Raw genomic sequence first — 57,671 nt, forward strand, 5'->3', positions numbered from 1 at the left:
TATGCGTAATTTATATGAAAGTTATTTAAGTTAAGGGAGTATGACGATGGATCACCAAATTAAGAAAGCACATGCAGATGCCCCTATTCATCACTTATTAGAAAAACGTTGGAGTCCTTATGTATTTTCTGATGAAAAAATCTCTAATGAGACTTTGAAAGTATTATTTGAAGCGGCTAGATGGGCGCCTTCATCTTATAATGATCAACCATGGCGTTATATTATTGCAACAAAAGAACAACCTGAAATTTATGAAAAAATATTTACTTGTTTAGTTGAAGGCAATCAAACCTGGGCAGGTAATGCTTACGTACTAGCACTTGGTGTTATTATGAAAAATCTATCTCAAACTGGAAAGCCTAATCGAGCTGCATTACATGATTTAGGTGCAGCATCAATGAGTTTGACATTAGAAGCATTAAAGCAAGGTTTATTTGTCCATCAAATGATTGGAATTATTCCACAGAAGGTGAAAGAAACATTTAATTTACCTGATGATGCTGAAGCTTACACAGCTTTAGCTATTGGTCATGTATGTGATTCTGATGAACACTTTGATAAAGCAGCCGATGTCTTAAAAGAGTGTGATCATAAGCCTAGAGAAAGAAAACCATTAGATGAGATTATATTTCATGGAAGTTTTGGTGAAGCATTTAAGTTTGATTTGCTGTAAATTAAATTTAAATTATATTTTTTAGAACTATGATCAAACATCTTAATACAACTTATGGTTATTTACTGATGCAAATTAATATACTTAAAGGCGTGGTTTTATCACTTTTATTGTTAAATACAAGTTTTGCGGCTGAGAAGGTTTTGAAAGTTGGTACAGCTGGAGATTATAAGCCACTAACTTGGTATGATGTTAAAACAAAACGCTTTAGTGGTACGGATATTCAGTTAGTTAAAGCATTTGCTAAAGCAAATGATTACAAAATTCAATGGATTAAAACAACTTGGCCAAATTTGTCAAAGGATTTAGCACAAGAAAAATTTCAAATGGCCATTGGTGGTATTTCATTAACACCAGCAAGAGAAAAACAGTTTTTAACATCTCAAGCATTAGAAACATCAGGTAAAATGGCTTTGATTCGCTGTAAAGATAAAAAGAAATATAGCAATTTAAGTTCAATCGATCAGTTTTTTGTTAAAGTGGTTGAAAACCGTGGTGGCACAAATGAAGCTTTTGCTTTAAAGAATTTGCATAAAGCTACTATTGTGCTTGTACCAAATAATCATTTGCCTTTTGTTTATTTAAATCGTCATTGGGCTGATGTAATGTTTACTGATTCAATTGAAGCAAAATATCAGCAGAGTTTAAATCACGGCTTATGTGCAGTTACGCAATATCAATATGATCCAGTATCAAAAATTGCTTTATTTTTGAAAAATGAGACTCAATTAAAAAATCAGTTTGATCATTGGCTTGAAAATAATAATCACAAATAAATATAATAATTAAAATATTTGCAATATATTATAAGTGAGATAGGCTCTTTTTTATTTTAATGAACTTAAATAAAGAGAGCTAGAAATGCCGTTACTAGAAGGTTCAGCTGCAAAAAAAGTGGTATTTAGATGCTAAATCGTTTTATGATCAGGAATACGATTTTTCATTATTGCAGTGGCAGAGCGAATATCAGCAAAAAATACCTGTAGACGAAAAAGTGGAAAATATGCCAATGGTATTGAAAGCCCAATTTATTATATTGGGTGAAGGAGCTATGGAATTAAATACAGATCTAAAAGAAAGAATGCAAGATGTTTATGATCCGCTTTTAACGATAGGGCAGCCAGCAGAGTTAATGAATATGTATGTTAATGGTTATTGTGCTGAAAACCCACAAGATAGAATTAGCCTTGTTGCAAGAAATCTTTTATTGTGCGAGCAAAATTTAAGAAATTCAGGCTTAACTATTCAGCATGATCAGGCGTCTGTTCAAGTATTAGCAGCCTGTTTTAGTCGAATCTGTAGTCCTAAAACTTCAATTGCAGTTGCTATCCAACAGCCTTCATTAGAAGATGTACATTTTGCAGCAAGATCACTATTAGAAAATGCATTGATTGAGAATAAATTGTTTAGTGAAGAAAATGTATCTAATTTACCACATTTAACAACTTTTGATGTGTTTAGAATAACGGCAACAATAAATCAACTATATCAAGCTAAACTACTTAACCCTAATATGGTTTTAGCGATATTCGAAATATCCAAAAGAGATAGTCAATTATTAAATCATATTAATACAGATGACTTAGCATTGATTAATACTGCTATTAATAAAGGTGTTACATTAGAAAATGCTGTTGGTAAGATGTTTTTAGAAAATAAGTTATCACATAATCCATATGATCTAATGTTTCAAGCTTTTAGCTCTAAACTACAACAAGTGCATCATGAGAGTCCTACATTAGAGTAATTTGGTAATGATTTGTTTTTCTTAAGGTTAAAGGGTTTTTTGTTGCAGCATGAGCAAATTGATAATCAATATATCGGTAAGGTAGATTTTCATCACGCCCTTTTGGAATTCCTAGTCGAGTAGTTTGAATAATTTTTTTAGGTTGGTATTGGTCTGTTGCGATATAAAACTCATCTAATTTAAAGGTTTGTTGATCCCAGTCTTTTACTTTTAAGTTAAGTGATTTACATAGAAGCGTTTGACCAGAACATAAGCGATGAAGGGGGCGTTTTCTATTATTTGATAATGGGTTTAGTTGATGCATGATATTAAGTGTTTCAGAAGAAAGTTTTCTATAGGGTATTGCACCTTTAATTAAAACAGCATTGCCTTTACCTTCTGCACTGATATTAAGCGAATCTTTGCCTCTGGCATAGTACATATAAATCGTTCCAGCCTGCATAAATAAGGCTTTTCTTTTTTCAGTAAACCCAAGCGATGCATGACTACCTTTATCATTTAGATAATAACTTTCAGTTTCAACAATTTGGGCAATTAGCCAGTGATCGTTATATTTTCTTACAATTAATTTTCCTAGGAGTGCTTTGGCTAATTGACATGCTTCTTTATTAAAAAAGTGACTAGATACGGGCTGTAACATAACTATATTATTCTCAATTTTAATGATGGCTCTCATTGTATCGAAAATAATTTAAAACGAAATACTGGCTGTTATGAGAATCATCGGTATAATAGATGGTTTAAGTTTATTTGAATTGATAAGTTAAGTTCATTTGGAGTGATAAATGTCATCAAAGAGTATTGATGAAGCGTTGGCGATTATTAAACGTGGAACTGATGAAATTTTATTAGAAGAAGATTTAGTTACTAAATTAAAAGAAGCTAAGCCTTTAATTGTCAAAATGGGTTTTGATCCGACAGCACCTGATTTGCATTTAGGGCATACAGTGGCAATAACAAAATTGCGTCAGCTACAAGATTTAGGTCATGAAATTCACTTTTTAATTGGTGATTTTACAGCACAGATTGGTGATCCAACAGGAAAAAATGTCACACGTAAACCATTGGATGAGGCAACGATTCAAGAGAATGCCAAAACATATCAAGCACAATGCTTTAAGATTTTAGATAAAGATAAAACAGTAATTAGACGCAACTCAGAGTGGTTTGGTAAAATGAGTGCTGCTGGTATGATTAAATTAGCTGCCAAAGAAACAGTTGCTCGTATGCTTGAGCGGGATGATTTTAAAAAGCGTTACCAAGGTGGTCAATCAATTGCCATTCATGAATTCTTATACCCACTTGTCCAAGGTTATGACTCAGTTGCAATGAAAGCAGATATAGAACTTGGTGGAACTGATCAGAAATTTAATTTATTAATGGGACGTGAATTGCAAAAAGATGCGGGTCAAAGACCGCAAGTAGTAATTACTATGCCACTATTAGAAGGTTTAGATGGTGTTAAAAAGATGTCTAAATCATTAGGCAATTATGTCGGTATTGCTGAAGCACCAGATGACATTTTTGGTAAATTAATGTCTATCTCAGATGAATTAATGTGGCGTTACTTTGAGTTGTTAAGTGCAAAATCTATTGATGAAATTGAAAACCTAAAACAAGAAGCAAAAAATGGTCGTAATCCGCGTGATATTAAAATTTTATTAGCAAAAGAGATTGTTGCCCGTTTTCATAGTCAAGCAGATGCTGATCAAGCTGAAGCAAACTTTATTAATCGTTTTCAGAAAAATCAAATACCAGATGAAATGCCAGAATATAGCTTTGATATTACATCTGAAGGGATTGCAATTGCAAATTTACTAAAAGATGCGCAGTTAGTTAGTAGTACTTCAGATGCGATTCGTATGATTAAACAAGGTGCTGTAAAAATTGATGGTCATAAAGTTTCTGATACAAAAATGATTTTAGATACAGATTCTGAAGCAGTTTATCAGGTAGGTAAACGCAAGTTTGCCAAGATCAAACTAAGTGTTACCGTATCCTAATTAAAGTAAGTAAGTTTTAATTTAGAGAATGTAATTATGCTTAAGCAAGAAGTAAAAGAAGACAAATTAAAGAGTGATATGATGGTAAAAGTAACTTTGCCTGATGGTAGTATCAGAGAGTTTGAAGATAAAGTAAGTGTGTTAGATGTGGCTGAATCCATTGGCTCAGGCCTAGCTAAAGCAACGCTTGCAGGTGTTGTTGATGGGAGTTTGGTGGATGCTAGCTTTGATATTGCATCTGATGCAAGCTTAAAAATAATTACAGCTAAAGATAAAGAGGGATTAGAAATCCTTCGCCATTCCTGTGCGCATTTATTGGCTCAGGCAGTTAAAAAATTATTTCCAGAAGCGCAAGTGACGATTGGTCCTGTAATTGAAAATGGTTTTTATTATGATTTTTCTTATAAACGCCCATTTACACCAGAAGATTTAGAAGCCATTGAAAAGAAAATGAAAGAAATTGTTGCTAAAGGGCATAAAGTGGTGCGTTCAGAGATGCCAAGAGATGAGGCAATTGAATATTTTGAATCCATTGGTGAGTATTATAAAGCAGATATTATTCGTGATATACCACAAGGTGAAGTATTAAGTCTTTATACACAGGATGATTTTACAGATTTATGTCGTGGACCTCATGTACCTAATTTATCTCATTTAAAAGTATTTAAATTAATGCGTGTTGCGGGCGCTTATTGGCGTGGTGATTCAAATAATGAAATGCTACAGCGTATCTATGGTACTTGTTGGGCTGATAAAAAAGACTTAAAAGCTTATCTTTATATGCTAGAAGAAGCACAAAAACGTGATCATCGTAAAATTGGTAAAGCGCTTGATTTATATCACTTTCAAGAAGAGTCACCAGGCATAGCATTTTGGCATCCTAAGGGTACGCAAATTTGGCGTGTTGTTGAAGATTATATGCGTGCTTCTAATTATAAATATGGTTGTGATGAAATTAGAACACCGTTAATTGCAGATATTTCAATGTGGGAAAAGTCAGGGCATCAGGCAAAATATGCTGAAAATATGTTTATGACAGCTTCAGAAAATCGTGATTATGCAATTCGTCCGATGAATTGCCCAACTTGTGTACAAGTCTATAATAATCATCTAAGAAGTTACCGTGATTTACCAATTAGGATGGCTGAATTTGGTATAGTACATCGAAATGAAGCATCTGGTGCTTTACATGGCTTACTAAGAGTAAGAAGTTTTACACAAGATGATGGTCATATCTTTTGTCGTGAAGATATGGTTCAAGATGAAGTTGCTATGATGGTTGATCAATGCTTTGAAGTTTATCGTGATTTTGGTTTTACTGATTTTGATGTTAAGCTTGCCCTAAGACCTGATAATCGTGTTGGTTCTGATGAAGTATGGGATAAATCAGAGAAAGCATTAGCACAAGCTTTAGAAAGTAAGGGTATTGAGTTTGAAGAGCTACCAGGTGAAGGTGCATTTTATGGACCAAAAATTGAGTTTCATTTAAAAGATGCTATTGGTAGAAGCTGGCAATGTGGTACCATTCAGCTAGATTTTTCAATGCCAATGCGCCTAGGTTCTGAATTTGTTGATGATGACAATGAAAGAAAGACACCTGCGATGCTTCATCGTGCAATTGTTGGATCTTTAGAACGTTTTATTGGTGTTTTAATTGAACATTATGCAGGAAAGCTACCTGTTTGGCTTTCTCCAAACCAAGTCGTTGTGATGGGAATTACCTCTCGAGTTGACGAATATTTGGAAAAAATTCATAAAAAATTGCAAAAAATGTCAATTAGAGCAGAATTAGACTTGAGAAAAGAGAAAATCGGGTTTAAAATTCGGGAGCATACTTTATCCAGAGTTCCATTTTTTATTATTGCTGGTGATAAAGAAGCTGAAAGTGATATGATCAGCGTTCGCAGACGTGATGGTAAAGACTTGGGTATAATGAGTGTTGAAGCTTTTATTGAGCTAGTTCAACAGCATATAGCGGATAAAGGTAGAAAAAACTTGGAGGACTAAGTTATTAAAGAAGAGAATAAAGCTCGCATTAATAATCAGATTTCGGTGAAAGAAGTTCGTCTGATTGATAATGAAGGGCAACAAGTTGGGGTGGTCTCAACTAGAGACGCTTTAAATCAGGCGCAAGAGTTAAGTCTTGATTTGGTTGAGGTATCACCACAAGCACAGCCACCGGTTTGCCGTATTATGAATTATGGTAAGTACTTATTTGAGCAGAATAAGAAGAAATCCGAGGCTAAGAAAAAGCAAAAGCAGATGCAGGTTAAAGAAATTAAACTGAGACCTGTAACTGAAGAAGGGGATTATCAGGTCAAACTACGCAACCTGATGAAGTTCCTTGAGCATGGTGATAAAGTCAAGATCACAGTGCGTTTTAGAGGTCGCGAAATGTCTCATCAAGAATTAGGCATGGCGATGATGAAGCGTATACAATCTGACCTTGAAGAATTAGCAGTGGTAGAACACATGCCTAAATTAGAAGGCCGTCAGATGATAATGATCATGGCACCAGGTAAAAAGAAAACAAAATAAATTAACAATTGCTATGAATGCGGAGTATGCAATATGCCAAAGTTAAAATCAAATCGTGGCGCGATGAAGCGCTTTAAGAAAACAGGAAAAGGTGGATTTAAGCACCGTGCGGCTTATAGAAACCATATTTTAACGAAAATGACAACCAAGCGTAAACGTCATCTTCGTGGTATGGATATGATCGCAAGTGCAGATAAAGCATCTTTAAAACAAATGATGCCGTTTGTATAATAATTGTTTAATCTTAAAGTGGAGTCGTAACTATGCCAAGAGTAAAAAGAGGCGTCCAAGCACGTCGTCGTCATAAGAAGGTCTTAAAACAGGCCAAAGGTTATTATGGTGCTCGTTCACGCGTCTATCGTGTAGCGAAACAGGCTGTAATTAAAGCAGGTCAATATGCTTATCGTGACCGTAAGCAAAGAAAACGTCAATTCCGTTCATTGTGGATTGTGCGTATTAATGCTGCAGTTCGTCAGTACGATATGAGCTATAGTAACTTTATTAATGGCCTTAAAAAAGCAAATATTGATCTTGATCGTAAAGTATTAGCTGATATGGCTGTTCATAATAAAGCTGATTTTGAACAATTAGTTGAGCAAGCTAAAACTGCTTTAGCATCAGCTTAATTGTGTTAATCTAAAATATAGGAATGTGATTTATCTCACGTTTTTATACCTACATATTCTATGTCAAAGCGCTTAATTACAGCGCTTTTTTTATATCTATTCAATATATTTGATTATTAATTGATCATTTTTTGTTGACTTCAATTTTGCAATTTGATAATATCGCCTGAAATAAAAAAAATAAAATTTTAATAAAAATAATAAATAAAGTTATAAAAATTAAGAAATAATCACAAGGTGAGGTTGTAATACTAATGGCAAAGTTAACTAAGTTACATAAGATAGTTGTATTAAGTTTAGTTTCATTTGCATTATATGGTTGTAATAGTGATGAGGTATCTTCTTCAGATGATTCAGAAAAATCTAGTAATAATACAGTTTATACACTTACTGATAGCCATAGTACTAATACAGCAGTCATTGCTTCACCTTATGAAATTAATGTTAATTTAGAATCTGAGAGTGATAATTTTCAAGTAGGTGTTCAATCAACAGGTGAAGCACAAGCAAGCAATATTCAACTGAACTTTTCTGACCCACAGAATACTAGTTGTTTTAATGTAAGCTATTCGGATGTTTGTGATAAGCTTGATATGCATTCAACATGTCAGATTACATTAGTACCAAATAATGATGCATATCAGATAGATAATCAAAGCGTTGAATATTATATTACAGCAACGCTTGATGGTAGTTTAACACCGCTTGAGCCTGAAAATTTAAATGTAAAGTCCCTAACGACTAAACCAAATGCATTTTTAGGTAGTGGTGGTCATACACAATTAACTATTTATAACAATACTGGGGTTGATGTTGACTTAACAGACTATCAATTTAAATCAAATGATGACCAATTAATGGTTCAGTTACCCGCAGCATTAGATGCCGCTATAAAAAATGATGTATTACCAAATGGTAAGCATTCTGTTGTTGATGTTCAAGCGAGTACTAACCATACAACTTATCGCTCCCAAGTTGTTATGGTTAACTCTAGTGGCATCGATGCTGCAACTTCTAAGGTAACAGTTATCCGTCCAATTGTGGAAATACTTTCACAAAGAATCTCACTGCATTCGCTTGAAGATAAAACAATAAAAGTTAAAAACTTATCACCTGTGGAAGCTGAAGGAGTTATCATTTCACTACCTGATTTAGAGGGTGTAAAAGTAATTAATAATCAATGTCAATTAGAAGAGCAAGATTCATTTAATTTAAAACCTTATGGCGATTGCTCAATTACTTTTAGAGCGCTTGTTCGCCCTCAAGATTCAGGTGAAATAACAATTAGTAAAGATATAAATGCTAACTTCTCTACACCAAAATCTTCAGTTGCAATTAGTGCTTATACACCTGCAAAATTGGCTGTTTCTGTTTTTCCAAAAGAGTTTACAATTTCAAGTTATGCAAATAAAGAAGTAATAGTAACAGTAGTTAACAATAGTGATTTAGAAATTAGTGATTTAAATTCAAAACTATCTGCATTGACACATAAATTTATTATTAACCCTAAAAAGACTACATGCCAAAAAACTACAGTATTAGGTAGTGAAGCGTCTAATAATTCTTGTGTTTATGTTTATGTTTATGTTTATGTTTATGTTTATGAGTATGAATCAGGAAAAATTGAAGAGCCGTCTCATCCAAATGTTAGAGTGACAATCACTGGAAAAAATGCCTTACCGCAAGTAAAACGATTAAAGATAAATAATTATCCTGAATATTATTCAATACCTCAAAATGCTTCAAGAGTTCATGATGGTTTAGCAGATAATGTTACATATACAACTTCTGTTGACTCAAAAGGTGTTATATATGCTGGAACAACCGGTGGTTTATCAATTTCGAAAGATGGTGGAAAGACTTTTATATATAAAACAACTGCTGATGGCTTGGCTGGAAATAAGGTTAGTAGCATATTTATCGATTCAGATGATACGCTTTATGTTGGAACAAACATGGGGTTATCTATTTCAGAAGATGGTGCAGAAACATTTACAAATAGAACAGAAGCTAATGGTCTAGGTCATGATGATGTTGAAAGTGTTTTTGTTGGCTTAGATGGTACGATTTATGCTGGAACATTTCATGGTTTATCTATATCAGAAGATGGTGGGCAAACTTTTGAAAATAAATCACAGTCTAGTGGTTTAGGAGATGACGCAGTTAATGGTGTTTTTGTTGATTCGGATAATAATATTTATGTTGCAACTCTTGGTGGCTTATCTATATCAAAAAATGGTGGAAAATGTTTTGTCAATAAAAGATTAGTTAATAGCCATGACTACGGTTTTGACAATTTAATGTATAGTGTATTTGTTGATTCAAATGGAATTATTTATGCAGGATCTAATGAAAATGGCTTGTATATATCAACAGACGGTGGTGATACCTTTTTCAATAAAAATAAACAAAATACAAATGGCTTAGGTGATAATACTATATATAGTATTTTTGTAGACTCGGATGATGAACTTTATGTTGGAACTTCTGAGGCAGGTTTATCAATTTCAACCAATGGTGGTGACTCTTTTACAAAAATAACGACAGAGAATACTGAAGGTGGTTTAGGTAGTGATCTAGTTTATAATGTCTTTGTTGATGCAAGTAGTAATATTTATGCAGGAAACTATGGAGGTTTATCTATATCTGAAGATGATGGTAAGCATTTTACAAATATAAGAGAAGCTGAAAGTTTGGCTGGGAATTCAGTTCATAGTGTTGCTACTGATTCAAAAGATACAATCTATGTTGGAACTTACAGTGGTTTATCGACGAGATATGGTGTCATTATTCCAAAATCTATTCAAGATGTATTTCATAGTTAGTATATAAGTTAATTAAGCATTAAAAATTAAATTAATAAGCATGAGGTTCGGTTGCAATGAATAATTTTAAATCAACTAATTTACACAAGTTAATCATATTAAGTTTAGTATCATTTACACTATATGGTTGTAAAAGTGAAATACCATCATCTTCTGATAATTCAGATCAACCAGCAAATCAAACAGTTTATAATCTAATGGATAGTCATAGTTCAGATACAGCCGTGATTGCTTCACCTTATGAAGTTGATGTTAATTTAGAATCTGAAACAAGTAATTTGCAAGTAGGTGTAGAACCAACAGCAGAAGCTCAAGCAAGTAATATTCAATTACATTTTTTAGATCCACAAAATACGAATCGTTTTAATACGACTTACTCAGATGCTTGTAATAGCCTTGATACAAGTTCAAGCTGCCAAATTACACTAGTGCCTAATAATAATGCTCAATTAATTGATAACCAAACGGTAGGTTATTATATAACGGGTAATATTAATGGTAGTCTAACTCGTCTAAAACCAGAGTATTTTATTGTTAAGTCATTAACCACCGAGCCAAATGCATTTATAGGTAGTGGTGGGCAGAGCCAGTTAACTATTTATAATAATACAGGTGTTGATGTTGATTTAAGTGGCTATCAGTTTAAATCAGATGATACTCAGTTAAGTGCTCAATTATCAGAAGCACTACAGACTGGAGATAGTTATGTTTTAGCTAATAACAAAAAGTTTATCGTTAATGTCAGTGCAACTGATGATCATACAAATAGCCGTTCAGCCGTATTAATGGTAAATTCAGCGGGTATTAATGCGGTTGATTCAACGATAAATATTATCAGGCCTTCGGTTAATCTTTCACCGAATCAACTAACCCTGTGGCCGAATCAAATACGTACAATTACAATTGAAAATAATACGCCAGCTTTAGCAAAAGTATCTGATATTAGTTTATCAAATATAGATGGTGTAAGCTTAGATACGAGTAATTGTGATGATGGTATTATAGGATTTTCAAGTTGTAAAGTTACATTAACATCGAAGAAAAAAATAGCAACGAAAGAAGTTGATTTAATCGTTACAGGCGAAAACTTTGATACACAACAAGCAAGTGTTTATACAGAGTTACCTAATCCAAGTATTAAACCTGTCAATGTTGATATGACGCCAAATCAATTAACCTTATTACCGAATCATAATAATACAATAACAATTAGTAATCATTCAGCAACACAATCAGCGTATGTAAAAGAAATAGATTTACCAGGCTTAACTGATGCTGAAGTTACAAGTAATACTTGTGGTAATACAATTAGTGCATTAGACAGTTGTCAAATTAGTTTTTCAGTTGATCATAATGTAGCGAAGCAACGAGCATATTTATCAATTTCAGGTAAAAACTTTTTACCACAAGAATCACAAATAACAACAATTTCAACGCCAAGAGCTAAAAAAGCGACACAAGTAGAAATAACGCCAAGTCAATTAACCTTAATTCCAAATCATACCCAGAAGTTAACAGTTAAAAACTTAACATCTAATAAGGCTTATCTTAAAGAGATAGATTTACCAAGTTTATCAGATGTTTTAATTACAAATAACTGTTCAGATGTTGACTATCTTACAAGTAAAGGTAGTTGTGAGATTATATTTCAGTCAGGTAAGCAAATAGGTTCATCAAGTAATACAGTTAGTGTCTATGGTAAAAACTTTTTATCAAAAGAAGCGCATATAACAGCAAAGAGTCCTCATCTGCCAGGTAAGCCAACGAGTATCGATTTAATTCCTAATCAAATTACCTTATTACCAAATCAAAGTAAAAGTATAGTGATTAATAACCAAAGTAGAGTGGCAACTAAAGGCTTAGCGATTAACATACCAACATTAGATGGCGTAACGGTTACCAATAATACTTGTGGTGATGAATTATTAGGTGAAACAAGTTGTATGATTGAATTTAAAGCAAATAGTGATGTCGTCTCAAAACAGAGTGATTCCTTATTAGTAACAGGTAATAACTTTTTATCTAAGCAAGCACAAATAGATACGAATAATCCTAAGATACAATTAAAGAAATTGACACGAGTAGAAATAACACCGAGTCAGTTAGTTTTATTGCCAAGTCAAACAAGAGAAATGACCATTAGTAATATGACAGCTACGACAGCGGATATTAAAGAATTAGATATCCCTGATTTATCGGGTGTTACTATAACCAATAATTGTGGTAGTGAGATTGCGGGTTTAAGTAGTTGTACCATTGAATATAAAGCAGCTAAAAAGCTACCCTTATCAGAGCATGGTAATGTTCTTATTTATGGAAAAAACTTTTTATCTGAAAAAGCACAAGTAATAGCTAAAGCAGTTAACCCACCGGTTATACCAACGAGTGTTGAGCTAAATACAAATCAAGTAACGCTATTGCCAGGAGAAAGTAAGAAGATTGTAGTTACAAACCGCACAAGAGTAAAAACACAAGGTTTAACAGTAACGATATCAGAGTTAGATGGTGTTAGTATTAATAATGGTTGTAAAGGAGAAGTACTAGCGAAATCAGAGTCTTGTATTATTCAATTAGAAGCAAATAAGAAATTTCCAACACAACAGGCAACTTTACAAGTCAATGGTGATAATTTTTTGGCACATAATGTAGAAGTAAATACCAAGATGCTCAATCCATCATTTAAGCCAACAAGTATTGAAGTTAGTCCAAGTCAATTGGTTTTATTACCAAATCAGACTAAAACAATAACAGTAACAAACCGTACACCCATTCAAGCACAGCTTAAAGAGATAGTATTACCAAGTATAGAGGGTGTTACTATAACAAATAACTGTAGTGATGAAATAAATGGCAAGAGTGGTTGTAGTATTATTTTCCAAGCGGGTGCTAATGTAAATGCGCATAAAGATAAGTTAATTGTAGAAGGAAACAATTTCCTATCTCAAACTTCAGAGTTATTAACTCATAGTAATACGATTCAAAAAGGTATCAATATTAGTTTGTCAAAACATGAGTTTGTTACAGCCAGTAATATGGACAAGCAAATAACAGTTACAGTAACTAATAATAGTAATGTATCATTAAAGGACTTAAAATTAATCCAAACACCAAATGATAACCCTAAAAACCCAGGTAATCCAATATTAACAATTAATACAAATCATACACATGATCGGCATCAATGTATTAATAAAACTTATTTATCACCAGGTAAGTCATGTGAATATATACTAGACTATTCACCGAATGTTGTTAGTTCTGCTTATTATTTAAATGTTGAATTATCTGTTCAATCAAGTTTATTGCTTTCAAATACTGAAGATTTAACCATAAATAATTATCCAACAAAGCAAATTTATGGAATTGGTCGTGGCAGGGTTACCAGTATATTTATTGATCAGTATAATAATATTTATAATGGATTTAATGGAAGTAATGGTGGTGGTTTTAATATTCTTTTTTCTAAAAACTCAGATGATTTGATTACAGATACTTTAGTCGCTGATACAATCATGAAAGGGCCACCACAAGTAAATGATCTTATTGTTGATAAAAAGGGCAAAGTATATTTAGCGACTAATAGTGGCGTAATGATTTATGCATCAGATCCACTAGAAGATGGCCATTATTATTTATATTCTCAATTAACAACATCTAATGCGAATTCAATTTTTGTTGATCAAGCAGGTAACGTATATTTTGGCAATAGACAGGTATCAATATATAAACCTGATGATATGAGTGATAATCATTATAAACTATTAACAACATTGACGACTGATGATGGTTTAATCAGTAATAAAGTAGGAGGATTATTTGTTGATAAATTTAATAAGTTATATGTTGGGACAAGTGGAAAAGCAAGTTCTACAGGTGGGTTTGCAATTTTTAAACCGGATGAAAATTCATTAAAAGGTTATACACTAATAAAACAAATACACTCTTCACTTGTCCATGATATTTTTGTTAATAGTGATGGGAAAATTTACACTGCTACAGGTAGTGTTTATTCAGGTAGTCACTTAGGAGGAATTAAGATTTATTATAATGAAAAAAATGATTTTCAATTGATTAAAACTATTGATGATAATGATGGTATTGCCGATCAATACGTTAATAGTATTTTTGTTGATAGATCAGGCAATATCTATGCTGGAACTCAAGATGGTTTATCAATTTATGATAAAAACTATACTTTACTTGAAACACTAACGGTGGAAACAACCAATAATGGCCTTGAATCAAATGCCATTAACAGTGTATTTGTCAAAAATGGCAATATATATGTAGGCTGTGGTAATTTAGGTGCAGGCGGTGGCTATTATGGTAGCTTATCTATTTTCCCAAAGCCTAATTCATAGACATTATTTATATTTATTTTATTATTTTACTTATTTTTTATTCGCTATTTTTGCATAGTTATATTTTTTGTTTGATATAATCAATCTGTTTTAAATGAAATAAAAATAATAATTATAATTTTTTAAGATGTTTTTATATAAATAAAAAAGTGGGGATGCAACTGTAATGTTAAGTAATAATTTAGCTAAGTTATTTAAATATACAATAGTTAGTTTAATATCAATTACCTTATATGGTTGTAAAAGTGAAATACCATCATCTTCTGATAATTCAGATCAACCAGCAAATCAAACAGTTTATAATCTAATGGATAGTCATAGTTCAGATACAGCCGTGATTGCTTCACCTTATGAAGTTGATGTTAATTTAGAATCTGAAACAAGTAATTTGCAAGTAGGTGTAGAACCAACAGCAGAAGCTCAAGCAAGTAATATTCAATTACATTTTTTAGACCCACAAAATACGAATCGTTTTAATACGACTTACTCAGATGCTTGTAATAGCCTTGATACAAGTTCAAGCTGCCAAATTACACTAGTGCCTAATAATAATGCTCAATTAATTGATAACCAAACGGTAGGTTATTATATAACGGGTAATATTAATGGTAGTCTAACTCGTCTAAAACCAGAGTATTTTATTGTTAAGTCATTAACCACCGAGCCAAATGCATTTATAGGTAGTGGTGGGCAGAGCCAGTTAACTATTTATAATAATACAGGTGTTGATGTTGATTTAAGTGGCTATCAGTTTAAATCAGATGATACTCAGTTAAGTGCTCAATTATCAGAAGCACTACAGACTGGAGATAGTTATGTTTTAGCTAATAACAAAAAGTTTATCGTTAATGTCAGTGCAACTGATGATCATACAAATAGCCGTTCAGCCGTATTAATGGTAAATTCAGCGGGTATTAATGCGGTTGATTCAACGATAAATATTATCAGGCCTTCGGTTAATCTTTCACCGAATCAACTAACCCTGTGGCCGAATCAAATACGTACAATTACAATTGAAAATAATACGCCAGCTTTAGCAAAAGTATCTGATATTAGTTTATCAAATATAGATGGTGTAAGCTTAGATACGAGTAATTGTGATGATGGTATTATAGGATTTTCAAGTTGTAAAGTTACATTAACATCGAAGAAAAAAATAGCAACGAAAGAAGTTGATTTAATCGTTACAGGCGAAAACTTTGATACACAACAAGCAAGTGTTTATACAGAGTTACCTAATCCAAGTATTAAACCTGTCAATGTTGATATGACGCCAAATCAATTAACCTTATTACCGAATCATAATAATACAATAACAATTAGTAATCATTCAGCAACACAATCAGCGTATGTAAAAGAAATAGATTTACCAGGCTTAACTGATGCTGAAGTTACAAGTAATACTTGTGGTAATACAATTAGTGCATTAGACAGTTGTCAAATTAGTTTTTCAGTTGATCATAATGTAGCGAAGCAACGAGCATATTTATCAATTTCAGGTAAAAACTTTTTACCACAAGAATCACAAATAACAACAATTTCAACGCCAAGAGCTAAAAAAGCGACACAAGTAGAAATAACGCCAAGTCAATTAACCTTAATTCCAAATCATACCCAGAAGTTAACAGTTAAAAACTTAACATCTAATAAGGCTTATCTTAAAGAGATAGATTTACCAAGTTTATCAGATGTTTTAATTACAAATAACTGTTCAGATGTTGACTATCTTACAAGTAAAGGTAGTTGTGAGATTATATTTCAGTCAGGTAAGCAAATAGGTTCATCAAGTAATACAGTTAGTGTCTATGGTAAAAACTTTTTATCAAAAGAAGCGCATATAACAGCAAAGAGTCCTCATCTGCCAGGTAAGCCAACGAGTATCGATTTAATTCCTAATCAAATTACCTTATTACCAAATCAAAGTAAAAGTATAGTGATTAATAACCAAAGTAGAGTGGCAACTAAAGGCTTAGCGATTAACATACCAACATTAGATGGCGTAACGGTTACCAATAATACTTGTGGTGATGAATTATTAGGTGAAACAAGTTGTATGATTGAATTTAAAGCAAATAGTGATGTCGTCTCAAAACAGAGTGATTCCTTATTAGTAACAGGTAATAACTTTTTATCTAAGCAAGCACAAATAGATACGAATAATCCTAAGATACAATTAAAGAAATTGACACGAGTAGAAATAACACCGAGTCAGTTAGTTTTATTGCCAAGTCAAACAAGAGAAATGACCATTAGTAATATGACAGCTACGACAGCGGATATTAAAGAATTAGATATCCTTGATTTATCGGGTGTTACTATAACCAATAATTGTGGTAGTGAGATTGCGGGTTTAAGTAGTTGTACCATTGAATATAAAGCAGCTAAAAAGCTACCCGTATCAGAGCATGGTAATGTTCTTATTTATGGAAAAAACTTTTTATCTGAAAAAGCACAAGTAATAGCTAAAGCAGTTAACCCACCGGTTATACCAACGAGTGTTGAGCTAAATACAAATCAAGTAATGCTATTGCCAGGAGAAAGTAAGAAGATTGTAGTTACAAACCGCACAAGAGTAAAAACACAAGGTTTAACAGTAACGATACCAGAGTTAGATGGTGTTAGTATTAATAATGGTTGTAAAGGAGAAGTACTAGCGAAATCAGAGTCTTGTATTATTCAATTAGAAGCAAATAAGAAATTTCCAACACAACAGGCAACTTTACAAGTCAATGGTGATAATTTTTTGGCACATAGTGTAGAAGTAAATACCAAGATGCTCAATCCATCATTTAAGCCAACAAGTATTGAAGTTAGTCCAAGTCAATTGGTTTTATTACCAAATCAGACTAAAACAATAACAGTAATGAATCGTACACAAATAAAAGCAGATATTAAAGAGATTCAGTTACCTGATTTAACAGGTGTTAAAGTGACTCAAAATACATGTGCCAATGGTCATATTAATGGAAAGGGTAGTTGTATCATTCAACTTCATGCAGGTAGAAGTGTAGAATCAGATAAAAGCCAGCTAGTTATCATTGGTAAAAATTTCTTATCTGAAAGCTCAAATATAGTAACGCATAATACAAACAATAGAGGTTTAAATATTAGTTTATCAAAGCATGAAGTGACAACAGCTACTAATATAGATAAACAATTAACTTTAGTTGTGACGAATAATAGTGGTTTATCATTAAATGCATTAACATTAATTCAAACGCCAAATGATAATCCTAAAAACCCAGGTAATCCAATATTAACAGTTGATACAAGTAATCCAGGTGATTTAAATCAATGTGTTAATATAAGTTATTTATCACCGGGTAAGTCATGTGAATATATACTAGATTATTCACCGAATGTTGTTAGTTCTGCTTATTATTTAAATGTTAAACTATCAGTTCAGTCATCAAGATTACTTTCAAATACTGAAAATTTAACCATAAATAATTATCCAACAACAATTATTTATGGAAATAGTAATGCTACGAAAGTGTTAGTTGATCAGTATGATAATATATATATTAGCCATGATCAGGGGCCAGGAGGTATTTATGTTTATTTTTCAAAACAGGATACGAATACTGTAACAGGTAGTATAAAACCTGCAGTAATAATGAATAAAATAAATATTTATAATTTTACTATTGATCAAAATGGCTGGGTGTATATTGCATCAAAAAGAGGGCTGTTTGTATATAAACCAGATCCTGATAACTATGATCAATATATTCAGTATTCACAGTTATCAACTTCTATGGTGCTATCAGTTTTTGTCGATCAGCATGGTTATATTTATTCAGGTAATTCAACTTTGCTAATATATAAACCTTATAAGCTTAATAGAAAACACTATAAACTAGTAACTACATTAACCGATAAAGATGGGATCTTAGGTAATTCGATTAGATCAATCGTTGTTGACCCTTTTGGTAAACTCTATGTTGGCTCATCAGATGGCCTTGCTATATTTAAACCAGATTCAAATAGTGATAATGGCTATGACTTCCCTAAACAATTAAAATCAAATAGTGTATATGATATTTTTGTTAATACAGACGGTGAAATATATACGGCAACTGGATATTTCTATGCGGGTGTGTATTATGGCGGTGTAAATATCTATTATAATGAAAATAGAGATTATCAAACTATAACAAAAATTAACCCCAATAGCACTGCTCATTCTGTCTTTGTGGATAGAGATGGAAATATCTATGTAGGTACTCAGAATATGGGCCTATTAATATATAATAAAAACTATGTTTTGATTGAAACGATAACAATGAGTGATGGATTACCGTCAAATTATATAGGTAGTATCTTTGTTAAAAGTAGGAATATATATTTAGCGACTGGTGCACCACAAACACCTGTTAATGGTAATAGCTTATCTATTTTTCCAAAGCCTAATTAATAAAAAAATAAATTATTAATGTTGAGTTTCATCTTCTTGTTGAGGTTGTTGCTCTTGTTGCATTTTTTGCATATAAAGCGCATCAAAATTAATTGGTGTAAGATGTAGGTCAGGGAAGCCACCACGCGTAATTAAATTACGAACTGCTTCTTGAGCATAAGGATAAAGTATACTTGGGCAAAAACTTCCTAAGGCATGGCTTAATTGATCATCAGCAATACCTTCTAGTAAAAAGATACCCGTTTGTTTTACTTCAGCTAAGAAGGCTGACTTTTCTTCATTTTTAGCTGAAACTGTAACGGTTAATTCTACTTCATAGGTGTTATCATCTAATTTATTGGAAGCTGTATTTAATTCCATATTAGTCTCAGGCTGCCAATTTGGTTTAAAAATAGCGGGTGTATTGGGTGCTTCAAATGATAAATCTTTAATAAACACTTTTTGGATTAGAAAATTAACTTCAGCTTGATCTGACATGTGTATACCTTTTGTTAACTATTTAAATTTGATTGGCTTCTATTATGCCTTAAATTATGCGTTAATAAAATGGTAGATGATGTGAAAATTTTAATTTAAATTGTTTTTCAATTAAGCTTTATATAGTATTGAGCCAATAAATAAAGGAATAATATGGATAGTAAAATACTTGTTGCTACTTCAAGTTGCTTATTGGGTAATAATGTCAGATTTAATGGTGCTAATTCACATAAAAAATTAATTACTGAACAGTTAAGCCAACTATTTGAATATTTAGCGATTTGTCCAGAAGTACATGCAGGTTTAGGTATACCTAGAGAGCCTGTATATTTTGAAAAAAATAATCATGAAATAATATTAAAGCAACATAATTCAGGTGATAATTTAACCCATAAATTAATTCAATCATCAGAGAATTTAATCGATAATTTACCAATGATTTACGGTTTTATATTAAAAAAATCTTCCCCAAGCTGTGGCCAAGGTACAGTTAAGGTGTATAACAAAGAGCATATTGTGATACAAAACAAGGCTGATGGCATTTTTGTTCAAATATTAAAGAAAAAGTTACCGCTATTACCTATTGAAGATGAGGGTAGATTAAATGATCCTTACTTAAAGGAACACTTTATAAAGCGTGTCTTATTAACTTATCAAGCTAGAGAGTTATTATTAAATTGTAAAAGAACATCAGAGTTAATTTCATTTCATACTAAACATAAGTTTTTACTTAGACTTCACCATCCAATAAATCAAAAAGCACTTGGGCGACTAGTCGCTAAAAGTAATAAGGATAATTTTAACCAAACGCTTATTCAGTATCACCACTTGTTTTTAAGCTCATTTAAAAAAATAGCTAAAAATGGTAATCATTATACTATTTTACAAAGAATATTAAGAGAAATTAACAAGCTAATTACTAAAAATGAGCGTGATGATTTGCAGAAAAAGATTAAAGCATACCATCAAAAAATATTACCTTTGGTTGTGCCTATTGAAATAATTAAACATTATTTAGTTAAATATAATATTGATTTTTTAAAGCAGCAAAGTTATCTGTTTTTATATCCAGAATCAATGGCTTTGATGAGTAATTTATAACTTTCTTTCTAGCGATAGGAAGCATATCTTCATTTTTTTATTGCGCAATGCTTCATAATTTGATTTAATTGTAATATTAAATGTGATTATAACTAGAAAGTAGCGGGTGAAATGAATGATTACTGAAGCAATAAGATCAAAAACAGTAGAGAGTAATAATCCAGAATATAGTAATTTATATGAGGTATTAAATAACCTTGATGAAAATCAGCAGACATTTTTATTAGAAATATTAGATAAAGAGTTATCTAATGTGCTAATCAATTCAGTATTTATTATTAAACTATTTGATATTTTAGATGATAAGCAACAATGGTCTTTGGTGGAAAAACTAAAGTATTTTAATTTATCACTTGATGATTATATTAAAATTTTTCAAAGATTAAATGCAGATCAGCAAAGCTATCTTTTTGATCAGATAAAACCGCAATTAATTAAACTAATTTCACCAGTAAGTGATTTAATGGATAATTTAAAATCTTAAAAGTTCTATAAAGCGGTATGTAAACGTATTTCGTTTGGTGGTTGTGTCAATTTTATATAAGTTAAGTAGAGTCAATTATGAGTGAAACAATTTGGGGGTATGTCCCAACATCTGATAAGTCTCAGGCTGTTTTAAATACTATTTTTGGTGGAGATGTAACAACACTGTTAACTGAAGTTACAAAAACCTTATTTAGCACATCATTTGAATATTTTAATACTGGGTTATTGTCAATTACATTTATACTTTATGCATTTATTATTATTGTTGGTACAATTAATACTGCAAAAGATGGCCAGTTTTTAGGCAAAAACTGGAGTGGACATTGGATCTCATTAAGAGCCATATTTGGTACAATGTTTGCTGTGCCTGTTAGTACGGGCTATTGCGTTGCTCAATATTTAATTTTTGCGATGGTTACAGCAGGTATTTCATTTGCTGATTATGTATGGAGGCATGTGGTTGAGGATGTTGTCAGTGGCAATGTTCCCCCAGTTGTAAGCTCAGAGGTAACAAATAATATTAATACTTATCTTGCTACTTATATGATGAGTAATCTAACACGTGATTTATTAGAAGATGATACTTTTGTTCAGGATGAAGGTAGTTCTGGAAATTTACCATGCACTAAATCATTAACATCACAGAAAATGACTGTAACAATACCACAGGCTTATGTTTTAGGGGGGGATGGAACAACACATATCCCATATAACGGTTCTAATGGAAATGTTGCAGGAACTGATTATATCCAAGAAGATGTATATGTCTATCCAATTACATGTAAAGTAAGTTTTTCATCCCAAGTTAGCAATAGTTTTGTGCAGTCATATGCTTTGCCGTTGACAAATGCTGTGGCATTTAATAGCGATGGTAGTCTTAATACTGATAGTATGCCATTTCAAGATTATTCTAAAATATTAGGTAATGGACTTGCTTCATGGTCGGATGTGTCTGCATCAGGAGAAGAATATGTACAATATAAATTAAATACAGCTGATTGGGTTGGAGATTTTACAGTTAATCAAATGGTTAATCAGCCAGATCAAAGTGATATTAATAGCATAGCAGATAAGTATGGTTTAACTAGTACAGGCTATTTAAAAGAAAATTTAGTCGATGAACCTAGTGCTTTAGATGCTTATTCACCAACAGCATTAAGTAACACTTCAAGTGAAATTATTAACTGGATGGAACAAAATGCAGCATCAGTAACTGGAGAATGTAGTTCTGATACTGATAATCTTTGCTATAAAGCCGAAAATTATGGTTGGTGGGATGCTGATCAGTTATATTTAGATTTTGATAATAGCCTTTCACAAAACTTACAAAATCTATATGCTAATTTCGCAGAACTTTCAAATGCAGCAAATCTAGTATCTAATCAGACATCAATACCGGTTGATTATGATTATATTAATATTCATTATACAAAAAATGCCAATGATATAGATGATTTAATAGCTGGAAATGAAATATCTTATAACCCACTGACAGCAGATGAGTTTCAATTTATGGCACATGCTGATTTGGAACCTTATAAAGATGAATTATCAGATTCTGGCTCATTTACGATTTCAATGAGTACAGTACGTCAATTATTTAATCAAATAATTGATGACGACAGTCAACTAACATCCGATGATAAAGCAATTGCACATGATAGTGTTAATCGATATTTATCAGATGGGGTGCAGTTTCAGTATGCAGAGTATCTTTATATCATCTATTCAATTACAAACTCAGTATATTCACCTTATATGAATACTCAAGTTAGTGAGACTGACAAAGCATATGAAGCTAGTACATTATATAATAGGGTTATTTTACCAGTCATTAATTTATTTACCTTCTTTGCACAAAATAATGTTGACTTTGGTGGAACGCAGGACCCTATTAATACATCAAATGTTACAGATCCTGCACAAGAAGTATTAACTGAAATTTTTGATATGTTGGGTACCAATGGAAGTTCTTCAGAAGTTGGGGGATTGTTGGCAGCAATCTATAATATTGGTGTTGTACCAGAAGGAGAAGATGAAAATTTTGCTGCACAAAACTTTAGTATGATTCAAAATGTTCAAGCAATAGGTATCTCATTAATTGAGGGAACGATTAATAGCATGATTGGTATCTTTAATCATGCAAAAGATGAATTAGACCAAATTCAACAATCAGCCGATGATCAGTTAAACGATGTTGAGGATGATGCTAAAAATTGGGCTGTTGGTAATGCATTATCTTTCGGTGCTGTTAGTAGTACAGCTTCTGCTCAAATTGCACTTGAATATGCAGAAGTAATGCTTGATGTAACGATGCAGATGGCAACATTTTCATTAAGTTTAATGTGGATGCCTTTAATAATGTTTGTTTTAACAACTATTTTTAGTATTGGTATTTCATTTTCATTAATTATCCCACTAACACCGTATATTTTATTTTGGGCGGGTAAAACAGCTTGGCTATTATTAGTGATTGAGGCAATGGCTGCAGCACCTTTTGTATCATTAGGTTTAGTTTATCCAGAAGGGCATGAAGTTTTTGGTAAAGCAGAGCCTGGTATTCAGATTTGTATGAATTTGGTATTAAGACCGGTATTTATGATTTTGGGTATGATTTTTGGTATTGGTTTAACCTATATTGTTATTGAGTATTCAGCTGAAGGTTTTCATGCAATAACAGATTCATTATTAGGCCTAATGCCTGCTTCGAATGGCACAGATGCAGCTGCTTATGCTAGAGGAACTTTTTCTTGTATGATTATTTTCTTATATGCGACCTTTTTATCTATGGCATTTATGAAGTGTTTTTCATTGATTTATGTCATTCCTGATAAAGTATTGCAGTGGATTGGTAACACTCGAGGCGAGCGAGCAGGGGAGGCTGAAATTCAAGAATTTAAAGGTGCAGGTATGCAATATGCACAAAGCGCAGGCCAAGCTGGTGGTCAAACTATGCAGCAAGGTATTGAATCTGAAAAATCCTATACACAGTCGTATACTCAGAGTAAATCAGAAGTTTCTAAATCAACCTCACAGCGTAATATGGCGATTTCAAATGATTCAGCACAAGCAGCTAAACAAGGCGGTGAAGCTGCATTGATGATGTAGGGAATTACAAAACAAAAATAAGGGGTTAAATATGTCTAAAACTGATATTAAAATAAATAATTTAGAAGAATTAAACAATGTATTTAAGAATTATGATGAAAGTGATATATCTGAAATTTTAGATTACAACAAAGATAATTTGGTTAATATATTTAATCAAGATTGGCATCGTTCTAAACAAACTTTATTTTTTAAAGTTATAGCAATAGATTTTGATTTGGAAACTAAGTATCAATTACTTGAAAATTATACACCGGATCTATTGGATAAAATAAATAATCGTCATTTAAATACTTTTTATAATAACCTTTCTGAAGATGATAAAGTTAAACTGTATGATCAAAAAATAGAGAAAATTGAAAATTTACTTAAAAATTCTCAATTTGCAAGTTTAGGAAGTCATTTTAATCAAATTAAAGTAACTTGCAATGATCATGAATATAAAGTACCTAAAAGTATAGCTAAAGCACTATTAAAGTCTGGTGTGCTTGATAAGAGTTTTAAAATAGATTTATCATATCAAGAAAATAATAGATTAAAAAATATGAGCTTTGCATGTACTCCTAACATGTTGGTTGATGAAATAAAAAGCGAAATTGAACAAGAAGTCGAGAAAACTTCAAAACCACTATTTCAAACGAATGCATCTAAAATGAAGCATCTTATGTATGATCAATTTATCAGTGAAGATAGCTCTAAAACAGATAAATTTTTTAATAGTGATAACGCTTTATGTAGCGGAGGAAGTAGTGGCCCTTAACTCAAACAATACTTCCAATGCCTGAATTGGTGTTAAGCTATTAGGGTCAATAGCGTTAAGTTTGTCTAATATAGCCTCAACTTCAGGTGTTAGTTGACTATCAGATATTGCTTCATTACTTTCTTCAATAAAAAAATCTTCCTGAAATAGATTTTCTTCTGATTTATTTTGCATTTCAAAGCGCTTAAGTAGTTTTTTTGCATTATCAATAACAGATTTAGGTAGGCCCGCTAATTTTGCAACGGCAATGCCATAGCTTTGATTGGTCGCCCCTGGTTTAACTGTATGAAGGAAGATAATTTCATCTTTATGTAATGTTGCTGATAAATGATAGTTGACAATACTCTGATAATGATCGGCTAATTGAGTTAGTTCAAAATAATGCGTTGCAAATAGCGTTAATGCTTTAAGTTGATTAAGCTTCTCAGCAGTCGCCCAAGCAATGGATAAACCATCATAAGTACTTGTTCCACGACCAATCTCATCTAATAAAACTAAACTATTTTCAGTGGCATAATTTAAAATGTTGGCTGTTTCTGTCATCTCAACCATAAATGTTGAACGCCCAGAAGATAAATCATCTGATGCACCAATACGAGTAAAAATACGATCAATTGGACCAATAATAGCCTTTTGACAAGGCACATAAGAGCCAATATAAGCTAAAATGACAATTAACGCAGTTTGACGCATATAGGTTGATTTACCACCCATATTAGGCCCTGTAATCATCATTAAGCTTTGTTGGTGGTCAAGCGTTAAATCATTTGGCATAAAGGTGGATTTCTGTGTGTTTTCAATAACAATATGTCGAGCTTTAGTTAATTGTAAAAGCGTTTGATCAGAAAATTCAGGACGAATAAGATTAAGTGTAACAGAGCGTTCAGCAAAATTATTTAAACAGTCTAATTGAGCGATTGCTTTAGCTGTTGTTTGTAAATTTTGATAATGCGTAGCAATCTGTGTTAATAGTTGCTGATAGAGCGCTTTTTCACGTGCTAAGGCACGATCTTTGCTACTTAGCACTTTATCTTCAAATGTTTTTAATTCATCAGTAATATAGCGCTCAGCATTTTTTAGTGTTTGACGACGAATATAATGCGCTGGTGCTTTATCACTTTGTGCTTTTGAGATCTCAATATAAAAACCATGAACACGATTAAAACCAACAGATAGTGTTGGTATTTGCGTATTTTCTTTTTCTTGTTGTTCAAACTTTAAAAGAAAGTCGCTTGCATTTTGACTAATAGCTCTTAATTCATCTAATTCTTTATCATAGCCTTTAGCAATGACACCACCATCACGGATAACAAATGGTGGCTCTTCTACAATGGCATTTTTTAAAAGTAGTGAAAGTTTTGGGTACTGGTCAATTTCATTTAATAAAGCTTGAATATGTGAATTGCTATTATTTGAAAATAATTGATGAATTTCCGGTAAAAGCACTAATGATTCACGTAAAGCAGTTAGATCTTTTGGTGTTGCATTACCTAAAACTGTGCGTGTAGCAATACGCTCAATATCTCTTAACTGGCTAAGTAAATCATAAAGATTAGAGTATAGCTTATTTTCAAGTAATATTTCTATAATTTGATGTCTTTTTTCAAGGATTGTAAGGTCAGTTACTGGCGCACTAACCCAGCGCTTTAATAAGCGACTACCTAGAACTGTCGCTGTGTGATCAATAACACTAAGTAGTGTTTTGTCAGTATTGCCTTGTGTGTTTTTAGTCAGTTCTAAGTTTTTTTGACTGACAGAATCAATAATGATTTGTTTTAAGTGTGTATCTACTTTTAAACCTTGAATATGTGGTAGTGTTTTTTTCTGAGTTTCTTTTAGATAATTAATTAAAGCGCTTGCAGCAGTCATTGCAGCTAAAAATTGATCACACTCAAATGCTTTAAGTGAGGTAACTTTAAATTGCTCTTTTAGAACATTTTGTGCATTTTTAGGATTAAAATCCCATAGTGGGCGTTTTTTAACAGTTAAATTAAGCATCGTATGAAGCATGTCATTTTCTGCAACTAAAATCTCTTTTGGATCTAATTTAACGATTTCATTTTGTAATTTATTTAAATCATCAGTCTCTAAAATTCTAAATTCAGCAGAAGTAATATCTAAATAAGCAAGACCTATGTTTTTTTTATTTTGATAAATACAGGCAAGATAGTTGTTTTGGTTCGGTGTTAATAGACTATCTTCTGTTACAGTACCTGGTGTAACAATACGAACAACTTCACGTTTAACTGGGCCTTTTGCAGTTTTTGGGTCCTCTACTTGTTCACAAATAGCAACAGATAAGCCATGATTAACTAATTTAGCGAGATAGCTATCGACTGCGTGATACGGCACACCGGCCATGGCTATTGCTTCACCATTGGATTTGCCACGTTTTGTTAAAGAGATATCTAAAAGTTTTGCAGCCTTTTTAGCATCGTCATAAAATAGTTCATAGAAGTCACCCATGCGATAGAGTAATAACATATCTGAGTAATCTTTTTTAATTGTAAGATACTGTTGCATCATGGGGGTGTGGTTTTCTATATTATCAGTCATTGTTAGCGTTTTTTACATCCATTGTCATCAATTGCATCAAATTGTGACATAAAATAATTCTAAATTCACCGCTTATGAAAACATTTTCATTTATTTTTTATTTATTTCAGTTAAAATACGCCTACTTTAAGATTAAAAAGTGGTCAAACTAATATGAGCTACCAAGCACAACTGAAGACTCAAAATCTCACATTTGGCTGGATTGTTGTTGTCGTTGCTTCATTGATATTTTTCTTTGAATTTGGATTAGGCGTTGTTTTTAATTCATTAGCAAGTTACATCTCTGAGAGTTATCAGATTAAAATAACTACGGTGTCACTTATTTCAAGTTTGTACTTTTATACCAATATTCTCTTTCTTATCCCTGCAGGCATTTTAATTGATCGATATTCAGCAAAGGTATGCATGATCTCTGCATTATCATTATGTGCATTAAGTGCTTTTACCATCGCATTTTCGCATAGTATTACATTACTTATTATTGCAAGATTACTGACAGGCGCTGCTAGTTCATTTTGTTTAATTAGCGTTGTTAGAGTTGCAACCAATTGGTTTCCATCAGAGAGGATGGGCTTAGTTATTGGTGTTGCCATTGCCATCGGTATGTTAGGTGGTTGGTTTGCTCAAGCACCATTAAGTTACTTAATTGATATTTTTGGCTGGAGAGATGCATTAAAAATTGTTGGTCTTATTGGTGTTGGTATCATTATCTTAATTTTCTATATTGTCTCTAACACGCCAAAAGCATTGCAGGATTTACGCAAAGAGCAACAAACTGAAGTAAAAAATTACTCTATTTTAAAAATGTTAAAACTTGCATTAAAGAAACCACAAAATTGGTTTGCCGCAATTTATACAGGATTAATTAATGTAGGTACTTGGATGTTAGGTGGTATGTGGGCAAATGCCTATCTTGGACATGTTTATGGTGTTTCACAACTAAATGCAGCCTATGTAACTGGATTTATGTTTTTTGGTATGGTCATTGGTTATCCTTTTTGGGGTGGTGTTACACAGTGGTTAAAGCGTCGTAAGCTACCAATGTTAATGGGCTCAATTGCATCTTTAGTTGTCGTATTATTACTAATGAATGCATCGAGTAATTTAATGTATTTAGCTATTTTATTTTTTGCATTAGGTTTTGTTACTAGTAGCCAGACTGTTGCCTATCCTTACGTTGGTGAAATTAACACAATGCTTGTTACATCCAGTGCAACAAGTGTCGTTTCAATGATGTCTTTATTATGGGGTGGTGTGATTGGTATGCCACTATTTGGTTATCTAATGAGTGCATATGCTAATACGCACCATGTTCCTTTACAATCAATGGGTACTTATCAGTTTGCCATTTGGATTATTCCTATTGCTTTTATCTTAAGCTTTCTATTTGCATTATTAACAAAAGAAACCTATTGTGTAAGACAAGTAGATTAAGTATAAAATATAAGAGTAATTACAAAGTTAACAATACGGACGGTTAGGAGATTCGATGCAATTTTTAGAATTTGAACAACCAATTGCAGATTTAGAAGCAAAAATTGAAGCACTGAAGCAAGTCAATCAAAAGGATGAGAATCTTGAATTAAATGATGAAATTCAAAAATTAGAAGAGAAATTAAAAAAGCTCGTTGAAAGTGTATTTACAAATTTAAATGACTGGCAAATTATTCAATTAGCACGTCACCCTGAACGCCCTTATGCATTAGATTATATTCGAAACTTGTTTACTGATTTTGAAGAGTTACACGGTGATCGTAATTTTGGTGATGATCAGGCAATTGTTGGCGGGCTAGCTACGATAGATGATCAGCCTGTTATGGTTATTGGCCAACAAAAGGGGCGAACAACTAAAGAAAAGATTAAACGTAATTTTGGTATGCCACACCCTGAAGGTTATCGAAAGGCGTTACGTTTAATGAAATTAGCAGAACGTTTTTCAATTCCTGTGATTACTTTGATTGATACACCAGGGGCATATCCGGGTATTAATGCTGAAGCACGAGGTCAAAGTGAAGCAATTGCAAGAAACTTAAAGGAGATGTCTGTTTTAAGAGTGCCTGTAATTTGCGTTGTTATTGGTGAAGGTTGTTCTGGTGGTGCACTAGGTATTGGTGTCGGTGATCGCTTTTTAATGCTAAATTACAGTTATTTTGCGACAATTTCACCTGAAGGTTGTGCATCAATTCTTTGGAAGAGTGCAGATAAAGCTTCACATGCTGCTGAAATTATGGGTATTACTGCACCTAAATTGAAAAAACTTAAACTGATTGATGAAATTATCCCTGAACCTTTAGGCGGTGCACATCGAGACATAAATCAGATGGGTAGTATTCTAAAACAAGCATTAGCTAAAGAACTAAAACAATTAAATAAAATGGATATCAATACGCTTTTAGACAGCCGTTATCAGAAGATTATGAAGTTTGGTGACTTTTTAGAGCGTAAATGATTAATAGAATAGTAACGCTAGATTTCTAAATAAATCAAATTATTTAAATAAATGTAATTTTATTTGTGATATATTATGGCATTCATAATATCTTATGTGGATAGTTATTATGTTTGACGAGAAACTTCAAGAAAAGCAATCAAACTTACTTAAAAAAGAAGAGCTATTAATAGTTGCTGTTGAAATGGTTATGGCTATTCGAAAAATCATGAGCTTATCAAGCAATCAGCCAAGTATAATTAATGAAGATATAAAAGATTTTCATCAGCGTATTACTAAAGGGGTAGAAAATAGGCGTAAAGCTAGAGATCAAAAAGGGATAAGTAATCAATATTATACCAGAGAAGAAGCTCAAGAAGTTTTAAATAAACGTTTGGGAAATTGTGGTGAGCTATCATTAGGAGCATTACTATTAGCAGAATTTATTAATTTAGATGAACTTGGTATAAAATCTGAACAACCAATTTATATGCAGGAAATCTTTGTTGAACCCGATCATCAATTGTGTATTCTTCACCAGTCTCAGACACTAGCTTCTCTTATAAAGCCTTGTTTGATTTTTGGTCATTTAAATCAATTAATTAATCACCCCGAGCTTCAAAATGCAATTTTAGTTGATCCATGGATCTATAAAGCAACGCCAGTTGTGAGTTTGAAAGCACATCTTATGCATGCCAAAATATTCAAATTAGATCATTATTATGAAGGTAGAGTTTTTACATGTAATAATATAAAAAAAATTATTAATGGCTTATATAGTACGCCTGAAACATATGAAGAAAAAATACTATATCATAACTTTTTAAAATACTATAAAGTTGAAAGAGATAAAGCTACTCATCAACCTGAGTTGTTAGCTAATGGTTCTAGTTTAGATACAGTGAAACAGCAGTATCAATTAAAACAAGTAATAGATAAACAACTACATGATCTAAAATTTAAATTAGGCTATATTGTAAAGCTATCAGAAAAAAAACGAATATTAATTCATAATTGTCAGTCATTATCAGAGTTATGTGCTGTTGCTTCTACACATCAAGAAAGTGGTTTTTTGCACTTTCACAATACGACCTATACTTGTAAGGTATTAGCAGAGTTACTCAATTCAGATCGATTTGAGCAGTTAAGAATTTCTATCTATGGGCAAGATGTAAAAATTAGAGTAAGAGATATTAGGAGTATTGCTTTAGGAGAAGATCAAAGGCCGCCTGAAGGCTTTTTCTTAAGTGAAGGAGACAAGCTAAATGAAGCAAAGTTTTCTCATTCAATTCATAAAAAATCACCAAGTTTATTTTTTGAGGATTATAGAAAATATGATAAAAAGGGAGATGTAAATCCTTTTATAACTTAGATAGAAGCAATATACAAAATTAATTATTTCTGTTTTTTAATAATATGGTTAATGAAACAATTGCCCCAAGAATGCAAAGTACACCAAGCCAAGAATAAATATTTAATGCTTCATTATAAAATAGTTTTCCCCACATAAGTCCAACAATAGATGCAACACCACCAACTAGTGAATAATAGATAGGCCCTGCAAGTTTAATTAAAATAAATAGTACAATATAGCCTGTGCTAGAAAGAATAATTTCAAGTATGATTAGCCAGCTATTGGTATCTAATGGAAATGTAATTGGGTAAAATTTACCTAAGCTAAGTGTAATGGGCGTTAAGCAAATTGAAGAGGTAATCAGCATACCTAAAGATAAGCTTAATGAGCTTGAAGGAATAGGTCTAAAAGCTGCAATCCAGATAGCACACAAAGCAAATGATACTGGTGCAATTAAAGCAATAACAGTCCATGGTATATCATGAATACTTGGTAAGGATAAATTACTGAGAATTGTTAGTATAATACCTAAAAAGCCGATCAAAACGGCAATACAACGTTTGAAAGAAAATGTATCAATGGCAAATAAAATTGCCAATGGGAAAGTTAGAATCGGTACAGTATTAATTAGTACGGTTAAAATCCCTGATGGTATATGTGCTGCTGAGAAGTACATTACAGTATTAGGTATGACAATACCTAATACACCGCAAGCAATATAATAACGGATATAATTTGGCTTTAATGAAAAGGGTATTTTGCCAAAAAGAACAATGATAATTAAAAAAAACATTGGTCCTAATGATTGCCAAAAACCATAACCTAGTGGATGTACGCCATGAGTCATACAGTAACGAGCAATTGTATAGCCAGAGCCCCATAACGTGCCTAAAAGTAATAGCAGTCCAATAGATAATAATGATTGTTTAAATTTAGTATCAGTCATCAGTATAATTAATCAATTAATCCTTGGTTGAATGAAGTTGATAAGGTACTTCAACAATAATTCGGGTTTCTCCTACATGTTCCGTTCGGCTAATTGCACGTAGAGCAAACTTTAACAATGCTGTTTTTTGATTATGCAATAATGACTGCCAAAAACGATTGGTTTGTGCATTTGGTAATACAATAATTGCAAGTCCTTTTTCAGGATCACGCTTATCAGTTTTATGTATTGCTCTAATTAAGGGACGTATCGTTGATTGATAGCTAGATTTAACCACAATTAATTCTTCAGGAATATTAAGTAATTTCCACATTCGAAGTAGCTTATCAGTCTCTTCTTGATTTACATTGACAGTTACTGGTGTAATATCATCTGATATGCTTCTAGCAAAATTAACTGCAGCAATGGTTCCTTTATGTAAGCGTGATAATGGAATAATTACTTTAGGATGTGTCTTTGGTGCAAGAGAGCTGCGTAATAATTCTTCATCGGTACTTAAACTTAACTCTTTCTCAACACAAGTATAATGTTGTTTAATTTTATAGAAGATATAAAAAAGGATTGGCATTGCAACGATAACAATCCAAGCACCTTCTAAGAATTTACTTTCTATAATGACAACTAAGGCAATAAAGGTACACACACAGCCAAATGCATTAATTAATGCTCTAAACCACCAGAAGCCAACTCTTTTACGTCGTTCAAACCAGACTCGAACTAATCCTGCTTGGCAAAGTGTAAATGCTAAAAATACACCAAAGGCATAAAGTGGGATTAAGGCACTGGTGTTAGCATCATAGTGGATAATTAAAATAGCAGCTAATACAGCTAAAATGACAATACCATTACCAAATGCTAATCGATCACCAACATTTTGTAATTGCTTTGGTAAATAACCATCGCGAGAGATAATCGATGCTAATAATGGAAAACCTGTAAAAGAAGTATTGGCTGCTAATAAAAGTACGAGCATGGTAGAAGCTTGCAGTAAGTAGTAACCGATGCCGTCACCAAAGATATGATGACCTAATTGGGATAAGACACTTTCAGAAGATAGTGGTTCAACTTTTAATTTTAAAGCTAAATAGGCAATACCAATAAACATAATGATCAAAAGCGTAATTAGTGTCATTAATGTTTTAGCGGCATTTTTAGCTCTATCTGGTTTAAATGCAGAAACACTGTTTGAGACAGCTTCAATACCAGTCATAGCAGAACAACCTGATGAAAATGCTCTTAAAATTAAGGTTAATGTTAATGCTTTTGAAGCTTGCTCAATTGCATGAGTATTATGGCTGTGATAAGAAAATTCATGAATATAGCCAGTTAACATAAAAATAATGCCTAAGAGAACTAATAACAGCACCATAAATATAAAAAGGTAAGTTGGTAGCATGAAGATACTGGCTGATTCACGGATACCACGTAAATTAATCCATGTGATCAATAAAATAGCAATTAAAGAGAATAGAACAGCATGATTGCCTAAAGCAGGAAAGGCAGAGGTTACAGCTAAAATACCTGCAGAGATACTTACTGCAACAGTTAATACATAGTCAATCATTAAAGCTGCAGCTGCAATCAGTCCTATTTTTGGCCCGAAGTTTTCTCTTGCAACAACATATGCACCACCACCTTGTGGATAGGCATCAATTGCTTGTTTATAAGAGATGCCAACAACTAGAATTAATAATGCAATAAAAATGGATATTTGCCAGGAAAATACTAAAGCAGCAGCTCCTGCTGCAATTAAGACAGTAAGAATTTCACCGGTTGCATAAGCAACAGAAGATAATGCATCTGATGCAAGAATCGGTAACGCTTTAGTTTTAGATAATTTTTCTTCTTCAGCTTTTGATTTTGGAATCGGATTACCAAATAATAAGCGTGCAAGTTTCATAAAATTGCCTGTTATCAGTTTAGTCCGATTGCAAAATTACACCGATTAGATCATAAATGCAATCTTAAATACACATTTGATAGATCTTGTTGCTATCTTCAAGCGTAATATCTTTATGTTCGCCCAAAGCAATTAAATTATGTTTTTTAAGACTATCTACAGCTTGTGGTAGCCGAGATATATCAAGATTCTCATATTCAGATAATTGTATTTTAGCGCCAAGACTTTTAAAAAATTCTTTAGTTTTTTCAATCGCTTGATTAACTTTATCATCATCACTACCGTGATTAATTTGCCAAACACGCTCAGCATATTGAAGTAACTTTTTATATTTCTTATCTTTTTTATAAGTCATGACATTTGGCAGGATAATTGCGAGTGTTTGGGCATGATCAAGACCATAAAGTGCTGTTAATTCATGTCCAAGCATATGTGTCGACCAGTCTTGTGGCACACCTTGGCGAATTAAATTATTCAATGCCATGGTTGCAGCCCACATAATATTTGCTCGTGCATTATAATTTTTAGGGTCTGCAACAACTTTAGGCCCTTCTTCAATTAAAGTTAATAAAATGCCTTCAGCAAAGCGATCTTGTAGTGGTGCATCTGATGGGTAAGTTAAATATTGCTCCATAACATGGGTAAAAGCATCAACTACACCATTAATGGTTTGACTTAGGGGTAATGAATAAGTGACAGTAGGATCAAGGACTGAAAAGCTTGGATAAACTAATTCGCTACCAAAAGCAAGTTTATCGGAAGTTTCACGTCGACTGATTACAGAGCCTGAATTCATTTCAGAGCCAGTAGCAGGTAAGGTTAATACACTACCAAAAGGCATGGCTTTTTTAACTTCAGCGCCGTTAGCTAAAATATCCCAAGGGTCACCTTCATAATAAACACCAGCTGAAATAAATTTAGCAGCATCAATCACTGAACCGCCACCAACAGCTAAGATAAATTCAACTTCATTTGCTTTAATTGTTTCAATGACTTTTAAGCAAGTTTCAAATTCAGGGTTTGGTTCAATACCAGCAAATTCAACGGTTTTATGATTAGATAATGCATTGATTACTTGTTCATAGACACCATTTTTCTTAATACTACCACCACCATACAGAATTAATACTTTTTTAGATGCATCAATTGTAGTTGTTAAATTTGCAATTTGCCCTTCACCAAAATAAATTCGGGTAGGGTTATAAAATGTAAAATTTTTCATTATATTTCCTTAGTCTAACAATTTTTAATTTTATTTAAGAGATGTTGAAATGTAGAAATAATATAATAACAGAGCATTGCTAAAAAGTCATTATTTTCATTGTGCAAATTATAAAAAATTTAATATAAATGTTTCAAAATTGATAAGTATGATACTAGGTAAGTTTTTCTTTATAACTGAATTAGTTCAGTTTATTTAAGATTATTAAAAGTAACTATATGGTCTGATTTATTTATTACAGTGAGTATATTTCATTACCGTCATTTGACGGTACTTAAAGCTTTGTCCCTTTGATAGCGTATAACTTGAGTAGTTTGTTTCACTTTAAATGGGAGAGAGTTGTGTACCAAATTTTCAAAATTGCAATTAGTTATTTTTAGATATTAAAAATTTTTCATTTATTTGGTTATTAAAAGATTGGGAATTTTAATTGTTTGGAGGTGAGATATGCCAGATTTTGAGTCTAGTGAGTTTCAAGATGTTATTATAGAAGAAAAAAATGGTGGTCAAATTTATGGTGAATTTATGGAAGGTATTGCCATAGGTTTGAAAAGTAAAGGAGAGCTATCTAAAAAACTTTATGAAATAATAAAACAAGATATGACAACGCCTCCATTAGAAAGTCACGGTGGTTTTAGTTTTCTTACTGGAAACAGTCATGCTCAAATATTATCTACAGATCAATATTATTCAGAATTTAATAGGCTTTTAGATGAAATTAATACGATCAGAAAGAGAGCTGTAATAGATGAAAAGCATAGCATCTACTTTAGAAATACTTTGCAGTTTTTTAGTGAACTTTCAATTTATACCTATGAAAGAACAACAGTAAGACTTAAAGAAGATGATACTGCTATTTCAAATTATATTTTTAGCTTATTAAAGCTATTTAAAATAATAATGAGTGATGTTTGTGATAAAAATTCTACAACTAATTTAGAAGAGATTAAGATCATTTGTGACATTTTAAACACAAATATTAATCATTTAAAGTCCAAGTTTGATACAAATAGTGAAGAAGGGAGAAGAATTGGTATTTTAGAAGGATTTCAAAAGAAATTCATTAATGATATTCAAGTATATGCCGCATTTAAAAAAGAGAATGCAGGATTTAGCAACTATATTTCTACAACTCATGAAAAAATTCGTAAAGTTAATAATGAAGCTAAAGATATGGTTTCTGAAATTGCTTATACAACAGAAGATGAAGCGACTAATACAAATCAACAAGAGAACGTTAATATTAGTAATATTCATCGGAATATGACCGCACAGTTAGATTTAGAAGTGTTAAATGATACTAATGTAGCTAAATCTATTTATGATAAAAGTTTTAAACAATCTGTTGCAGTAGATATTTATCAAAATACATCATTTAATCGAAAAGATTTTCAAGATCAGTTTCAAAATACGGTTAATACTTATTATGAACCTCAGATGATATTCTCTATGGATGAAGACGAAGTTATTCTTAGTAATGAAAGTAAAAAGAAAAATGTTACTAAAACTAAAGAAGAATATGAGGCTGAAATAACTAATAGTAATCCTGTTTTTCCCAAAAAGCCAATTAAGATGAAAGCAGAGCTATCAATTAGAAAAGGCAGTGGATTTAATCGAGATCATGTGGAGAAATTTGAGATTAAAGATCTTATTAATAACGAATTAACAAGAAGGCTTTATCAACATAAAGTAAGAAGTACTTTAAGAAAACAAGGGATACGTGATGAAGAAAGTTTAACATTTCTTGAAAGTGAGTGTCTTAAAGCTTTTAATGAGCGTCATCCAGAGTCTAAAGGTACATATTATAAAAATATATTTGATACTAGATATAAAAATAATCCAAATAATCAGAGTATTAATGAAAATATAAATGAAAAAGAAAATAAGCTATTTGAATTATTAAATATTTTATCAGCATTAGAAGAGTGCTTTCAATCAATAGAGTTCTTAACTGATAAATTAGGTGTAATCTGGTGGGCTAAAAATCAAAGAGAAAATTTACGAGAATTAAATACTGCTATTGCTAGTGCTGAAAAGCAAGCTAATAAAATATTATCTGAAGGTATTTTTGATGATAAGTTATTGCAAAAAGGTTTAGCAGGAAAAATATCAGATCAGTTTAATAAAATTAAATCAAGTTTTCCATCAGGCGATTTAACTGATTTTAATAGTAAAGTAACGCAATTAACTTCATCAGAAGTTAACTTAGAAGAGTCTATTCTGCACTTTTATGACTCCTCTAATTACTTAGCACAAACTGTTGGCGTACAGTTAAAGTTAAAACAAGAGATTAATATACCTTATGGGTATCAAGGTGATGTTAGTAGAGTTAAAGAAGAACTAGATTTATTTCATCAAGATAATTTAGTTTCACAACAGCTATTTCAGCAAGAGCAAGAAAATTTATTAAAAGCTCGTAAAATTGTTAGTGATTTGCGTAAAGAGAAAGAAAACTTACGTGAGCAGAACTCCAAGACTCAAGCTACATTAGATGAACTTGAGCAAACTAATAATAAGTTAAATCAAAATTTAGACAGTGCAAATGATAATCTTTTAAAATTACAAACTCAATTACAAGAAAGAACGAATATAGATAAAAAGCATTTGAATGAATTACTAGAGCCATTACAAAAACATTTAGATTCAGCATTAAAAGATAAAGATAAAATAGAGAAAACACAAAAAGATCTAGCTGAATTTGCGGAAAATTTAAAACATAAAACTGCTACAAATAGTGATGATACAAAATTATTAGATAATTTTGTTCAAACAATTACAAATGCTACAGAATTATTATCAAACTACAAAAAAACTATTGGCTTTCTTGAAGATTTATCAACCAAGCTAAAAAGTCAATATAACGACATAATAGAGTCTGATATAGGTATTAAACAAACATTTAATAATATTTCAAATGCTATTCAAGCAAGTAAAGTATGTTCTGAAAATTTTAGTAATAAAATTAAAGAGTTACAAGATGCATTGTTATTCTATAAGAAAGTTGCAGCAGAATTACAAAAAAAATTAAATGAGCTTACAAGTCAGTTTGATAAAATAAAAAAAGAAAATGAACAGTTAAAAGCTCAATTAAAAGCAAGTGAAAAAAATATAGAAGAGGCAAAATCAACAAAAAATATAGAAAATAGCTCAGAAATAGAAGGTCTTAAATCGCAGATTAAGAATAATGAATCTTCGCTTTCTAGTATGGAAAACAAAATAAGTGAATATGAGAACAAAGTAAAAGAGTTAGAAGCTTTAAATAACGAAAAAGATCAACAACTTCGAGAATTAAAACAAAAGTCACAGGATTTTAATAAAATAACTCAAAATTTTGAACAGAAGAGTCCGGAGTATGATCAACGTAAACAACAATTAGAAAATGAAATATCGCAATTAAGTGGTGATATTAAACAATCAAAAAATCTGATAAATACGCAACAACAAGGTCTTAGTCAAGCAAATGCTGAATTAACTAAACAAAACCGCCAACAATCTGTTAAAACTATATTTTGTGAAGGAAGCTATCAAAAAGACACTTCTACAAGTAGAACAAGATTAAATAAAGTTAGAAGAAGTATAAATCAAACTAAGACTGCTGCAAGTGGTGGAAATGGTAGAGGTAATCAAAATAATCACCAAGCTAGCAATGTAGACAAACAAAGCACCTTTGGTTCTGATTTAGTCTTTATCATGCGCGATGGTCAGCGTCGCTGGACTAATTGGAGTGAAACATCATTGGCAAATATTATGATTAATAAATATTTTGGAAGAGATCTAGGTGATCAAAATACAGTAGTCTATGATAAAGATGATAGAGTTAGTATTTGTCAAAATATTGTTTTGAGAAAATTAGGGTTGCGAAAAGAAGTAGTTAAACAAACTGAAGCTGGTTGTTTTTCATCTTCTGAAAAATATTCAAAATATAAAGATAAGCATCAAAATAATAAATATAGCCAACTTATCACTAAAATTGAAAATTGGGTTCAAAATGCCCATGATATGGTAACAAATTACTTTGGAAGTAATAATGATTATGAAAAAGCTGCATCATTTTTAGATGGACTGGTAAATACTCGATTAAAGATTTATCATGATGGTGGTAGTTTTGAAACTCAAGGAACTAGCAATGACTCAAGAAAATATGACTACTTAACGATTGCAGAAGCAGTGGGTAAAGGTATAAATCAAGATAAAATTATTGATGCTTTAGAACGAGAGTTAGAAAGTAAAAATGATCTCAAAAATCAGCAACAAACAATTCATGATCGTAGGAGTGATACAAGAAATACAAATCTTGGAAATATCTCTGATGGTTATGATAATTTACTATTTGCTAAGTTTCATGACAATCATCAAAATAACAGTGGTTATAATTTTGAAAAAATAAAATAATAAGACATCTTTTAAAATGCGATGGACTGTATCTTCATAATTTTAAATATAATTTTTTATTGTGTACTTCATTATATATCTTATATAGGCATGATAAAGTAAATTATAATTTTAAAAATGAAATTTGAAGCACAAAGAAAATCAAAAGATTATTTTAATTTTAAAATGTCAATTGCATTGGCTCTTAAAGAGTATATGAATAAAAATAACCTTGGCTTTAATGAAATTAAAAGACAATTAGGTACGAGTGATTCTCAGACTAGTAGAATATTAAAAGGCGAAACTAATTTTACAACACAAACAATTTTTAAAATTGCACAAGTAATTGGAAAACAACCTAAAGTTGTTTTTGAATGATTATATGATTAGGCCCTAAAAATTTATTAATTCACCTCTTTTTGCCTACGCCTAATCACTAAACCTAAAATAAGTGATAAAAAGATCAGCATTAAAACAGGAGTCATACCATAGCGCACCCAAGGTGTTTGACCTTTCATTGCATAAACGGTACCTTCAAGAACACCACGCTTAAATGGGGGATAGGTAATCACTTTATTAGGAGTGATAATAGCAGTGATGCCATCATTAGTTGCTTGAATGATTGATTTACCAAGTTCAATCGAGCGCATATGGGTTATTTGTAAGTGTTGCCATGGCGCAATTGTTTTACCAAACCAACCATCATCAGTAATTGTCGCAATTAAATTTGCAGTTTGTGCATCTTTACGCACAAGTGATGGAAAAGCAATCTCATAACAAATAAATAATGCAACATCCATATTTTGCATTGTAACAGTTCCCTGATCAGCTGGTCCTTCTGTAAATTCACTCATTGGTTGGTTCATCCATGTCATAATTGGTAAGAAGATACTTCTTAGAGGTAAATATTCACCAAAAGGAACTAGATGTTGCTTTTTATATTCCCCATAGCCATAACCAACCACTATCGCGCCATTATAATACTTACCATATGGGTTACCCAAAGGCATTCCAAGCAGAATAGCACTATTATGGTTAATGGCAAATTGATTAAGATTTTTTACATAAGGTGCAACATACATTGGAAAATTAGGAATAGAATTTTCTGGCCAAAAAATTAAATCAGCAGGGTGCTTTTCAGTTAAGTCTAAATATGTTTTTTGAATATATTTTAAATGCTCAGGATCCCATTTAGTCGTTGGTTTAATATTACCTTGAATTAAAGACACTGAAAGTGGTTTTCCTTTTTTAATCGTCCATTGTTGATCTTGTAAGAAAAACCAGCCAAGTGCCCAAAGAACAATAATTATGACAATAGCAATGCATCTTGCAGAGTTACGTTTGGTTCTGACAAACATAATTAAAGCTGAAGCGCACAAGCAAACTGCAAAGCTAACAAGATAAACACTACCAGCCTCTGCTAAACCACCCAAATAAGTATCTGTTTGCGTATAACCTACAAAAAGCCAAGGAAAACCAGTAAAAATCCAACTTCTAATCCATTCAAAGAGTGTCCAAGTTGCAGGATAAATAAAACAAAGTTGGTAAGAATTTTTCTCTTTAGAGCATAATTTTTGATTTAAAAAGCCAACGATAGCTGGGAAAAGTGATAATACCATAATAAATAATAAAGTGATAAATACCGCTAATGGCGTAGATGTATTACCATAAGTATGTATGCTGACATAAACCCATGAAATACCAGTACCAAAATTACCTAAACCAAATAAATAACCAAGATAAAAAGCATACTTACCTGTTTTAGCACCTGACCAAAGATAGAATAAAACAATTAAACTAATAAACGCGATAACCCATATGTGAAAGGGTGCAAACGCTAAAGTTAATATTGCACCACAAATAAATGCAATAATAGATGAAAGGATGAATTTAAGCTTGTTATTTTTTTTATTCTTCGTTGTCGTTTTGGGTTTCATTCAAAGTTACTCTTAACGTATTGATCTTCCTGTTATCAGCATTTAAAACCGTAAAAGTAAATTTGTCAAATGTAACGACCTCTCCAGCACGAGGTACATGTTCTAATTGTTTTAAAATTAACCCGCCAACGGTATCCATTTCTTCATTATCTAAACTACAATCAAAGTACACATTAAAATCATCTACTTCAGTAATCGCATCAACAATATATTCAGTATCAGATTTTTTAGTAATATGTTCAGGTTCATTATCGAACTCATCTTCAATGTTACCGACAATTTCTTCAAGAATATCTTCAATGGTTATTAGTCCTGATATCGTACCGTACTCATCAACTACAATAGCTAAGTGATTGTGCTTTGTTTTAAATTCGCGTAAAAGACTATCTAATCGTTTTGACTCAGGTACAAATAGTGCGGGTCTTAATATTTTTCTTATATCAATTTTTTGACAAACAACTTCTTGTAGTTGATCATCCATAAAAAATTGCATTAAATCTTTTGTATGTAAAATGCCAGTAATATCTTCCTTTTCTTCATCAAAAACAGGGATACGTGTATGAGCACAGGATATAAGAATTGGTAAATATTCATCTTGAGTCATATCAATATTAATTGTTGTCATTTGTGAACGCGTAACCATAATATCTCTAACTTGCATATTAGAAACGTTAATTACACCCTCAATCATATGATGTGCATCATCATCAATAATTTTTTCTTTGACTGCATCATTAACAATATTTAATAAAGATTGTTTTGTTTGTGGTTTAGCAGATATTTTATTGAGTAGTTTATTTAGCCAGGATGGTTGTTTACCTTTAGGTTTACTACTCGAGTGATCATCCATTAATTACCTCCGGATCATAAGGGTTAGGAATCGCCAATTGTTGTAGTAGTTTTATTTCTAATGCTTCCATTTCTTCTCTATCTTCCCTACTTATATGATCATAGCCAATTAAGTGAAGTAGGCCATGAATGAGAATATGTGTTTGGTGATGGTTTAATCGTTTTTCTTGATCCTTTGCCTCTTTAACTAAAACATCAGGACAAACAATTAAGTCACCTAAAAAGTTATCATCTATTGCATCATCTGGCAAGCCTGGCGGTGCGATGAATGGAAATGATAAGATGTTCGTTGGGCTATTTTTATCCCTGAATTGATGATTAAGGCTCTGCATGTCATCCAAAGATAGATAAGTTAAACTTAAAGATGCAGAGTAAATTTTCTCATGAAGTAAAACAAGGCTTAACCACTGATGAATTTCATCAGATTTAGGTAAGTTATTAAACTGATTATCATGAAGAATATCAATGGTTAAAGTTAATGTAGGCATTAATTTATTCAGTGTTCCTTTTTATTAAACTTTCGATGTTTGTGGAAACGTTTATGTTCACTGATATCATCTGATGAAGATTCATAAGTGTCATATGCTGAGATTACTTGTTGAACTAAAGTATGACGAACAACATCAGCAGTATCAAAAAATGTCATACTGATATCATTGACACTCGCTAATACTTCAATGGCATGACGTAGTCCAGGAATTGTACCTTTTGGTAGGTCAACCTGGGTAATATCACCAGTGATGACGGCTTTTGAATTAAAGCCAATACGAGTTAAGAACATTTTCATTTGTTCTTTTGTCGTATTTTGACCTTCATCTAAGATAATAAATGCATCATTTAAAGTACGTCCACGCATATAGGCTAATGGTGCAATTTCAATGACTTGTTTGGCAATTAGACGAGTGACTGTTTCAACACCCATTAAATCATAAAGTGCATCATACATAGGCCTTAGATAAGGATCAACTTTTTGAGATAAATCGCCTGGTAAAAAGCCTAAGCGTTCACCAGCTTCAACAGCTGGACGAACTAAAATAATACGTTTGACTTGGTCAAACTCTAAAGCGCCGACAGCACAAGCAACAGCTAAAAAAGTTTTACCTGTTCCAGCAGGGCCAATACCAAAATTAATATCATATTTTCCTATTCGTCGAACATAACGTTCTTGGTTAACCGTCCTAGGTTTAATTGTATGTTGTTTGGTTTGAATAAAGGATTGTTCTTCAAAACGGGGTTGTTGTTCACGGGTTGCAGAAGCAAGTGATTGTAATGTAACGTTTAATTCATGGTTATCTAAATGAAGTGACTTTTCAGTCTGATGGTAGAGGGATTTAATAAAGCGTTCCGACTCAGAGACGGCGGTTTTAGGTCCAACAATGTGAAACTGGTAGCCGCGTTGATTGACCTCCACAGCAAGGTAACGCTCAATAAGATGGAGGTTCTCATTGAGGTGACCACAGAGGGCCGCTAATCGATTAGGGTCTTGTGGTTCAAGTACAAATTGCGCTGTTCGCATATTTAAGTCAATTCTCCTCTTAGTGAGTTAGGTAGTGCTTCCGTAATGACAACATCAACGAATTGTCCCATCAAGTTATGTGAACCTGAAAAATTAACAACGCGGTTGTTCTCAGTACGACCCATTAGTTGATTAGGATCTTTTTTAGATGTGCCATCAACTAAAATTCTTTGTGTAGAACCTACCATGCGACGGCTAATACGAAGTGCATTATTGTTTAATACTTCCTGTAGTTGTTTCAATCGTTCTTTTTTTACTTCCATTGGAGTATCATCTATTAAATTTGCCGCTGGTGTTCCTGGTCTCTTACTGTAAATAAAGCTGAATGACTGATCAAAATCAACTTCTTTTACAAAAGAAATTAATTTTTCAAAGTCTTCATCAGTTTCACCTGGAAAGCCAACAATAAAGTCTGATGATATCGTAATATCTGGACGTAGTTTTTTAAGTTTGCGAATTTTCTGTTTAAATTCAAGGATAGTATGGCCTCTTTTCATTTGTGCTAAGATACGATCAGAGCCATGTTGAACAGGTAAATGTAGATGATTAGCCAATTCATCTACTTCACCATATGCTTCAATTAAATTATTTGAAAATTCAACAGGATGAGAAGTAGTAAAACGTACTCTACCTACGCCATCGATAGCAGAAATAAAGTGAATTAGTAGAGCTAAGTCGGCAGTATCACCATTTGTCATTTTACCTAAATAGTGATTAACATTTTGTCCAAGTAAGGTAATTTCTTTAACACCTTGTTCAGCCAATGATGCACACTCTGCAATGACATCTTCAAATGGGCGTGATACTTCAGGCCCTCGCGTATAAGGCACAACACAATAAGCGCAATATTTATCACAGCCTTCCATAATTGAAACAAAAGCTTTAACACCTTCGGCTTTAGGCTCTGGCAAATTATCAAATTTTTCAATTTCAGGAAAAGAGATATCAACTTGTGCTTTCCCTTGAATATGCTTACGCTTAATCATATCAGGCAGTCTGTGTATTGTTTGTGGTCCAAATACAACATCAACAAAAGGAGCGCGTTTAATAATATTTTCACCTTCTTGAGAAGCAACACAACCACCAACACCAATAACGAGATGCGATTTTAATTTTTTTAGTTGTTTCCATCTGCCTAGTTCGTGAAATACTTTTTCTTGCGCTTTTTCTCTAATAGAACAGGTATTAATTAAAATGATGTCAGCTTCAGATGGCTTTTCAGTCATTTCTGTATGAAAGTTTTCATTTAAAACTTCTTTCATTCTTGATGAATCATATTCATTCATCTGACAACCTAATGTTTTAATAAACAGCTTTTTAAATGGTCTTATTTCAGTTGTATTTATGGCTGCTTCAGTCATGGTTAATTACCTGTTTTATTCATTTTTTTTGTTAAATGGAAAAATTTGTGCATAAGCTTAACGCTTTTTATAATAAAACACCAGTATCTTTTGTATTAAGGTTAATGCGCTTTTGCATCATATTCATCGCAGTTAAACTATGTGTTGCCATGATAATCGTTTTTTTATTGGCCAACTGTTTAATTGCTTGAAGGACTTCAGTTTGAGTCTGTCGATCAAGGTTCTCTGTTGGTTCATCTAAAAGTACAATGGGTGCTTTTGATAATAGTGCTCTTGTAAGCATGAGTCGTTTGCGTTGACCCCCTGAAAAGTTTTCACCAAATTCACCAACAAATGTATCAAGTTTATTAGGTAGATCTAAAACATGCAGTTTTAATGAAACATGTTCAAGCGCTTGATAAATCTCATTATCTGATGCATCACTATTAGCGAGTTTTAAATTATCACGAATCGTTGCTTGAAAAAGATGGGCTTGCTGTTCTATATAAATGACTAGTTGGCGAAGTTGTGATTCTGAAAATTTACGAATATCGACATCACCAATGGTAATTGTGCCTGTTTGTGTATCCCAAATACGACATAGTAGCTGTAATAATGTTGATTTACCTGATCCAGTTTCACCAATTAATGCAAATTGTGATTTTTCAGGGATTGTTAAATTAAAGTCAGATAGAACTGTTCCTCTTTGATTATAACTAAATGATATATCTTTAAATGCAACTTCATAGTGTTTTAGATTAATTGGCTGATGGTGTTCAAAAGTAACTTGTGGTTTCAATTCATTTAGCTCACTTAAACGTTTAGCGGCAGCATTGGTTTTGCCAAGATATTGATAAGCCAATGGCAGTGCCATGACAGACTCATACATAGCTAAAAGCCCTAAAGCGATTAAAGCAATATTAGCACCATTTAACTGACCACTAATTGTTGCATTAACTGCGATATATAGAGTAATACAAATTGTACTCCATAAAATAGTTTGGGTTAATGCTTGGCCAAAGCCATTAAAATGGCTCATTTTTCTTTGTAGCTGAATTAGTTTTTGATTTAAAGTATTAATCTTTTGCTGTTGTAGCTCTATATGGTTAAAAATAATTAATTCAGATAGACCATGAATCATTTGTACCGTATCTGTTTTTAGGCGAGCCGTAATTGAGTTAATTTCTTTAGCGGTTTTAGTGCTTAATGTACCAATAAAAATTGGGATTACAAAACCGCTAACCAGTAAACTAATTAATGTAATCACAGCGATAGTCATATTAAAAAATGAAAAAAAGATAAATGAAGCAATGGCAATAATAATTGCAGTGAAAGTCGGTGAAAGTACTCGGATAAATAAATTATCTAGCTGATCAACATCTGAAACCATTCGGTTAAGTAAATCACCCCGTTTATGACTTAAAAGGTGAGCGGGTGCTAAAGGTTCTAGTCTTTGATAAGTCCAAAGACGTAAATTAGTTAAAATTTTAAATGTTGCCTCATGAGAGATAACACGTTCACCATAGCGATTTACAGTTCGCATGAGTGAGAAAAAACGTACGCCTGTTGCCGGCATAAAAAAGTTAAACTGGGCTGCTACCTGATAAGATAAGCCAGCATAAGCGGTTGCTGAAATAAACCAGCCAGATAGGGACATTAAGCCTATTGAAGATAAAATTGTTGCAATACTTAAGCCAGTACTTAAGACCATCCACCATAATTGGCGTTTGAATACAGGGATTAAAGCTTGGTAATGTTTAAGCATAGCTAACTTCTCCTTGTATGTTTTTTAATAGTGTTTGCAAATAACTAGAGGGTTTGCTAGATAAGGTTTTATAATCCCCACTTTGAATTATTTTACCTTCATTTAAAATTAAAATCTGATCGACAGCTTCTAAGTGCTCAAGTCTATGGGTTGCCATGATGATGGTTTTATTTTTTAAGCGGCTTTTAAGCATATCCATAATTAAGTGCTCATGCTCATAATCTAATGATTGAGTTGGTTCATCAAGGATGACTAGTGGTGCATCTTTTAATAAAGTTCGTGCAAGTGCAAAGCGTTGTGCTTGACCACCGGATAAGCCAATACTGTTTTCACCAATAATTGTATTTAATCCATTGGGTAGTTGATTAACTAACGTTTTTAGTTGTACATCTTCAAGTACTTGGTTGATTTCACTTTCTGTTGCATCAGGTTTAGCCATTAATAAATTATCGTAAAGTGTGCCACTAAATAGTTTAGGTATTTGCCCAAGCCAGCTGATTTGTTGATACCAGTTGTTTGGGTTCATTGCATTTAAATTAGTTTGATTGATACATATTTCACCATTTGAGGGTACTAAAAATCGCAGCAATAAATTTAAAAAACTCGACTTACCTGCACCGCTTGGGCCTAATAATATAATTTTTTGTTTTGGCTTAATTTCAACATTAATATGATTTAGTGCTGGAGTAGATGATTCACTGTAAGATAAATCAACTTGTTTAAATGTGATGGTATCTTCAGCTAAATTAAACGTATTTGTTTTTACTGAATCATTAATGGGTTGATTGGATTTATGTAAATCATAATCAAATAGTTTTTTTAATTCAGTTGCAGCACCAACAGCTTCAGCTCTGGCATGATAGTGTGTACTTAATTCTCTTAAGGGTAAGAAAAATTCAGGTGCTAATAGTAGGATAAATAGTGCACCAGTTAAACTGATATTTGAAATAGACCACCAAATAGGGTTTGATGTGCCTTCGTTTAAAAAGCCCATCCCTAAATAAACAGCAACTATAGCAATCGAAACTGCAGCAAACACTTCTAAAACAGCAGAAGATAAGAAAGCTACTCTTAAAACTTGCATAGTTGTAATGCGATATTGATCAGAAGTATGGTAAATATTTTTTTCTTCTGATTTACTTTTGCCAAATAGTTTTAATGTTGTTAAGCCATTTAAAACATCAAGAAAGTGGTTACTCATTTTAGCTAAGTTTTGGAAATGCTTTTGATGAACAGATTCAGCACCTATACCAATAAGCGCCATAAAAAGTGGAATTAATGGTGCACAGATAAGTAAAATAAAACCGCTAGTTAAGCTTATGGGAAAAATAAAAACTAGAATGACAATAGGTAAAAAAACAGCAATTGACATTTGTGGTAGATAATAAACTAAGTAGTTGTTTAGCGCTTCAACTTGTTCAATAGCATTTGAGACTAAATTACCACTTGAAAATGACTTAGCATGCACAGGACCCATTTGTTTAATTTTTTCTAGAACCTCTTCTCTTAAATTGGTTCTTATTTTTTCTGAAGTTTTAAAACTAATGCGTTCTTTTAACCAGATCAGTCCAGCTCTTAGAATAAATAGGCTAATAATGCCAATAAAATAAAACCATAAAGCTTCTGTAGTTTGATGTTTTAAATAAGCTGAATCAGCAATATGAGCGATACAGTAAGCAATTAGGATTAATAATATGCCACTTAAAGTACCAATTAGTGAAACAAGTAGTATATTTTTTTTAAGTGGAATTGTCTTATTTTTTAACCAACGTGCAGCATCTTTAGTTTGTTGTTTATCTTTTGTTTTCATAAGTGGTAATTTTTCTACAGCTTATTTTGGCAGCTATTATAACGAATTTATCCGCTAAATGAGAAAAATAAATTCTAAAGTTTAAAATTGCAATAATTGACATTAATGATTAGTTTGTATTTTTTAATTTTTGAAATATATTTAATATTTTAGAAGAGTTAATTTAAGGAAAGGTTTATATGTTTGATGAGTTAAAGGATTCAGTAGTTATTAATGTAGAAAATCAGGAATATGCTGTAGTACTGTCTGAAGAATTTGAAGAATGTTTAGCATTATTAGAAGGTATAAAAGAGCGAATCAAAAAACTTGAAGGAAATGAAAGTATAAATCTTAAAATATTGGATCATTTAAGAGATTATTTAGAAAATGAATTTAGAATTCAAAATGGTGAATTAAATCAAAAGACAATTGATTTTTTTAATCGGCAATTAGACTCTGTTATTAATCCACATATACGAAAATTAAAAGAGTTTGATGAAACTGAAGTATATTCTAACATTAATGACGGAATTCAATTAGCTATAGCTGAAAATAAAAATAAAAAAATAATGCTAGAACATTTACAGGCTAATTTAACAAGTCTATATGAAGATAAAAAGAGTCCTGCCAAAAATAAAGAAGAGCAATACTTAAATTATTTTTTTCAAGCAGTTAGAATAGCGAGTCATTCAAATCATCCTTTAGAGTTTCGCACAACACCTTTTGGAAAAACGGATAATCCAATGAATACACTTGAGTTTAAGGCAGCTGAAAAAAATTTTTTAAATGTAAAAATACTGTTAGGGGTTAATGATAAGGATTGGAATACTGTTTTATATAAAAAGCCAGATACTAAGGCTTTTTTGAATTTAGAAATTGAAACCTATAGACAGAAAGTCAATAATAAAGTGGATGTACCACATCTATTTGTAGGCTTTGAGTCTCCTGATGAATATGTTGATTCGTTACATTTAAAGTAAGAGAATATAATTACATTACAGCTAAACATTTCTTTGATGGATAACCTGGTACTTCTTGTGCAAGTTTTGGCACCATAAAACCAGAGGATATTTCAGATAATTTTTTAATAATACGTTGTGCTTTTTCAACTGGAATATCAAAGTGGCTTGCACCAGCTACTTTATCTAATAAGTGAATATAATAAGGTATTGTCTGACAGTCAATTAAACGTGAACTTAATTGATGTAAAATCTCAGCATTATCATTGATACCTTTTAATAAAGTACTTTGATTTAAATTTAAAATACCATGTCTATGTGTTGCTTTTAAGACCATTTTAACTTCATCATCTAACTCATTAGGATGATTGCTATGAATCACTAAAATAACCTTTAGTCGAGTTGAAGTTAAAAGTGATAGTAATTCAGGGGTAATGCGCTCAGGTAATACAATAGGAATGCGAGAGTGAATGCGTAGGCGTTTAACATGTTTAATTGCCTGAATATGCTCAATAAAAAAAGCTAATCGTTGATCAGTATTTAAAAGGGGGTCACCACCACTTAAAATCACTTCTTCAATGGATGAGTCTTGATTAATATAATCAAAGACGTTTAACCAGTGATCTTTACCAGGGATGTTATTTTGATAATTAAAATTTCTACGAAAACAATAACGACAATGCACAGCACAAGTACTATGTGCAATTAGCAAAACACGACTGTGATATTTGTGTAAAAGGCCAGCTACAGGGTTATAGTTTTTTTCATCTAAAGGGTCATGGGTGTAATTATGATCAATTATTTCTTCATCTTTTATTGCTAAGACTTGTTTTAATAAAGGATCATTAAGGTTGTTTTTTTCAATACGATTAGCAAATGCATATGGTACAACGGTTTTAAATTGTTGTTGTGCTTTAGTTGAAATATTAGCTATATTAGGATCAATATTTAAAAACTCTAGTAATGAGTATGCATCAGAAAAGCCACTAAGAAGCGATTTTTTCCAGTTACGGTTAATAAATTTCTGAACAATTCTGTTAGCTTGTTGTATCATAGCCTTCAATTCATTTAATTAGATTAATTTTATAAAGACGACAGTATAAGAGGTAATTATGGCAAGTTACAGTACCAATGAGTTTAAAAATGGATTAAAGTTGTTAATTGATGGTGAACCAATGAGCATTGTAGATAATGAAGTGGTTAAACCAGGTAAAGGGCAAGCTTTTAATCGTGTTAAATTGCGTAATTTTCGTACAGGGCGAGTAATTGAGCGTACTTTTAAGTCAGGAGAAAATGTCGAAGCTGCTGATATTCTTGAACTTGAAGTGCAGTATTTATATAGTGATGGCGATCATTTTCACTTTATGCATCAAGAAAGCTTTGAGCAATATGCGGTAGATGAAAAAGCGTTAGGCGATGCAAAATTATGGCTAAAAGAGCAAGATATTTGTACGATTTTATTATTTAATGGTGAAGCAATTAATATAACACCACCGAATTTTGTTAATTTACAAATTGTTGAAACAGATCCAGGTGTTAGAGGTGATACCTCTGGCGGTGGGGGTAAGCCTGCAAAATTAGAAACAGGTGCGGTTGTTCGAGTACCACTATTTGTTCAACAGGATGAGGTAATCAAGGTAGATACACGTACGGGTGAGTATGTATCAAGAGTGAAGGAATAATGACAGAAAATTTAAAATCAAAACGCTGGATTTGGATTGATCTTGAAATGACAGGTCTAAACCCAGAGGAAGATCGAATTATCGAAATTGCAACTATAGTTACCGATACTAATTTAAATATCATTGCACAAGGTCCAGTTATCGCTATATCACAGTCACAAGATTTATTAGATGAAATGGATGATTGGTGTACAAAAACACATGGTGAATCGGGTCTAACAAGACGAGTGCAAAAAAGTGTCATAACAGAAGCACAAGCCCAAGAGAAAACACTAGAATTTCTTCAAACCTATGTTGATGAGAATACCTCACCTATGTGTGGCAATTCAGTATGGCAGGATAGGCGTTTTTTAACTAAATACATGCCAAAACTAGAACAGTTCTTTCATTATAGAATGTTAGATGTAAGTACATTAAAGATTTTAGCGCAGCATTGGAAACCTTTAGTCTATGAACGCCACAATAAAGAAGGGAAGCATTTAGCGCTAGATGATATTAAAGAATCAATTGATGAACTAGCTTATTATCGAGATTATCTTTTAAACCTTCAAGTTGATTGAAGTTAATATTTTTTATATTTTCTGGCTTATGATAATAGTAGCCTTGAATGATATCACACTGAAGTTTTTTTAAGACTTCTAATTCTTCTTTTGTTTCAATTCCTTCAGCAATTGCGTGCATATGATTTGATTTAGCCATGGTGATCATTGATCTGACGATTTCAATATTATTTGATTTATCTAAATTAGTGATAAATGATCGATCAATTTTTAAGGCTGAAATATGGTTGGACTGAAGACGTTTATAATTTGAGTATTGTACACCAAAATCATCGATGGATACTTCTAAACCGTAGTCTTTAATGAGTTGTAATGCTTTATCTAAACCTGTTTGATCTATATCATTTGATTCCACTATTTCAAAGCAAAGTTGAAACTTATTATCAAGATCAAAATTATTAATGATTCTAACAAGATCTTGTATATGCAGTGGTATCATACGTTTGGGCAAAAGTAAGTTAATTGAAATTTTAGCTATTCGATTTAGTTTTACATTTTGTATCTGATTTAGGGTGCTATAGAGTACTTTTTTATTAAGCTCTTCTGATAAGGCATGTTTATAGCATAAATCACTCATTAATAATGGACTTATCTCTTTGCTATTTAGACGGATTAATACCTCACCACCAATACATAAATTAGTTTTAAGATCGAGTTGCTTTTGAAAATATATTGAGAATAAATTTTTTTCTAATATTTCAATACATTGATCACGTAAACTTTTTTGTTTAATATAATAATCTTGAATTTTGTCATTATAAATCATTAAATTTGAATGATTTTCTTTTGCATATAAGACAGTTAAATTTAATTTATTTAGTAAATCTTTTGCATTGTCAGCATTTTGAGGATATTTGATTAGTGAGAAGCGGACTGAGTGAAAATTAATACTCATTTCTTTTTTTATCTTAGAAGATATCTCAGCGGAGATTGAAATGAGTTTAGTATGCAATTGGTCAATTTCGATTTGTGAAATTAGTATACAAAATTCATCACCACCAAATCTTGATATAATACCATTTTTATCAAACGTTAAGATAAACTCTTTGAAGTAGTTGCAAATTTGTTTAAGTACAGCATCCCCTGTAGAATGGCCATATTTATCATTAATTTCTTTAAAATTAATAATATCTAGCATAATTAAAATAAATTCACTTTTTTCATATTGAATTTTTGAATCTAACTTGTTGATTAAATAGCCTCGACTATGAGCACCCGTTAAATAGTCATGGCTTAATAAATAACGTTGTTTGTAATTTGTTTCTTTTAATGATTTATTTTTTTTAGCTAGATGATTAACTAGACTGACCATTGCTTTCATATAGCCCATGCACAAAATAATTGTTGCATATAAAATAGCAACGGCAATAATAATTTCACCAATCATAATACTTAATGAAATTAAGTCATTTGATTGAATATATGTTTTGCCGGTATAACCAAGTGATTGTAGCATATAAAATAAAACAATAAAAAATACGGCAATTAAGAGATATTTAATTAGAGTTGATGGTTTACCTAACAATGAAATATAAATAATAAAAGGTAAAATATATAAAGACCCAGTTGACATATATCCGTAACTAATAAGAGAGCCTAACCAGCCAACAAATGAAATAACAACAATAAAATATTTTTTAAAACTGATGGTTAATTGATTAAAGTAATTTAATATAAGACACACAAATGACAGTAGCATGAAAAAATAAGTTTGTAAGCTATAACTGCTAAGATAACCAAATTGTTTGATATGTATCAGACTATAAACACATAAAATAAAGATGCCAAAGGCCATACTAAGAAATAATATGTTGGTTATTTCCTTAGTATAAAGGTGTATTAATTTTTTTTGAATGGCTTCGTTTTTCTGCATATTATTTATGCTAATTAGTCATTGGTTCATTTATAAAGTTAGTTGATGATGATCAGTTTATCAATCACTTAGTACAAACTGGTCATTGATAAAATAAGAATTAATGCCAGGTATATCATATAAAGAGTATATGGCTTTTACTCTTTCATTATGATAGATATCCTTTTTAAAGGAATGAGATGAATTAAAATTCATCTCATTTAAGTCAAATATTTGATATTGATGATTAACTGCTTCGGGAATGCTTGTACGACTTTTATAATTATATAAGTCTTTATAATATATTTTTTTATTTTTAAGGTCTTTTAGCGTAACCCACAAAGTTTCACTTGTAACTTCTTCTGCAACAATTAACTGATCAATAATTAATTTTGCTTGGTATATTGCTTCTTGATTATTTTTAATTGGAGGTAAATGATTGAGTAAGGTATTAGCTCGAATAAAACGTTCAATTGATGATGTACCTTCAGGCAAGGCCAATAACATAGAAAATTTAGCTTTTTCAATATAACTATATGAATTATTTTTAATGGTTAATGTATTGAAATTATCAGGACAAAAAGATGAAACTTGAGAGTTATCACCTAATAAATTTCTATAATGAACTGCGTTTTGTATTTGTGATTGGTATGAAGGAGCATTAGTTATAACATTACCTATTGAATGAATCACAACTTGAGCATTAATAAATTCGACAACTGCACTGTCTCCATTGACATCTCTAATGGATAAATGCACAGGGATATCTTTGATAAATATACCTGGAACTGCTTTTAAAGCAGACTCTACAATTTGATATTGTTTAAGTAAATTAATTGCTTCTTTCGTTGTTTTAGCTGAGCCAAGTACAAAATCACTGGTGTCATATACAGATAAAACGGGGCGAGGATCATTTGGATTAAATTTAGGGTATATACTGCCAGGATGGAACATTGCAGAGATAGATAATCCTTCAGAGTTTATACCATCTAACAGGTTATCACCAATAAATCCTTTGCGACCAAAATATCCATAGCGATTATTCCAGTGCGCTAGTTGATTGATAGGCACGGAGTTTGAATCAATAACAATGTTGCTGATATGTGTTGTATTGAGATAACCTTTTTTATAGGAAAATGCATGATTTAATAATTTTTTGATATAAGTTTGGTATATTGGAAGTTTCGTATACCAGCTATAAGCTTGGTTTTTACTATCAAGTAATTCAATAGGAAAATCTAAAGTTCTTGCTTCAATGATATATTGTTGGTTATCAAGAAAAATATTTGAGCAAGCATTTAATGACTTTATAGCGATTAAAAAAAATAAAAAAACAAGCAAAAAGATATCAAAAAAAACTTTTTTATTAAAATAAATTATCATTATATTGCCATTAAAAGAATATCATAATTTTAATTCTAGCTGATAATTTATGATTATAAAATCATTTGCCTTTACATTAAAAAATTAAATGATAATGTATTAAAAATAACTAGATAATTTAGAAACTTGCTTATAGCATATTTTCTAGCTAGGATTACATCCAAATGTTCTTAATGTCTGATAAATATATTTTGGCTTAAGGGGTGTAATAATGAAAAAGCTATTGGTAGGGGTTTTGATGGTTGCGCTAAATTTATCAAATAATTATGCTAGTCAGTTAAATAATAACGCTAATGTGATGAGGTATAACGGCATGCCTACGCCTAAGACAGTAGTAGAAATTTATGCGCATCGAGGTGGTAGAGGTTTAGCTCCTGAAAATACCATACCTGCTTATCGCTCTGCACTAAGGCAGGGTATTGATTATGTTGATATGGATGTAGGTATAACAAAAGATGGTGTTGTGGTTGTTACACATGATTTAGAGCTTAATCCAAATATAACACGTAAAGATGGAAAATTTATTAAAGAGCCTATTCCTATCTATCATTTAACATTTAAACAACTACAAGCTTATGATATTGGTAAATTAAAGCCCAACACAGACTATGCAAAATACTTTCCTATGCAATATCAAATGAATAATGTAACTATTCCGTCTCTAAAAGAAGTGATTCAATATGTTAAATCAGTTGCAGGAAGTGATGTTGGCTTCCAGATTGAAATTAAGACAGACCCTAAAGAACCTGAAAAAACAGTAACACCAAGTGAATTTGCTAATAAATTATATCAAGTTTTAAAAGATGAAGAGATTATTAATCGATCTGAAATTCAGGCGTTTGATTTTAGATGTTTACTAGAACTTCAAAAGATAGATAAAAATGTAAAAACAGCTTACTTAACTGATCATACAAATAATCCTAAAGATGGTAATAAAAAAGAAAGAACAATATGGACGGCAGGTTATGATGTTAAAGATTATGATAACTCATTTCCAAAAATGGTTAAGGCATTAGGTGGTAGCGCCTGGGAGCCATATGAAATGGATTTAACTAAAAACGAATTTGATCAAGCACATAAGTTAGGTCTTAAAGTTGTCGTTTGGGGGTGGCCAGAACAAGAGGGTACAGAGTTTAATTATGCAAGGCTGGTAGAACTCATAGATTGGGGGGTAGATGGTATTATAACGGATCGGCCTGATGAGCTAAGAGGTATTCTGTCTGCGCGAGGGTATAACTTACCACAAGGATACAAGCTTAAGGAAAAATAATCGGTTATAAGGAAAATGCTTATGATACAAAGCATGAGCATGTATAAGTGTTATTCATTTGATTATTAAATGTGCGTCGCATCATAAAATTATGTAAAAAATTAGAGTGATGTTATTGTTGTTACAGTAATTTTAAGCTTCAATAATTTTTGTTTCATTTAGTTTGTGAAGGAGTACTGCAATGAACAAGAGTATTACGATTATCTTTTCGATGTTAAGTTTATTATTGTTATCGACATTTGTAATTTCAAATCAAGCCATGGCAAGTCAAAACCCAGCATTTTCGAGAATTCTTGTCTTTGGTGATAGCTTATCAGATATAGGCAAAATGTATGATAAAAGTTTAGGCACAGTCCCGGCTGACCACCCAACATTCCAATGGTCAACACCTTTGTATTATGATGGCAGGTTTAGTAATGGCCCAATTTGGATTGACTATTTAAAATCAGATTATGTGATGGGCGATAATCAAATTGTAGATGAAGCTGAAGGGGGTGCAACACTGTATAATTATATGAGTAAAAGCTTTAATCCTACCTATTGGGTAATTAATACCTTTAATTATGAAATATCCCAATTTTTAACAAAAGTAGATAAAAATAAAGTATTACCGGTTACTGATAATGATATTGCTATTATATGGATGGGTGGTAATGATCTTTTAACTTTTGGTTGGACTAAAACAAGCGATATTTACGATGATATGTCTAAGCTATATTTAGGCGTTGATACTTTAGTTGCAGCAGGTGTGAAAAACTTCATTATTTTAAATCTTCCTGAGTTAATTATGACACCACAAGGAAGAAGTATGAAACAGAAAAAACAGGATAAATTAAGTGAAGCAAATACTAAATTTAATGAACAATTAGA

The 57,671-nt window shown here is 31.8% G+C and carries 42 protein-coding genes (2 of these 42 cut by a window edge); 26 read left to right on the forward strand and 16 right to left on the reverse strand.

Annotated elements, in window-relative coordinates; all coding sequences use genetic code 11:
- The 4 genes from KFE69_06340 to KFE69_06355 all read left to right on the forward strand — a co-directional run.
- A protein-coding gene (locus tag KFE69_06340; GenBank protein UTW43706.1) for an O-acetyl-ADP-ribose deacetylase crosses the window boundary here: on the forward strand, positions 1–34 show its 3' end. The gene continues 470 nt to the left of window position 1, outside the view; the window shows 34 of its 504 coding nt (coding positions 471–504); its start codon lies beyond the left edge, outside the window; the stop codon is at positions 32–34.
- A gap of 12 nt (positions 35–46) precedes the next feature.
- Positions 47–673 (forward strand): nitroreductase family protein, encoded by a 627-nt coding sequence (locus KFE69_06345; protein UTW43707.1) that lies wholly within the window; start codon positions 47–49, stop codon positions 671–673.
- Between the two features lie 68 nt (positions 674–741).
- Complete coding sequence (locus KFE69_06350) at positions 742–1,449, forward strand: transporter substrate-binding domain-containing protein (protein ID UTW43708.1); 708 nt, start codon at positions 742–744, stop codon at positions 1,447–1,449.
- Positions 1,450–1,724: 275 nt separating this feature from the next.
- Entirely contained in the window at positions 1,725–2,420 is a 696-nt protein-coding gene (locus KFE69_06355) for a hypothetical protein (GenBank protein UTW43709.1), read from the forward strand.
- Here KFE69_06355 and KFE69_06360 read toward each other — a convergent pair.
- Positions 2,407–3,060: a DNA-3-methyladenine glycosylase gene (locus KFE69_06360; GenBank protein UTW43710.1), complete on the reverse strand. Its 654-nt coding sequence runs from the start codon at positions 3,058–3,060 to the stop codon at positions 2,407–2,409. The two genes, KFE69_06355 and KFE69_06360, sit on opposite strands and share 14 nt — an antisense overlap.
- Before the next feature lie 145 nt (positions 3,061–3,205).
- On the opposite strand from KFE69_06360, the gene KFE69_06365 reads away from it, so the two are divergent.
- From KFE69_06365 to KFE69_06400, 8 genes are all read left to right on the forward strand, one after another.
- On the forward strand, positions 3,206–4,423 hold the full coding sequence (locus KFE69_06365; GenBank protein UTW43711.1) for a tyrosine--tRNA ligase: 1,218 nt from the start codon (positions 3,206–3,208) through the stop codon (positions 4,421–4,423).
- An 81-nt stretch (positions 4,424–4,504) separates the two neighbouring features.
- Positions 4,505–6,430 carry a threonine--tRNA ligase gene (gene thrS, locus KFE69_06370; GenBank protein ID UTW44024.1) on the forward strand — a complete coding sequence of 642 codons (1,926 nt, stop codon included), beginning with the start codon at positions 4,505–4,507 and terminating at the stop codon, positions 6,428–6,430.
- A gap of 3 nt (positions 6,431–6,433) precedes the next feature.
- Positions 6,434–6,961 carry a translation initiation factor IF-3 gene (gene infC / locus KFE69_06375; protein ID UTW44025.1) on the forward strand — a complete coding sequence of 176 codons (528 nt, stop codon included), beginning with the start codon at positions 6,434–6,436 and terminating at the stop codon, positions 6,959–6,961.
- Between the two features lie 33 nt (positions 6,962–6,994).
- Complete coding sequence (rpmI, locus tag KFE69_06380; GenBank protein ID UTW43712.1) at positions 6,995–7,192, forward strand: 50S ribosomal protein L35; 198 nt, start codon at positions 6,995–6,997, stop codon at positions 7,190–7,192.
- A 32-nt stretch (positions 7,193–7,224) separates the two neighbouring features.
- Positions 7,225–7,587 carry a 50S ribosomal protein L20 gene (gene rplT / locus KFE69_06385; protein ID UTW43713.1) on the forward strand — a complete coding sequence of 121 codons (363 nt, stop codon included), beginning with the start codon at positions 7,225–7,227 and terminating at the stop codon, positions 7,585–7,587.
- A gap of 254 nt (positions 7,588–7,841) precedes the next feature.
- Entirely contained in the window at positions 7,842–10,412 is a 2,571-nt protein-coding gene (locus tag KFE69_06390; protein ID UTW43714.1) for a hypothetical protein, read from the forward strand.
- A 56-nt stretch (positions 10,413–10,468) separates the two neighbouring features.
- Positions 10,469–14,773 (forward strand): hypothetical protein, encoded by a 4,305-nt coding sequence (locus KFE69_06395; GenBank protein UTW43715.1) that lies wholly within the window; start codon positions 10,469–10,471, stop codon positions 14,771–14,773.
- A gap of 166 nt (positions 14,774–14,939) precedes the next feature.
- The gene (locus tag KFE69_06400; protein UTW43716.1) at positions 14,940–19,190 is read left to right on the forward strand and encodes a hypothetical protein; all 4,251 of its coding nucleotides are present in this window, start codon (positions 14,940–14,942) and stop codon (positions 19,188–19,190) included.
- Positions 19,191–19,205: 15 nt separating this feature from the next.
- On the opposite strand, the gene secB is transcribed toward KFE69_06400, so the two are convergent.
- Entirely contained in the window at positions 19,206–19,667 is a 462-nt protein-coding gene (gene secB / locus KFE69_06405) for a protein-export chaperone SecB (GenBank protein UTW43717.1), read from the reverse strand.
- 153 nt (positions 19,668–19,820) lie between these two features.
- On the opposite strand from secB, the gene KFE69_06410 reads away from it, so the two are divergent.
- The 4 genes from KFE69_06410 (at position 19,821) to KFE69_06425 (ending at position 25,122) form a co-directional block, all read left to right on the forward strand.
- Entirely contained in the window at positions 19,821–20,768 is a 948-nt protein-coding gene (locus KFE69_06410; protein UTW43718.1) for a DUF523 and DUF1722 domain-containing protein, read from the forward strand.
- Between the two features lie 115 nt (positions 20,769–20,883).
- Positions 20,884–21,252, forward strand: coding sequence for a hypothetical protein (locus tag KFE69_06415; protein UTW43719.1), 369 nt, complete (start codon positions 20,884–20,886; stop codon positions 21,250–21,252).
- 77 nt (positions 21,253–21,329) lie between these two features.
- On the forward strand, positions 21,330–24,362 hold the full coding sequence (locus tag KFE69_06420) for a DotA/TraY family protein (protein UTW43720.1): 3,033 nt from the start codon (positions 21,330–21,332) through the stop codon (positions 24,360–24,362).
- A 31-nt stretch (positions 24,363–24,393) separates the two neighbouring features.
- A complete protein-coding gene (locus KFE69_06425) occupies positions 24,394–25,122 on the forward strand; it encodes a hypothetical protein (protein UTW43721.1) in 729 nt (242 codons plus the stop codon).
- Here the strand turns inward: KFE69_06425 and mutS are convergent.
- Entirely contained in the window at positions 25,093–27,678 is a 2,586-nt protein-coding gene (mutS, locus tag KFE69_06430; GenBank protein ID UTW43722.1) for a DNA mismatch repair protein MutS, read from the reverse strand. The two genes, KFE69_06425 and mutS, sit on opposite strands and share 30 nt — an antisense overlap.
- Positions 27,679–27,831: 153 nt before the next feature.
- Here mutS and KFE69_06435 point away from each other — a divergent pair, with 153 nt between their 5' ends.
- The 3 genes from KFE69_06435 to KFE69_06445 all read left to right on the forward strand — a co-directional run bounded on the left by KFE69_06435 (position 27,832) and on the right by KFE69_06445 (position 31,478).
- The gene (locus KFE69_06435) at positions 27,832–29,112 is read left to right on the forward strand and encodes an MFS transporter (protein UTW43723.1); all 1,281 of its coding nucleotides are present in this window, start codon (positions 27,832–27,834) and stop codon (positions 29,110–29,112) included.
- 55 nt (positions 29,113–29,167) lie between these two features.
- On the forward strand, positions 29,168–30,127 hold the full coding sequence (locus KFE69_06440) for an acetyl-CoA carboxylase carboxyltransferase subunit alpha (GenBank protein ID UTW43724.1): 960 nt from the start codon (positions 29,168–29,170) through the stop codon (positions 30,125–30,127).
- 109 nt (positions 30,128–30,236) lie between these two features.
- A complete protein-coding gene (locus KFE69_06445; protein UTW43725.1) occupies positions 30,237–31,478 on the forward strand; it encodes a hypothetical protein in 1,242 nt (413 codons plus the stop codon).
- A gap of 19 nt (positions 31,479–31,497) precedes the next feature.
- Here the strand turns inward: KFE69_06445 and KFE69_06450 are convergent, their stop codons facing one another.
- The 3 genes from KFE69_06450 to KFE69_06460 all read right to left on the reverse strand — a co-directional run bounded on the left by KFE69_06450 (position 31,498) and on the right by KFE69_06460 (position 35,528).
- A complete protein-coding gene (locus KFE69_06450; protein ID UTW43726.1) occupies positions 31,498–32,406 on the reverse strand; it encodes a DMT family transporter in 909 nt (302 codons plus the stop codon).
- Between the two features lie 16 nt (positions 32,407–32,422).
- On the reverse strand, positions 32,423–34,306 hold the full coding sequence (locus tag KFE69_06455) for an APC family permease (GenBank protein UTW43727.1): 1,884 nt from the start codon (positions 34,304–34,306) through the stop codon (positions 32,423–32,425).
- A gap of 64 nt (positions 34,307–34,370) precedes the next feature.
- Complete coding sequence (locus KFE69_06460) at positions 34,371–35,528, reverse strand: iron-containing alcohol dehydrogenase (GenBank protein UTW43728.1); 1,158 nt, start codon at positions 35,526–35,528, stop codon at positions 34,371–34,373.
- 447 nt (positions 35,529–35,975) lie between these two features.
- On the opposite strand from KFE69_06460, the gene KFE69_06465 reads away from it, so the two are divergent.
- Both KFE69_06465 and KFE69_06470 read left to right on the forward strand, forming a co-directional pair.
- Positions 35,976–39,920: a hypothetical protein gene (locus tag KFE69_06465; GenBank protein ID UTW43729.1), complete on the forward strand. Its 3,945-nt coding sequence runs from the start codon at positions 35,976–35,978 to the stop codon at positions 39,918–39,920.
- A gap of 117 nt (positions 39,921–40,037) precedes the next feature.
- Positions 40,038–40,277 carry a helix-turn-helix transcriptional regulator gene (locus tag KFE69_06470; GenBank protein UTW43730.1) on the forward strand — a complete coding sequence of 80 codons (240 nt, stop codon included), beginning with the start codon at positions 40,038–40,040 and terminating at the stop codon, positions 40,275–40,277.
- A gap of 26 nt (positions 40,278–40,303) precedes the next feature.
- On the opposite strand, the gene lnt is transcribed toward KFE69_06470, so the two are convergent.
- The 7 genes from lnt to cydD form a co-directional block, all read right to left on the reverse strand.
- Positions 40,304–41,836 (reverse strand): apolipoprotein N-acyltransferase, encoded by a 1,533-nt coding sequence (gene lnt / locus KFE69_06475; protein ID UTW43731.1) that lies wholly within the window; start codon positions 41,834–41,836, stop codon positions 40,304–40,306.
- Entirely contained in the window at positions 41,808–42,686 is an 879-nt protein-coding gene (locus KFE69_06480) for a CBS domain-containing protein (protein ID UTW43732.1), read from the reverse strand. Before KFE69_06480 ends, lnt begins: the two co-directional genes overlap by 29 nt.
- Positions 42,679–43,146, reverse strand: coding sequence for an rRNA maturation RNase YbeY (gene ybeY / locus KFE69_06485; protein UTW44027.1), 468 nt, complete (start codon positions 43,144–43,146; stop codon positions 42,679–42,681). The genes KFE69_06480 and ybeY overlap by 8 nt, the downstream gene beginning before the upstream one ends.
- Positions 43,147–43,181: 35 nt before the next feature.
- Positions 43,182–44,201 carry a PhoH family protein gene (locus KFE69_06490; protein UTW43733.1) on the reverse strand — a complete coding sequence of 340 codons (1,020 nt, stop codon included), beginning with the start codon at positions 44,199–44,201 and terminating at the stop codon, positions 43,182–43,184.
- A gap of 2 nt (positions 44,202–44,203) precedes the next feature.
- Entirely contained in the window at positions 44,204–45,532 is a 1,329-nt protein-coding gene (miaB, locus tag KFE69_06495; protein ID UTW44026.1) for a tRNA (N6-isopentenyl adenosine(37)-C2)-methylthiotransferase MiaB, read from the reverse strand.
- A 97-nt stretch (positions 45,533–45,629) separates the two neighbouring features.
- Positions 45,630–47,306 (reverse strand): thiol reductant ABC exporter subunit CydC, encoded by a 1,677-nt coding sequence (cydC, locus tag KFE69_06500; protein UTW43734.1) that lies wholly within the window; start codon positions 47,304–47,306, stop codon positions 45,630–45,632.
- Positions 47,299–49,116 (reverse strand): thiol reductant ABC exporter subunit CydD, encoded by a 1,818-nt coding sequence (gene cydD / locus KFE69_06505; protein ID UTW43735.1) that lies wholly within the window; start codon positions 49,114–49,116, stop codon positions 47,299–47,301. Before cydD ends, cydC begins: the two co-directional genes overlap by 8 nt.
- A 179-nt stretch (positions 49,117–49,295) precedes the next feature.
- Between cydD and KFE69_06510 the strand changes: the two genes are divergently transcribed.
- Complete coding sequence (locus tag KFE69_06510; GenBank protein ID UTW43736.1) at positions 49,296–50,075, forward strand: hypothetical protein; 780 nt, start codon at positions 49,296–49,298, stop codon at positions 50,073–50,075.
- A gap of 10 nt (positions 50,076–50,085) precedes the next feature.
- Here the strand turns inward: KFE69_06510 and epmB are convergent, their stop codons facing one another.
- The gene (gene epmB / locus KFE69_06515) at positions 50,086–51,108 is read right to left on the reverse strand and encodes an EF-P beta-lysylation protein EpmB (GenBank protein ID UTW43737.1); all 1,023 of its coding nucleotides are present in this window, start codon (positions 51,106–51,108) and stop codon (positions 50,086–50,088) included.
- 58 nt (positions 51,109–51,166) lie between these two features.
- Here epmB and efp point away from each other — a divergent pair, with 58 nt between their 5' ends.
- On the forward strand, positions 51,167–51,736 hold the full coding sequence (gene efp, locus KFE69_06520) for an elongation factor P (protein ID UTW43738.1): 570 nt from the start codon (positions 51,167–51,169) through the stop codon (positions 51,734–51,736).
- Entirely contained in the window at positions 51,736–52,296 is a 561-nt protein-coding gene (gene orn / locus KFE69_06525; GenBank protein UTW43739.1) for an oligoribonuclease, read from the forward strand. Before efp ends, orn begins: the two co-directional genes overlap by 1 nt.
- On the opposite strand, the gene KFE69_06530 is transcribed toward orn, so the two are convergent.
- Complete coding sequence (locus KFE69_06530; GenBank protein UTW43740.1) at positions 52,232–54,169, reverse strand: EAL domain-containing protein; 1,938 nt, start codon at positions 54,167–54,169, stop codon at positions 52,232–52,234. The genes orn and KFE69_06530 overlap by 65 nt on opposite strands.
- A gap of 60 nt (positions 54,170–54,229) precedes the next feature.
- Positions 54,230–55,531 (reverse strand): linear amide C-N hydrolase, encoded by a 1,302-nt coding sequence (locus KFE69_06535; protein ID UTW43741.1) that lies wholly within the window; start codon positions 55,529–55,531, stop codon positions 54,230–54,232.
- Positions 55,532–55,742: 211 nt separating this feature from the next.
- Between KFE69_06535 and KFE69_06540 the strand changes: the two genes are divergently transcribed.
- Positions 55,743–56,801 (forward strand): glycerophosphodiester phosphodiesterase, encoded by a 1,059-nt coding sequence (locus tag KFE69_06540; protein UTW43742.1) that lies wholly within the window; start codon positions 55,743–55,745, stop codon positions 56,799–56,801.
- Positions 56,802–56,982: 181 nt separating this feature from the next.
- Positions 56,983–57,671 carry the 5' portion of an SGNH/GDSL hydrolase family protein gene (locus KFE69_06545; protein ID UTW43743.1) on the forward strand. Its footprint extends 466 nt past the window's final position, so only the first 689 of its 1,155 coding nucleotides appear in the window; the start codon lies at positions 56,983–56,985; the stop codon falls past the right edge of the window.

Source organism: bacterium SCSIO 12844, assembly GCA_024397935.1.
Taxonomy (GTDB): Bacteria; Pseudomonadota; Gammaproteobacteria; order Francisellales; family Francisellaceae; genus M0027.

Coding starts and splice junctions, on each gene's coding strand:
- KFE69_06460 (UTW43728.1), bottom strand. CDS start 35,528: ATGAAAAATTTTACATTTTATAACCCTACCCGAATTTATTTTGGTGAA.
- KFE69_06410 (UTW43718.1), top strand. CDS start 19,821: ATGGATAGTAAAATACTTGTTGCTACTTCAAGTTGCTTATTGGGTAAT.
- KFE69_06425 (UTW43721.1), top strand. CDS start 24,394: ATGTCTAAAACTGATATTAAAATAAATAATTTAGAAGAATTAAACAAT.
- thrS (UTW44024.1), top strand. CDS start 4,505: ATGGTAAAAGTAACTTTGCCTGATGGTAGTATCAGAGAGTTTGAAGAT.
- KFE69_06345 (UTW43707.1), top strand. CDS start 47: ATGGATCACCAAATTAAGAAAGCACATGCAGATGCCCCTATTCATCAC.
- KFE69_06530 (UTW43740.1), bottom strand. CDS start 54,169: ATGCAGAAAAACGAAGCCATTCAAAAAAAATTAATACACCTTTATACT.
- KFE69_06535 (UTW43741.1), bottom strand. CDS start 55,531: ATGATAATTTATTTTAATAAAAAAGTTTTTTTTGATATCTTTTTGCTT.
- cydC (UTW43734.1), bottom strand. CDS start 47,306: ATGCTTAAACATTACCAAGCTTTAATCCCTGTATTCAAACGCCAATTA.
- KFE69_06435 (UTW43723.1), top strand. CDS start 27,832: ATGAGCTACCAAGCACAACTGAAGACTCAAAATCTCACATTTGGCTGG.
- KFE69_06420 (UTW43720.1), top strand. CDS start 21,330: ATGAGTGAAACAATTTGGGGGTATGTCCCAACATCTGATAAGTCTCAG.
- rplT (UTW43713.1), top strand. CDS start 7,225: ATGCCAAGAGTAAAAAGAGGCGTCCAAGCACGTCGTCGTCATAAGAAG.
- KFE69_06390 (UTW43714.1), top strand. CDS start 7,842: ATGGCAAAGTTAACTAAGTTACATAAGATAGTTGTATTAAGTTTAGTT.
- KFE69_06415 (UTW43719.1), top strand. CDS start 20,884: ATGATTACTGAAGCAATAAGATCAAAAACAGTAGAGAGTAATAATCCA.
- KFE69_06350 (UTW43708.1), top strand. CDS start 742: ATGCAAATTAATATACTTAAAGGCGTGGTTTTATCACTTTTATTGTTA.
- mutS (UTW43722.1), bottom strand. CDS start 27,678: ATGACTGATAATATAGAAAACCACACCCCCATGATGCAACAGTATCTT.
- KFE69_06455 (UTW43727.1), bottom strand. CDS start 34,306: ATGAAACTTGCACGCTTATTATTTGGTAATCCGATTCCAAAATCAAAA.
- rpmI (UTW43712.1), top strand. CDS start 6,995: ATGCCAAAGTTAAAATCAAATCGTGGCGCGATGAAGCGCTTTAAGAAA.
- KFE69_06400 (UTW43716.1), top strand. CDS start 14,940: ATGTTAAGTAATAATTTAGCTAAGTTATTTAAATATACAATAGTTAGT.
- epmB (UTW43737.1), bottom strand. CDS start 51,108: ATGATACAACAAGCTAACAGAATTGTTCAGAAATTTATTAACCGTAAC.
- KFE69_06465 (UTW43729.1), top strand. CDS start 35,976: ATGCCAGATTTTGAGTCTAGTGAGTTTCAAGATGTTATTATAGAAGAA.
- KFE69_06365 (UTW43711.1), top strand. CDS start 3,206: ATGTCATCAAAGAGTATTGATGAAGCGTTGGCGATTATTAAACGTGGA.
- KFE69_06395 (UTW43715.1), top strand. CDS start 10,469: ATGAATAATTTTAAATCAACTAATTTACACAAGTTAATCATATTAAGT.
- KFE69_06445 (UTW43725.1), top strand. CDS start 30,237: ATGTTTGACGAGAAACTTCAAGAAAAGCAATCAAACTTACTTAAAAAA.
- KFE69_06540 (UTW43742.1), top strand. CDS start 55,743: ATGAAAAAGCTATTGGTAGGGGTTTTGATGGTTGCGCTAAATTTATCA.
- KFE69_06450 (UTW43726.1), bottom strand. CDS start 32,406: ATGACTGATACTAAATTTAAACAATCATTATTATCTATTGGACTGCTA.
- KFE69_06470 (UTW43730.1), top strand. CDS start 40,038: ATGAAATTTGAAGCACAAAGAAAATCAAAAGATTATTTTAATTTTAAA.
- KFE69_06355 (UTW43709.1), top strand. CDS start 1,725: ATGGAATTAAATACAGATCTAAAAGAAAGAATGCAAGATGTTTATGAT.
- lnt (UTW43731.1), bottom strand. CDS start 41,836: ATGAAACCCAAAACGACAACGAAGAATAAAAAAAATAACAAGCTTAAA.
- secB (UTW43717.1), bottom strand. CDS start 19,667: ATGTCAGATCAAGCTGAAGTTAATTTTCTAATCCAAAAAGTGTTTATT.
- orn (UTW43739.1), top strand. CDS start 51,736: ATGACAGAAAATTTAAAATCAAAACGCTGGATTTGGATTGATCTTGAA.
- KFE69_06360 (UTW43710.1), bottom strand. CDS start 3,060: ATGTTACAGCCCGTATCTAGTCACTTTTTTAATAAAGAAGCATGTCAA.
- KFE69_06510 (UTW43736.1), top strand. CDS start 49,296: ATGTTTGATGAGTTAAAGGATTCAGTAGTTATTAATGTAGAAAATCAG.
- cydD (UTW43735.1), bottom strand. CDS start 49,116: ATGAAAACAAAAGATAAACAACAAACTAAAGATGCTGCACGTTGGTTA.
- KFE69_06440 (UTW43724.1), top strand. CDS start 29,168: ATGCAATTTTTAGAATTTGAACAACCAATTGCAGATTTAGAAGCAAAA.
- KFE69_06480 (UTW43732.1), bottom strand. CDS start 42,686: ATGGATGATCACTCGAGTAGTAAACCTAAAGGTAAACAACCATCCTGG.
- efp (UTW43738.1), top strand. CDS start 51,167: ATGGCAAGTTACAGTACCAATGAGTTTAAAAATGGATTAAAGTTGTTA.
- KFE69_06490 (UTW43733.1), bottom strand. CDS start 44,201: ATGCGAACAGCGCAATTTGTACTTGAACCACAAGACCCTAATCGATTA.